The organism is Pedobacter sp. GW822-FHT03F06, from assembly GCF_058801365.1.
In genome coordinates, this window is sequence record NZ_JBXANE010000011.1 from 1 (window position 1) to 57,671 (window position 57,671).

Annotated in this window: 48 protein-coding genes and 4 tRNA genes (1 of these 52 running past the window's edge); 19 read left to right on the forward strand and 33 right to left on the reverse strand. The window is 41.0% G+C overall.

Going from position 1 to position 57,671, the window contains the following annotated elements:
• Nucleotides 1-1,427: 1,427 nt before the first annotated feature.
• The 4 genes from AC1RJ8_RS18515 to AC1RJ8_RS18530 all read right to left on the reverse strand — a co-directional run bounded on the left by AC1RJ8_RS18515 (nt 1,428) and on the right by AC1RJ8_RS18530 (nt 7,914).
• Complete coding sequence (locus tag AC1RJ8_RS18515; RefSeq protein ID WP_492956246.1) at nt 1,428-2,834, reverse strand: TolC family protein; 1,407 nt, start codon at nt 2,832-2,834, stop codon at nt 1,428-1,430.
• Nucleotides 2,821-6,012 (reverse strand): efflux RND transporter permease subunit, encoded by a 3,192-nt coding sequence (locus tag AC1RJ8_RS18520; protein ID WP_492956245.1) that lies wholly within the window; start codon nt 6,010-6,012, stop codon nt 2,821-2,823. Before AC1RJ8_RS18520 ends, AC1RJ8_RS18515 begins: the two co-directional genes overlap by 14 nt.
• 23 nt (nt 6,013-6,035) lie before the next feature.
• Nucleotides 6,036-7,238 (reverse strand): efflux RND transporter periplasmic adaptor subunit, encoded by a 1,203-nt coding sequence (locus AC1RJ8_RS18525; RefSeq protein WP_492956244.1) that lies wholly within the window; start codon nt 7,236-7,238, stop codon nt 6,036-6,038.
• A 70-nt stretch (nt 7,239-7,308) separates the two neighbouring features.
• Nucleotides 7,309-7,914 carry a TetR/AcrR family transcriptional regulator gene (locus AC1RJ8_RS18530; RefSeq protein WP_492956243.1) on the reverse strand — a complete coding sequence of 202 codons (606 nt, stop codon included), beginning with the start codon at nt 7,912-7,914 and terminating at the stop codon, nt 7,309-7,311.
• A gap of 180 nt (nt 7,915-8,094) precedes the next feature.
• On the opposite strand from AC1RJ8_RS18530, the gene AC1RJ8_RS18535 reads away from it, so the two are divergent.
• Complete coding sequence (locus AC1RJ8_RS18535; protein WP_492956242.1) at nt 8,095-8,538, forward strand: GNAT family N-acetyltransferase; 444 nt, start codon at nt 8,095-8,097, stop codon at nt 8,536-8,538.
• A gap of 669 nt (nt 8,539-9,207) precedes the next feature.
• On the opposite strand, the gene AC1RJ8_RS18540 is transcribed toward AC1RJ8_RS18535, so the two are convergent.
• The 5 genes from AC1RJ8_RS18540 to trpD all read right to left on the reverse strand — a co-directional run bounded on the left by AC1RJ8_RS18540 (nt 9,208) and on the right by trpD (nt 13,879).
• On the reverse strand, nt 9,208-9,849 hold the full coding sequence (locus AC1RJ8_RS18540) for an NAD(P)-dependent oxidoreductase (protein WP_492956241.1): 642 nt from the start codon (nt 9,847-9,849) through the stop codon (nt 9,208-9,210).
• 312 nt (nt 9,850-10,161) lie between these two features.
• A complete protein-coding gene (trpA, locus tag AC1RJ8_RS18545; RefSeq protein WP_116253251.1) occupies nt 10,162-10,929 on the reverse strand; it encodes a tryptophan synthase subunit alpha in 768 nt (255 codons plus the stop codon).
• A 106-nt stretch (nt 10,930-11,035) separates the two neighbouring features.
• Nucleotides 11,036-12,217, reverse strand: coding sequence for a tryptophan synthase subunit beta (gene trpB, locus AC1RJ8_RS18550; protein WP_209435069.1), 1,182 nt, complete (start codon nt 12,215-12,217; stop codon nt 11,036-11,038).
• A gap of 49 nt (nt 12,218-12,266) precedes the next feature.
• Nucleotides 12,267-12,896 (reverse strand): phosphoribosylanthranilate isomerase, encoded by a 630-nt coding sequence (locus AC1RJ8_RS18555; RefSeq protein ID WP_492956240.1) that lies wholly within the window; start codon nt 12,894-12,896, stop codon nt 12,267-12,269.
• Nucleotides 12,890-13,879 (reverse strand): anthranilate phosphoribosyltransferase, encoded by a 990-nt coding sequence (gene trpD / locus AC1RJ8_RS18560; RefSeq protein WP_492956239.1) that lies wholly within the window; start codon nt 13,877-13,879, stop codon nt 12,890-12,892. The genes AC1RJ8_RS18555 and trpD overlap by 7 nt, the downstream gene beginning before the upstream one ends.
• Before the next feature lie 379 nt (nt 13,880-14,258).
• Here trpD and AC1RJ8_RS18565 point away from each other — a divergent pair, with 379 nt between their 5' ends.
• Entirely contained in the window at nt 14,259-15,200 is a 942-nt protein-coding gene (locus tag AC1RJ8_RS18565; RefSeq protein ID WP_492956238.1) for an ion channel, read from the forward strand.
• 340 nt (nt 15,201-15,540) lie between these two features.
• Here the strand turns inward: AC1RJ8_RS18565 and AC1RJ8_RS18570 are convergent, their stop codons facing one another.
• From AC1RJ8_RS18570 to recR, 4 genes are all read right to left on the reverse strand, one after another.
• Complete coding sequence (locus AC1RJ8_RS18570; RefSeq protein ID WP_492956237.1) at nt 15,541-16,371, reverse strand: alpha/beta hydrolase; 831 nt, start codon at nt 16,369-16,371, stop codon at nt 15,541-15,543.
• Nucleotides 16,372-16,821: 450 nt separating this feature from the next.
• Complete coding sequence (locus AC1RJ8_RS18575; protein ID WP_492956236.1) at nt 16,822-16,983, reverse strand: hypothetical protein; 162 nt, start codon at nt 16,981-16,983, stop codon at nt 16,822-16,824.
• A 133-nt stretch (nt 16,984-17,116) separates the two neighbouring features.
• Nucleotides 17,117-17,935, reverse strand: coding sequence for an SDR family oxidoreductase (locus AC1RJ8_RS18580; protein ID WP_492956235.1), 819 nt, complete (start codon nt 17,933-17,935; stop codon nt 17,117-17,119).
• A 121-nt stretch (nt 17,936-18,056) separates the two neighbouring features.
• Nucleotides 18,057-18,674: a recombination mediator RecR gene (gene recR, locus AC1RJ8_RS18585; protein WP_492956247.1), complete on the reverse strand. Its 618-nt coding sequence runs from the start codon at nt 18,672-18,674 to the stop codon at nt 18,057-18,059.
• A 164-nt stretch (nt 18,675-18,838) separates the two neighbouring features.
• Between recR and AC1RJ8_RS18590 the strand changes: the two genes are divergently transcribed.
• The 4 genes from AC1RJ8_RS18590 (at nt 18,839) to AC1RJ8_RS18605 (ending at nt 22,332) form a co-directional block, all read left to right on the forward strand.
• Nucleotides 18,839-20,347, forward strand: a complete 1,509-nt coding sequence (locus AC1RJ8_RS18590) for a sodium:solute symporter (protein ID WP_492956234.1) — start codon at nt 18,839-18,841, stop codon at nt 20,345-20,347.
• 17 nt (nt 20,348-20,364) lie between these two features.
• Nucleotides 20,365-21,072: an LOG family protein gene (locus AC1RJ8_RS18595; RefSeq protein ID WP_029278019.1), complete on the forward strand. Its 708-nt coding sequence runs from the start codon at nt 20,365-20,367 to the stop codon at nt 21,070-21,072.
• A 239-nt stretch (nt 21,073-21,311) separates the two neighbouring features.
• On the forward strand, nt 21,312-21,812 hold the full coding sequence (locus AC1RJ8_RS18600) for a hypothetical protein (protein ID WP_492956233.1): 501 nt from the start codon (nt 21,312-21,314) through the stop codon (nt 21,810-21,812).
• Between the two features lie 25 nt (nt 21,813-21,837).
• Entirely contained in the window at nt 21,838-22,332 is a 495-nt protein-coding gene (locus AC1RJ8_RS18605; protein WP_492956232.1) for a hypothetical protein, read from the forward strand.
• 453 nt (nt 22,333-22,785) lie between these two features.
• Here the strand turns inward: AC1RJ8_RS18605 and arsC are convergent, their stop codons facing one another.
• The 3 genes from arsC to AC1RJ8_RS18620 form a co-directional block, all read right to left on the reverse strand.
• Nucleotides 22,786-23,130, reverse strand: a complete 345-nt coding sequence (arsC, locus tag AC1RJ8_RS18610) for an arsenate reductase (glutaredoxin) (RefSeq protein ID WP_492956231.1) — start codon at nt 23,128-23,130, stop codon at nt 22,786-22,788.
• A gap of 10 nt (nt 23,131-23,140) precedes the next feature.
• A complete protein-coding gene (locus tag AC1RJ8_RS18615; RefSeq protein ID WP_492956230.1) occupies nt 23,141-23,731 on the reverse strand; it encodes a DUF502 domain-containing protein in 591 nt (196 codons plus the stop codon).
• Between the two features lie 455 nt (nt 23,732-24,186).
• The gene (locus AC1RJ8_RS18620) at nt 24,187-26,646 is read right to left on the reverse strand and encodes a bifunctional UDP-N-acetylmuramoyl-tripeptide:D-alanyl-D-alanine ligase/alanine racemase (RefSeq protein ID WP_492956229.1); all 2,460 of its coding nucleotides are present in this window, start codon (nt 26,644-26,646) and stop codon (nt 24,187-24,189) included.
• Nucleotides 26,647-26,707: 61 nt separating this feature from the next.
• Here AC1RJ8_RS18620 and AC1RJ8_RS18625 point away from each other — a divergent pair, with 61 nt between their 5' ends.
• From AC1RJ8_RS18625 to AC1RJ8_RS18640, 4 genes are all read left to right on the forward strand, one after another.
• Nucleotides 26,708-27,196 carry a regulatory protein RecX gene (locus tag AC1RJ8_RS18625; protein ID WP_492956228.1) on the forward strand — a complete coding sequence of 163 codons (489 nt, stop codon included), beginning with the start codon at nt 26,708-26,710 and terminating at the stop codon, nt 27,194-27,196.
• Between the two features lie 94 nt (nt 27,197-27,290).
• Nucleotides 27,291-27,363 (forward strand) — tRNA-Gly (locus tag AC1RJ8_RS18630).
• Nucleotides 27,364-27,435: 72 nt separating this feature from the next.
• Nucleotides 27,436-27,519 (forward strand) — tRNA-Leu (locus AC1RJ8_RS18635).
• A gap of 85 nt (nt 27,520-27,604) precedes the next feature.
• Nucleotides 27,605-27,874 (forward strand): GIY-YIG nuclease family protein, encoded by a 270-nt coding sequence (locus tag AC1RJ8_RS18640; protein ID WP_492955235.1) that lies wholly within the window; start codon nt 27,605-27,607, stop codon nt 27,872-27,874.
• Between the two features lie 179 nt (nt 27,875-28,053).
• Here the strand turns inward: AC1RJ8_RS18640 and AC1RJ8_RS18645 are convergent, their stop codons facing one another.
• A complete protein-coding gene (locus tag AC1RJ8_RS18645; RefSeq protein WP_492955234.1) occupies nt 28,054-28,773 on the reverse strand; it encodes a M15 family metallopeptidase in 720 nt (239 codons plus the stop codon).
• A 301-nt stretch (nt 28,774-29,074) separates the two neighbouring features.
• Here AC1RJ8_RS18645 and AC1RJ8_RS18650 point away from each other — a divergent pair.
• From AC1RJ8_RS18650 to AC1RJ8_RS18660, 3 genes are all read left to right on the forward strand, one after another.
• Nucleotides 29,075-29,147: transfer RNA gene (locus tag AC1RJ8_RS18650), tRNA-Gly, on the forward strand.
• A gap of 70 nt (nt 29,148-29,217) precedes the next feature.
• Nucleotides 29,218-29,301 (forward strand) — tRNA-Leu (locus tag AC1RJ8_RS18655).
• 83 nt (nt 29,302-29,384) lie between these two features.
• Nucleotides 29,385-29,654, forward strand: coding sequence for a GIY-YIG nuclease family protein (locus AC1RJ8_RS18660; RefSeq protein WP_492955233.1), 270 nt, complete (start codon nt 29,385-29,387; stop codon nt 29,652-29,654).
• A 213-nt stretch (nt 29,655-29,867) separates the two neighbouring features.
• Here the strand turns inward: AC1RJ8_RS18660 and AC1RJ8_RS18665 are convergent, their stop codons facing one another.
• The gene (locus tag AC1RJ8_RS18665) at nt 29,868-30,254 is read right to left on the reverse strand and encodes a hypothetical protein (RefSeq protein WP_492955232.1); all 387 of its coding nucleotides are present in this window, start codon (nt 30,252-30,254) and stop codon (nt 29,868-29,870) included.
• A gap of 22 nt (nt 30,255-30,276) precedes the next feature.
• Nucleotides 30,277-30,960, reverse strand: coding sequence for a lipid-binding SYLF domain-containing protein (locus AC1RJ8_RS18670; RefSeq protein WP_492955231.1), 684 nt, complete (start codon nt 30,958-30,960; stop codon nt 30,277-30,279).
• A 376-nt stretch (nt 30,961-31,336) separates the two neighbouring features.
• On the opposite strand from AC1RJ8_RS18670, the gene AC1RJ8_RS18675 reads away from it, so the two are divergent.
• Entirely contained in the window at nt 31,337-31,828 is a 492-nt protein-coding gene (locus tag AC1RJ8_RS18675) for a protease (RefSeq protein ID WP_492955230.1), read from the forward strand.
• Nucleotides 31,829-32,041: 213 nt separating this feature from the next.
• Here AC1RJ8_RS18675 and AC1RJ8_RS18680 read toward each other — a convergent pair whose 3' ends face one another.
• The 12 genes from AC1RJ8_RS18680 to AC1RJ8_RS18735 all read right to left on the reverse strand — a co-directional run bounded on the left by AC1RJ8_RS18680 (nt 32,042) and on the right by AC1RJ8_RS18735 (nt 51,598).
• Complete coding sequence (locus AC1RJ8_RS18680; protein WP_492955229.1) at nt 32,042-32,491, reverse strand: protein-disulfide reductase DsbD N-terminal domain-containing protein; 450 nt, start codon at nt 32,489-32,491, stop codon at nt 32,042-32,044.
• On the reverse strand, nt 32,491-33,567 hold the full coding sequence (locus AC1RJ8_RS18685; protein WP_492955228.1) for an alpha/beta hydrolase family protein: 1,077 nt from the start codon (nt 33,565-33,567) through the stop codon (nt 32,491-32,493). Before AC1RJ8_RS18685 ends, AC1RJ8_RS18680 begins: the two co-directional genes overlap by 1 nt.
• 7 nt (nt 33,568-33,574) lie before the next feature.
• Entirely contained in the window at nt 33,575-35,563 is a 1,989-nt protein-coding gene (locus tag AC1RJ8_RS18690; protein ID WP_492955227.1) for a TlpA family protein disulfide reductase, read from the reverse strand.
• A gap of 48 nt (nt 35,564-35,611) precedes the next feature.
• Nucleotides 35,612-37,009 (reverse strand): RagB/SusD family nutrient uptake outer membrane protein, encoded by a 1,398-nt coding sequence (locus tag AC1RJ8_RS18695; RefSeq protein WP_492955226.1) that lies wholly within the window; start codon nt 37,007-37,009, stop codon nt 35,612-35,614.
• A gap of 12 nt (nt 37,010-37,021) precedes the next feature.
• Nucleotides 37,022-40,597: a SusC/RagA family TonB-linked outer membrane protein gene (locus AC1RJ8_RS18700; RefSeq protein WP_492955225.1), complete on the reverse strand. Its 3,576-nt coding sequence runs from the start codon at nt 40,595-40,597 to the stop codon at nt 37,022-37,024.
• A gap of 52 nt (nt 40,598-40,649) precedes the next feature.
• On the reverse strand, nt 40,650-41,672 hold the full coding sequence (locus AC1RJ8_RS18705; protein WP_492955224.1) for a FecR family protein: 1,023 nt from the start codon (nt 41,670-41,672) through the stop codon (nt 40,650-40,652).
• 95 nt (nt 41,673-41,767) lie between these two features.
• Nucleotides 41,768-42,379: an RNA polymerase sigma factor gene (locus AC1RJ8_RS18710; protein WP_492955223.1), complete on the reverse strand. Its 612-nt coding sequence runs from the start codon at nt 42,377-42,379 to the stop codon at nt 41,768-41,770.
• 655 nt (nt 42,380-43,034) lie between these two features.
• Nucleotides 43,035-44,960, reverse strand: coding sequence for a TlpA disulfide reductase family protein (locus AC1RJ8_RS18715; RefSeq protein ID WP_492955222.1), 1,926 nt, complete (start codon nt 44,958-44,960; stop codon nt 43,035-43,037).
• A gap of 11 nt (nt 44,961-44,971) precedes the next feature.
• A complete protein-coding gene (locus AC1RJ8_RS18720) occupies nt 44,972-46,423 on the reverse strand; it encodes a RagB/SusD family nutrient uptake outer membrane protein (protein ID WP_492955221.1) in 1,452 nt (483 codons plus the stop codon).
• A 17-nt stretch (nt 46,424-46,440) separates the two neighbouring features.
• The gene (locus AC1RJ8_RS18725) at nt 46,441-49,677 is read right to left on the reverse strand and encodes a TonB-dependent receptor (RefSeq protein WP_492955220.1); all 3,237 of its coding nucleotides are present in this window, start codon (nt 49,675-49,677) and stop codon (nt 46,441-46,443) included.
• A gap of 222 nt (nt 49,678-49,899) precedes the next feature.
• Nucleotides 49,900-50,901 carry a FecR family protein gene (locus tag AC1RJ8_RS18730; RefSeq protein WP_492955219.1) on the reverse strand — a complete coding sequence of 334 codons (1,002 nt, stop codon included), beginning with the start codon at nt 50,899-50,901 and terminating at the stop codon, nt 49,900-49,902.
• Nucleotides 50,902-51,013: 112 nt separating this feature from the next.
• Nucleotides 51,014-51,598, reverse strand: a complete 585-nt coding sequence (locus AC1RJ8_RS18735) for an RNA polymerase sigma factor (RefSeq protein WP_492955218.1) — start codon at nt 51,596-51,598, stop codon at nt 51,014-51,016.
• 345 nt (nt 51,599-51,943) lie between these two features.
• On the opposite strand from AC1RJ8_RS18735, the gene AC1RJ8_RS18740 reads away from it, so the two are divergent.
• Nucleotides 51,944-52,762 carry an SDR family NAD(P)-dependent oxidoreductase gene (locus tag AC1RJ8_RS18740; protein ID WP_492955217.1) on the forward strand — a complete coding sequence of 273 codons (819 nt, stop codon included), beginning with the start codon at nt 51,944-51,946 and terminating at the stop codon, nt 52,760-52,762.
• Nucleotides 52,763-52,815: 53 nt separating this feature from the next.
• On the forward strand, nt 52,816-53,709 hold the full coding sequence (locus tag AC1RJ8_RS18745) for a helix-turn-helix domain-containing protein (protein WP_492955216.1): 894 nt from the start codon (nt 52,816-52,818) through the stop codon (nt 53,707-53,709).
• Between the two features lie 308 nt (nt 53,710-54,017).
• Here the strand turns inward: AC1RJ8_RS18745 and AC1RJ8_RS18750 are convergent, their stop codons facing one another.
• Nucleotides 54,018-54,272 carry a hypothetical protein gene (locus AC1RJ8_RS18750; protein ID WP_029279491.1) on the reverse strand — a complete coding sequence of 85 codons (255 nt, stop codon included), beginning with the start codon at nt 54,270-54,272 and terminating at the stop codon, nt 54,018-54,020.
• Nucleotides 54,273-54,615: 343 nt separating this feature from the next.
• Here AC1RJ8_RS18750 and AC1RJ8_RS18755 point away from each other — a divergent pair, with 343 nt between their 5' ends.
• Entirely contained in the window at nt 54,616-54,993 is a 378-nt protein-coding gene (locus AC1RJ8_RS18755) for a response regulator (protein ID WP_492955215.1), read from the forward strand.
• Between the two features lie 6 nt (nt 54,994-54,999).
• On the opposite strand, the gene AC1RJ8_RS18760 is transcribed toward AC1RJ8_RS18755, so the two are convergent.
• Nucleotides 55,000-55,818: an alpha/beta hydrolase gene (locus AC1RJ8_RS18760; protein WP_492955214.1), complete on the reverse strand. Its 819-nt coding sequence runs from the start codon at nt 55,816-55,818 to the stop codon at nt 55,000-55,002.
• A gap of 183 nt (nt 55,819-56,001) precedes the next feature.
• On the opposite strand from AC1RJ8_RS18760, the gene AC1RJ8_RS18765 reads away from it, so the two are divergent.
• Complete coding sequence (locus AC1RJ8_RS18765; RefSeq protein ID WP_492955213.1) at nt 56,002-57,096, forward strand: AI-2E family transporter; 1,095 nt, start codon at nt 56,002-56,004, stop codon at nt 57,094-57,096.
• Nucleotides 57,097-57,498: 402 nt separating this feature from the next.
• A protein-coding gene (locus AC1RJ8_RS18770) for an SGNH/GDSL hydrolase family protein (RefSeq protein WP_492955212.1) crosses the window boundary here: on the forward strand, nt 57,499-57,671 show its 5' portion. 1,021 nt of this gene lie beyond the right edge of the window; the window shows 173 of its 1,194 coding nt (coding positions 1-173); it begins with the start codon at nt 57,499-57,501; its stop codon lies off the right edge, out of view.

The window sequence follows — 57,671 nt, forward strand, 5'->3', positions numbered from 1 at the left end:
TAGAATGACTTAATGATAAAAACACTACTAATGAGATTGCTTCGTCGGCTGAAAAAGCCTTCTCGCAATGACGGATTAAACGAAGTAGAAATTACGCATAATATTTCTCTGCTCCCTGCTATCTGGCATAGGAGATGATGGAAGGAGATCCTTCGACTACGCTCAGGATGACAAAAAACCGGAGGAAAATATAACGATGATAAATTGACCGTGATTGAAAGGACGCGATAAATCCACTGCCCCATGCTATCTCCGCCCTGCTACCCGGCCTGGCAGATTTTCGCAGGAAAAAGCACGGAAATCTTTGCAGTCCCCCTCATAACCCCACAGCCCAAGGCAGGATCAAGCGGGAGCGGTGGAATAAGCAAGGGTAAGAGCCTCGATGCTGCCGCAATTGAGATTTCCGTCGCTTTTTACAAGAATTGCGCAGCAATCTTTTATACCTATAAAAAACAATATGATCACATAAAAAACGGATGCGAGCCTTGATCTTTTGTTTCTTTTCTATCAAGAGAAAAGAAAGAGCCCCCTCGGTGGCGGCGAACCGAGGCAAGCCTGCGCAAAGGAAAAGAATAGCCAACGCTTTAAGATTCCCGCCTGCGCTGGAATGACGGGCTGATCGAGATAGAAATGACTTAATGATAAAAACACCACTAATGAGATTGCTTCGTCGGCTGAAAAAGCCTTCTCGCAATGACGGATTAAACGAAATAGAAATTACGCATAATATTTCTCTGCTCCCTGCTATCCGGCATAGGAGATGATGGAAGGAGATCCTTCGACTACGCTCAGGATGACAAAAAACCGGAGGAAAATACAACGATGATAAATTGACCGCGATTGAAAGGACGCGATAAATCCACTGCCCCATGCTATCTCCGCCCTGCTATCTGGCATAGGATATGATGGAAGGAGAAAACGTTAAAGCTTTTGCACCTCCTTTCGACCTACCACTACCCCGAGGCAGCACACCCTCCCCGATCCTTCATAAGCTTGTCCCGAACATTCTTCGGGAGGGCTTGTGCTGGCGACCAATAAAGCTTTGACTAATTTATCCGACATCAGATCCAAGCCTTGATCTTTTGTTTCTTTTCTATCAAGAGAAAAGAAAGAGCCCCCTCGGCGGCGGCGAGCCGAGGCAAGCCTGCGCAAAGGAAAAGAATAGCCAACGCTTTAAGATTCCCGCCTGCGCGGGAATGACGAACGGTGTTTGTAATCTGGATAACGGAATAATTTTGGTACAAATCGCAGATAACCCATAGTAGTAAGATTGCTTCGTCGCTCCTCCTCGCAATGACGGAATTGATGTTATGATGACAGCGCCAAACAAAAAAGCACCAAGAACATCGCGCTCTTAGTGCCTAAATTTATACACAAGCCTATAAAACCTTAAAGATGTTATAGGCTCATATATAGTATTTTACAAATTAATTCCAGCCGCCGCCTAATGAACGGTATAAACCGACAACTGCATTTAACTGCTCTGTTTTAATCGTAGTTAACTCCAGTTCGCTCTGCAATAAATTACCCTGTGCGGTAATTACCTCTAAATAGTTCGCCATACCACTTTTAAACAACAAACTTGCATTCCTTGAGGCCTGTTGTAAAGTCTGCGCTCTTTTTTCAGCAATGCTGTATTGAGTTTTTAACTTCTCTACTTTCGTTAACTCATCAGACACTTCGCCAACCGCATTTAATACCGACTGACGGAACTGAATCACCGATTTCTCGCGGTCGATTTTAGCCAGTTCTAAATTGCTTTTTAACTGTCCGCGTTGAAAAATTGGCTGGGTAATCCCTGCTCCAACTAAACCGAACAAAGATGCTGGTACATTAAACCAGTTGCTGGCTTTAAAAGAGTTAATGCCTCCGCTTGCGGTAATCACCAGCGATGGATATAAACTGGCTTTCGCTACACCCACCTTTGCATTGGCAATGGTAAGCGCCAGTTCGGCACTTTTAATATCAGGCCTGCGGCTTAACATAGATGAAGGAAAACCTGCGTTTAAATCCTGCGGAATATTCATTTTATCTAAACGGCTCTCGCGGTTAATGGTTTTTGGCAAAGTACCGATCAATACACTTAAAGCATTTTCCTGTAAGGTTACGTTCTGCTCCAAACGGGGGATCAACTGTGCCGCATTTAACTGCTGTGCCTGCGCTTGCTGTATCGCTAATGAAGTTACCTGACCGGCATCGAACTGTAAATTGATAATCCTTAAGGTACTGTCGTTCAGTTTTAAGTTCTTTTTCGCGATTTCCAATTGCGCATCAAGCATTAACAGGTTGTAATAACCTTGCGCAACATTGGCCACCAAGCGTGTTTGAACGGCTTTACGTGCCTCTTCTGTCTGCAAAAAACTGGCTAAAGCGCCAGCTTTTTGGTTACGGATTTTACCCCAGATATCGGCTTCCCAAACCACACCCAGATTAGCATTGTAATCTTCAATGTGTGTTGAGCCTGTAAACTGGTTAAGGCTTAAACCATTTAAACTGTTATCAGACGGACGGCTCGAACTTGCTGCCACCTGCAATTTCAGTTCAGGTAAATAACCCAATTTCGATTGTTTGAACAATACTTCGGCTGCATCTATATTTTTCAATGCAATCTGCATATCGTAATTTTTAACCAAAGCTGTATCAATTAAATTCTGAACAGTAAGGTCGTTGATAAAACTCTTCAATGGCATACTGCCAACACTCGAAGAATCTTTAGGCAATGAATTTCTGAACAAGCCTGGCGCAATATTTGGCAGGGCTGTATCTTTCGAAACCGAACATCCGCTCCAGATTAAAGCAAGGAGCAGGATGGTAATGATATTAAACCGTTTCATAAACTACATGATTATTATTTACAGGTTCTCCATGGTGGTGAACAACCTCATTTTTTGATATTTTTTCCTGTAAAGCCTGGAAGATGACAAAGAGTACCGGAATGATGAACAAACCTAAAATTACACCCGACACCATACCACCTGCTGCACCGATACTGATGGAGTGGTTACCCTGTGCCGATGGACCTGTTGCAATACTCATCGGGAACAAACCAAACACAAAGGCGAGTGAAGTCATAATGATCGGCCTGATCCTCAATCTTGCTGCTTCTATAGCCGAATCAACCAAACTGAGTCCTGCCTTTCGTCGCTGTACGGCAAACTCTACAATCAGGATGGCATTTTTAGCCAGCAAACCGATCAGCATAATCAGCGCTACCTGTACATAAATGTTATTTTCGATACCGGTTAAACCCAATACCACAAACACACCGAATACACCTGTAGGGATAGATAAGATTACCGCCAATGGTAGGATGTAACTCTCATATTGTGCTGATAATAAGAAGTAAACAAACACCAAACAAAGTAGGAATATCACTGTCGACTGTCCGCCTGAAGAAATCTCCTCACGTGTTTGTCCGGAGAATTCGTAAGCATAGCCGGTTGGCAATTGTTCTCTGGCGGTTTCTTCTATCGCTTTAATTGCATCACCAGAACTGAAACCTGGTTTAGGGATGGCATTTACCTCGATAGAGTTAAACAGGTTATAACGCGAAGCCGTTTCCGAACCATATACACGGGTTAATTTAACCAGGGTACTGATCGGCACACTTTCACCGTTCTTGTTCTTCACAAACACACGATCAATACTTGCAGGATCGGTACGGTCGGCAACATCAGCCTGCACCACTACACGGTAGTATTTACCAAAGCGGTTAAAATCTGATGCCTGCGCAGTACCAAAATAAGTCTGCATGGTTTGAAGGATGTCTTTTTTGCTTACGCCCAATTGATCAGCCTTTTCATCGTTAACATCCAGTTGCAACTGCGGATAATCTGCTTTATAAGAAGTAAAAGCATAAGCAATAGCCGGTTTCGCCATTAACTTTCCAATAAAGTTATTCGCTACACCGCTAAATTTATCCAGCCTGCCGTTCGTTTTATCCTGTAACATCACGTTCATGGCCTCCACGTTACTAAAGCCCGGAACCGTAGGGAAACTGAATACAAAGAAGGTACCGGCAGATATGGCTGCCATTTTAGCCCTTACAATATTTTGGATCTCATCGATATTTTTTACGGCCCCTCTTTCCTCATTTGGTTTTAACAATAAGAAAATCTGACCAGCTGACGGACTGTTTGATGCCGTTAAAAAGTTGTAACCAGCCAACGACATCACAAATCTTGCTGATGGCATAGCCCTTAACTCTGCTTCAGCCTGTTTTAATATTTTATTGGTATTGGCCAATGATGTTCCCGATGGACTGGCAACAGCGATAGCCACAAAACCCTGATCCTCTGTAGGAATAAAGCCTGTTTTTGTTCTGCCTACCAGAAAAATAGTAACCAGAACGATTAGGGCAAGTCCGCCCATACTGATCCATTTGTTACGGATAAGCACTTTTAAGCCGCCAATATAACGGTTGGTCATATAATTGAAACCACCATTAAAACCTGCATAAAACTTTTCTACAAAACCTTTTTTAGGCGCGTTATGACCACCTTCGGCATGTTTGTTCTTTAAAAATAAGGCCGCCAGCGCAGGACTTAAGGTTAAGGCGTTAACAGCCGAGATAATGATGGCGATAGCCATGGTTAAGGCGAACTGTTTGTAGAATATACCTGTAGAGCCGGTCATAAAGCCAACCGGTAAAAATACCGCTGCCATAACCAGTGTAATCGATATAATGGCCCCGGTAATTTCATTCATTGCCTCGGTAGTTGCCGCCCTCGGACTAAGCGAAGGGTTTTCTTCCATTTTGGCATGCACCGCTTCTACTACCACAATCGCATCATCTACCACAATACCAATGGCCAGTACGAGTGCGAACAGGGTTAAAAGGTTAACAGAGAAGCCGAACAGCTGCATGAAAAAGAAGGTACCGATAATTGCCACCGGAACCGCAATAGCCGGAATTAAGGTAGACCTGAAATCCTGAAGGAAGATAAATACAACGATAAATACCAGTAAAAAGGCTTCTATCAAAGTGTGCTCCACCTGATTGATGGATTCATCAAGATCGGTTTTAGTACGGTAAAATTGGTTGAATTTAATACCTGCAGGAAAATCTTTTGATAGTTTCGCCAACAGTTTATCAATGGCAATCTGGATTTCGTTGGCATTAGAGCCTGATAACTGGATTACACCAATGGTAATCCCATCATGTCCGTTTAAACGGTTAACACTACCATAACTATAAGCACCCAGTTCTACACGGGCCACATCTTTTAAACGTAATATAGAACCATCAGAATTAGAACGGATCGCAATATTCTGATATTCCTCTGGTTTGGTCAGTTTACCTTTATATTTAACGATATATTCAAATGCCTCACTACTTCTTTCCCCAAAGCGACCAGGTGCTGCTTCCAGGTTTTTGTCCTGAATGGCGGTGATCACTTCATTGGGTGTAATTTTGTAAGTGGCCAATTGACTTGGGTTTAACCAGATACGCATCGAATAATCTTTAATACCGCCAAATACACTGGCAGAACCTACACCAGGGATACGTTTAAGTTCGGGAATAATATTGATCTGCGCATAGTTATTTACAAAAACGGCATCGTATTTTTTTGGATCTTCTGAGTAAATACCGATGGCACCAATAAAGCTGTTTTGCTGTTTGGTAGTAGTGATACCATATTGTACAACCTCTGCAGGTAACTGGCTTGTGGCCTGCGAAACCCGGTTTTGCACATTAACCGCTGCCTGATCGGGGTTGGTGCCCTGTTGAAAGTAAACGGTGATGGCCAAGGTACCGTCGTTACTGGCGCTGGAGGTCATGTATGTCATGTTCTCTACACCATTAATTGCTTCCTCCAATGATGGAGTTACCGAACGTAAAATCGTTTCGGCATTGGCCCCTGGGTACACTGCGGTTACCAATACCGACGGAGGTGCGATATTTGGAAAGCGCTCTAAGGGCAACTTTGTTAAGCCCAGTATACCAACTATTACCAATAAGATGGAAATAACAGTCGAAAGTACAGGCCTGTCTATAAATTTCTGAAACATGACTTTTTAGATTTTATGTCTTATTAATTTTTTGTTTTTGCAACAGCTACTTTATCTGTTGCTTTTTGAGGCTGGATCACCATGCCCTCCTGTAATTTATCAACGCCACTCAATACGATCTGGTCACCAACCTTTACCCCGTCTTTAACCAGGTAATTTTCGCCGGCTTTACCAACAATGGTAATGGATTGTTTTTTCACCTTACTGCTGTCGCCTACAGTAAATACAAATACTTTATCCTGCATTTCTACTGTTGATGACTGCGGTACCAGAATAGCATTATCGTGCTGTAAACCTAAACGGATCTTACCGGTATTACCCGAGCGAAGAACGCCACTTGCATTAGGGAAACTGGCCCTTAAAGTAATGGCACCTGTGTTTTTATCAAACTGACCATCGATCATATCGATCTTACCTTTAATCGGGTAAGCAGAATTATCAGCCAATAAAAGTTCTACTGCAGGTAAGTGTTTAATCCTGTCGGCAGGTGTTTTACCTGGATAATTTGCATTAAAACTGTTAAAGTCGTTTTCTGCAAGGGAGAAATAAACATGTACTTCGTGGATATCTGATAATTGTGTTAAAGCAACCTGATCTGTTGGAGAAACCAAACTTCCCTGTTTTTTAGGGATACGGCCGATGTAACCGCTTACTGTAGCCTTAACATTAGTATAACCTAAGTTAATCTGTGCCGAAGCTACGCTGGCTCTGGCTTGTTCGGCATTTGCCTGTGCAATTTTATAAGCCGTTTTGGCTGTTTTTAACTGAAAATCAGATACTACCTTATTCTGAACAAGTGGTGTTAATTTATCAACTTCCAATTGAGCGTTTAAAATAGCCGCTTCTGCAGCGTGTAAACTTGCTTTGGCATTGTTTAAAGCCTCGCGGTAAGGGTTTTCGTTAATTTTGAACAGGGTTTGTCCGGCAGTTACATAAGCGCCTTCATTAACCAAAACGCTTTGTAAGTAACCGCTCACCTGTGGCCTTACATCGATATCAACAGCACCCTGAATAGAGGCCGGGTACTCAATAAACGTGGTTTCTGTGCTCGAGCTAATCGCGCTTACAGGCAGTGCCGGTGGCGGTGGTGCAGCTGCAGCCTGATCAGGAGACGACTTACAACTCACCAGAATTATAGATAGAAGAGAAATTGTTAACAATAACTTAATGCTATTAAACCGTTTAACAGTGTTAAGTAAGGGGTACAAGCGGTGTAGAGATTTCATATGATTAAATTTAATTGGAATTAGAGTGTATAATAATTTAACAGTGTTAAATTACGTTGTAAAAAAAAAATTAACTATTAATAGATAATGTAATGCCCTTGATGGCATCTTTTAAAATCTGTTGGTTTAACTCGTCTGTTGTTCTTCCATTCGGGCGAACCAGGTTGATGGAAATTAAACCATGGATGATAGACCAATAAGTGTAATACTTCATGCAGATATCATTATCAGAAACGGGTTGCTTCTCAAATAAAGATTCAATTACGTCGCCCAACATACCAGCTATGTTTTCGGCTTCGGGCATTGAATTTTTAACGGTACAACAAACCATATCCACACCGTACATCAATTGATAAAATTCTTTATGGGTAAAGGCGAAGTTCCAGTAGGCAATCCACATGGCTTCCATTTTATCTTCCGGAGATTCGTGTTTATCCCTGGCCTCTCGGATATCTTTCGCCAACATTAAATAGCCCCTTCTGGTGAGTTCCAGTAAGATGCCATCTTTGTTAGAAAAGTATTCGTAAATAATTGGTGCAGTATATTCAATCTGGTCGGCAATTTTACGCATACTCAATGCCTGCCAACCCTCTGTTTGAACAATATTCAAGGCAGCATCCAGAATTTTTGTCCTGGTTTCATCTTTTAAACGTAGAATTCTTTCTTTACTTCCCATGACTGGAATATTAGGTGTAAATAATCTAACACCGTTAAGCAAATGTAGAACCAATTCCAGAATTGACAATCATTCATTTGTCATAAACATTTTATTGCTTAGTTTTACAGCTGATAATCAACGATTAAAGTGTTTAAAAGCACATTCCGAATAAATTAATTTTCTCAAAAAATATAAAAAATGATTTTCCGCGAAGCAAAAACAACTGACATAGCTGCGATACAAATTGTCAGACATACGGTAAAAGAGAACACTTTGTCAGATCCGGCGCTGGTTACTGACAAAGATTGCGAAGAATTTATTACACAACGCGGCAAAGGATGGGTTTGCGAAATAGGTGGAGAGGTAGTTGGGTTCTCCATCGTAGATTTAAAGGAGCATAATATCTGGGCGCTATTCCTTCGTCCGGAATTTGAAGGCAAAGGCATTGGCAAAGAACTGCACCGGTTAATGATAGATTGGTATTTCGATCAAACGCATGAGCCGGTTTGGCTGGGTACAGCGCCCAATACCCGCGCTGAAGAATTTTATACCAGGCAAGGCTGGAAGAAAGTAGGCATGGTAAATAAAGGAGAAGTGAAATTTGAGATGAGTTATGAGGATTGGGTGAAACGGATTGTTTAGTAGTGAGATTTATTGCCACGGAGGCACGGACTAACACGGAGATGTTTATTGCTATATTCAAAGGGCAGTGATAGCCGCCAAAGCCTGAACCATATAAGTTATATATAAGCTCCATGGCTCATATGTTCTTAAATTTCTTATGTGGTGAAAAACCATAATGAAGGTTTTAACCACTAAACCCCTAACCTGAAGCGAAGCGGAAAAGCTACGCAGTAAAACAAGTTCAGGGTGGCGGATCCATAGATTGATCGTCATTGCGAGAAGGCTTTTTCAGCCGACGTGGCAATCTTAATGCGATCGCTAGTAGCGATAGTTGTAAGATTGCTTCGTGCCTCGCAATGACGATGTAGCCTAGAAAAGACTTACCACCAAGACAAAACCGTCGAAGGACTGAACCACATAAGGCATATAAGTTACATATAAGCGCAATGCCTTATGTTCTTACATTTCTTATATAGTGAAAAACCATAATAAGTTTTAACTACCAAGACCCTGACCTGGAGCGAAGCGGAAAGCTACGCGGTAAAACAAGTTCAGGGTGACGGTCTGAGAGAATGATCGTCATTGCGAGAAGGCTTTTCAGCCGACGAAGCAATCTCTCTAGCAGGATCGCTAGTATGAAAGATTGCTTCGTCGTGTCTCCTCGCAATGACGATAAAAGTTATAAATCTAATTATTCCAGATAAAAGGTGCCTGTTTTACAAAGGCCTTCTCCCCTAACTGCTCAATAATAAACTGTGCTAAATTAGCCGCATTAATCTGCTCGCCACTACAATTAAGCAAACTTGTGCCTACAGGCGTTTGTTCGTCGGTTTGGATAATCATGGGCAACCGGATTAAAGTCCAATCGAGATTGCTTGCGGTTAAGTGCTCGTACTCCTTTTGTTTATCTGCAGTGGAAACCGGATAGTTATCGTACATCCATTGGGTAGCAAATTGAGTCTTCGCATCTTTTTCATCGTCAGGCGTATCCACATTGATCCCGGTAATTACAATATAACGTTTCAGGTGAATGGCTTCCATTGCTTTTAGAATATTACCTGTCGATTGCGTAAAGATTGTTTTTTCGCTTACAGGTTGCCCCATCCCCAATGCACTGATTACGATATCGCATCCTTCGATAAGCGCATGTACTGTTTCGGCATCTTTTACATCGCCAATTACGATTTCCAGCGAAGCATGACGGGTTTGAAGTTTTTCAGGATTTCTGATAAGAGCTTTCACCCTGATTTTTTGCACCAATAACGTTTTTAAAATATAAGCACCAGCTTTACCTGTGGCACCAATTAAAGCAATTCTTAAATCTTGCATGATGTTCTTTATAAAATTTTAGAAAATAATAGTTTATCCCTTGATCAGAACAATAAGGGAATGTCAGAATTGAATTCTGTTTGAGTTATATTTTATAAAGAGATTTTAATGGTACTAATTTAGGAAAAAAATACAATTTCGAATTAAGTGCAAACGGAATGGAGATCCTTCGACTCCGCTCAAGATGAGAATTAATTAATAAACATCGTCATCTCGACCGGAACGCAGTGAAGCGGAGAGATCTATCTAGTTAGATTTCTCCACTACGGTCGAAATGACGAACCGACTGAATGTGCCTTTGTGGTCAAAAAACTAAGCTTTAAACTTCTTCATAAAGTTGCTCACACTTTCTTCTAAATTTCCATCAGCAATGGCTTTAACGAAAGCCGTACCAATAATGGCACCGTTGGCGTATGAACAGGCCTTATCAAAAGTCTGTTTATCGCTGATCCCGAAACCGATCATGGTTGGGTTCTTCAGATTCAGGTTTTTAATCCTGCTGAAATAAGCCTCGGTAGTATTACCAACCTCAAGGTTTTTACCCGTTGTGGCCGACGATGATAATAAATAAATAAATCCATTGGTTAAACCGTCAATTTTATGGATCCGTTCTTCAGCCGTTTGAGGGGTAATTAAAAACACATTGCTCAGGTTGTGTTTTTCGAAGCAATCTTTATAGAACTCCTCATACTCTACCATCGGCAGATCGGGAACAATACAGCCATCTACGCCTACTTCGGCACAGGCTTCGCAGAATTTTTCTACTCCAAACTGCAAAACAGGGTTTACATAACCCATTAACAACACAGGAATGGTAACGGTCTTACGCAAGTCTTTCAACTGTTCGAAAAGCAGCTTAAGTGTCATGCCTTGATCGAGCGATTGTTTGCTACTCGCCTGAATTACCGGTCCATCGGCAACAGGATCGGAATAAGGAAAGCCGATTTCGAGCATATCAGCACCTGATTTTTCCAGTGCTTCTGCAATTTTAATGGTATCGCCAGTGTTTGGATAACCAGCAGTATAGTATATTGATAATATATTTTTCTTCTCCTGGAAGAGTTGTTTAATTCGGTTCATGTTTTTCTTTTTCCGTCATTGCGAGGCACGAAGCAATCCTACTACACTCGCTAGGAGGCTAACCCAAAGCATTAAGATTGCTTCGTGCCTCGCAATGACGATTCTTCTACAGATTAAAATATTTAATATAAGTATCCAGATCCTTGTCGCCACGGCCTGAAAGGCAAACCACTACGTTTTCGCCAGCTTTAAATTCCATTTTTTCTAAGTAAGCCAGGGCGTGTGCACTTTCGATGGCCGGAATAATCCCTTCCAATTGGGTGCAAAGCAAACCCGCTTCTAAACTTTCTTCATCGGTAATGGAAACATATTGGCCACGACCGGTTTTAAACAAATGTGCATGCTGTGGGCCAATACCCGGATAATCTAAGCCTGCTGAAACCGAGTGTGGTTCTACCACCTGTCCATCTGGCGTTTGCATTAAAATACTTCTGCTACCGTGCAAAACACCTTCTTTCCCCAGATAAGTGGTTGCCGCAGAAAACCCACTCGACACTCCTTTTCCTGCTGCTTCAACAGCAATGAGTTTAACATTTTCATCGTCCATAAAATGGTAGAACATACCCATGGCATTACTGCCACCACCTACGCAGGCCAACACATAATCAGGTTGATCGCTACCTGTTTGCTCCAATAACTGCTTTTTCGTTTCCTCAGAGATAATCGATTGGAAAATGGCCACCATATCAGGGTAAGGGTGTGGGCCAACTACCGAACCAATAATATAGTGTGTATCAACAGGATTATTGATCCAGTCGCGCATCGCCTCATTGGTGGCATCTTTTAAGGTTTTACTTCCGGAGCTTGCCGGAACAACCTTTGCGCCCAGCATTTTCATGCGGGCCACATTTGGTGCCTGGCGCTCGATATCTACCTCGCCCATGTAAATTACGCACTCAAGGTTGCGCAGCGCACATACCGTTGCGGTGGCTACACCATGCTGACCAGCGCCCGTTTCGGCAATGATTCTTTTTTTACCCAGTTTTTCGGCCAGTAAAATCTGTCCGATGGTATTGTTGATCTTATGGGCACCGGTATGGTTTAAATCTTCTCTTTTTAAGAAAATATTGGCACCATATTTTTCTGAATATCTTTTGGCCAGGTATAAAGGTGAAGGACGGCCAACGTAATCTTTTAACAATTGATGAAATTCCTTTTGAAAATCGGCATCATCAATAATCTTTAAATAGTTTTGACGCAATTCCTCTACGTTTGGATAAAGCATTTCGGGGATGTAAGCGCCTCCAAAATCTCCATAATATCCTTTTTCGTTTACTTTGTATTTCATGTTTTTTTCTTTTTTCCCTTGGTTGAAACCAAGGGTTATGAATAACAATCTATTTATTCATTTCTTTAATAAATTCTTTAATCTTCTCTGCATCCTTTAAACCTGGTTCAATTTCAAATCTGCTGTTGATATCCAGGGCATATAATCGCTCGTCATTTATTTCTTTTATGGCCGGTGCATGTTCTAAATCGATGCCGCCACTTAAAAAGTAGGGTTTAGTGTAAGTATATCGGTCTAAAACAGACCAATCGAATGTTTTTCCCGATCCGCCATGTGTTTTGGTTTTGGTATCGAACAGAAAATAATCCACCACATTTAAATAAACTTCGAGACCTGAAAAATCAAAATCTTCATCTATTCCGAAAGCTTTGATTAATTCTAAAGCAGGAAAGCTTGATTTTAATGCTGCACAGTATTTGGGCAATTCGCTGCCATGTAACTGAACAGCCTTTAGCTTCAATGTGTTTACTTTATCCTTTACTTTTTCAATATCTTCATTTACAAAAACACCAACAGTTTTAATTTCTGCGGGAATATATTTGATCAATTCAGCAGAAACATCGCTGATCAGTCTGGGCGATTTTTCGTAAAAGATAAAACCCAGGTAATCTGGCTGCAGTTCTGCAACCGCAGCAATATTGGCTGCCAAACGCATTCCGCAAACTTTTAACTTTAACATGCCAATAGTTTTTTGAAACTGTTTAATGCTTTTTTGCTCATTAACGATTCTTCCGCTTCATAAAAGCAATCAGCAAAAGACTTTTCAGGTTTTATGGTTTTAATGGCCAGTGCCGAATTGCACAATACCACATTGTTCTGTACATCAGTGGCTTCACCATTTAATACATCCATAAATATTTTGGCTGATGATTCTACGGTATCGCCACCTTTAATGGCATAAGTATCAACCTTATCAAAACCCATATCCTGAAGGGTTAAAATCTGTTCGCCCTTGTTCGAAAAGGTTTTCACATCACAGGTTAACGAAACCTCGTCATAACCTTCCAGCGCGTGTACAATGGTATAACTTTTATCCGTATCCTGATATAAATAAGCATATAAACGGGCGAGCTCCAAACTGAACACGCCTACCATTTGATATTTCGGCTGACCAGGGTTAACCATTGGCCCCAGCATATTGAAAAATGTTTTTACGCCCAGTTCCTTACGGATCGGTGCCACAATTTTCATTGCCGGATTAAACAACGGAGCATGTAAAAAACAGATCCCTGCGGTATCTAAATTGCGCCTTAAAGTATCCTCATTATTGGTAAAAGTATAACCTAAATATTCCATTACGTTGGATGAACCGCAGCCAGAAGAAACGCCGTAGTTACCGTGTTTGGCCACATGATGACCGGCACCTGCCACCACAAATGAGGATAAAGTAGAAATATTGAAAGTATCTTTACCATCACCTCCAGTACCACAAAGATCAATCAGATCGTAACCCGACAAGTTTACTTTTACGCACATATCAAGCATCGCATCACGAAAGCCCTGCAGCTCTTGCACGGTAATATTACGCATGGCATAAGCCGTAATAAAAGCGGCAATCTGCGAAGAATTGAATGCCCCTTCCGAAATGGAGATTAAAATGTTCTTTGCCTCTTCCCTGCTAAAACTCTTGTTCTCGAATAAATGGTTTAATATTTTTTTCATGTTTACTGCCATTGTTATTTAACCACAGATGAAAAGGATGAACACGGATAAAAATCTGTGTGTATCTGTGCTCATCTGTGGTTCCTTTTTTATTTATCTTTATTTCGCCATGGTTTGTGTCTCCACAAACCATCTAAATATTCCGTTTCGTGGAGACACGAACCGGGGCGATGTTTAAAAAAATTGCATAAAAAAAGGATTGCTTTTTGGGCAATCCTCTTCGTTGTGTTTAAAATATTTTAAAATATATAACAATAGAATTTGCCTAACGAATTTCGTTATGCCACCACCAATTGTTATTTAAGTTTTTAATTATCATGTTTGTATAAAGCAAATATTGACATAGTTTTTTAATATTCCAAAATCTTTCTAAAAATATATGGCTTTCTTTAAAAGAAAAGTACAGTTTAATGATGATTTCGGTTTCGGATCGAATCCGGTAACCAAAAACCAGCGCATGCTCAACCCCGATGGTTCGGCAAATATCGAACGTACAGGCCTGCCCTGGTTTAAGTTTGATGATACCTATACCCGTTTGGTTACCATGAGCTGGCCGCGCTTTTTCTTTGTCATCCTCCTTGCCTACCTTGTTGTAAATACAATTTTCGCTGTTTTATACAATGTGGTGGGTATTGAAAATTTAAACGGTGCCAAAGGTGTAACGCTTCGTGATCAGTTTTTTGATGCCTTTTTCTTTTCTGCCCAAACCATTTCTACCGTGGGTTACGGCCATATTTCGCCACAGGGTTTTGTTACCAGTGTGCTTGCCGCTTTCGAGAGTATGCTGGGTTTATTGGCCTTTGCACTGGCTACAGGTTTATTGTATGGCCGTTTTAGCCGGCCCACTTCTAAAGTGAGTTTCAGCAAGAAAATGGTTATTGCTCCTTACGAGAATGGCCATGGCTTAATGTGCCGTTTGGTGAACCTCCGCCGCAACCAGCTCATTGAGGTTGAAGTACAGATGGTGATGTCGTACAATGAAACCATTGATGGTAAACATGTACGTAGGTTTTATCCTTTGCCATTAGAGCGCAGTAAAATCGGTATCCTATCATTAAACTGGACTTTGGTACACCCCATTACCGAAGAAAGTCCGTTTTTCGAAAAATCGTTAACCGAGCTGCAGCAGGCCGAAGTAGAAGTTTTTGTGATCCTCAAAGCTTTTGATGATACTTTCTCTCAGACCATCCACACCAGAACCAGTTATCAGGATGAGGAAATAGAAATGGATGCCAAGTTTGATAAAATGTATTACCATAACAAAGAAGGCAAAATGGTGATGGACTATAGCAAGTTGGATCAGGTTACGCGGACGGTGTAAGGCCATTCTTGTTTTAAAAGGCTTTTTTCTTTTTTTTGGAAAGCAGGTTTCGATGCTAGTCGGTTGCAGTAGTCCCGCCATACGCTGCAATCTTTTTGTGGTCCTGTCATCCTGAGGTACGAAGGATCTGTTTCATAGGCTGCAGATGAAAGGCCATTTAAGGCTGCTGCAAACAAAAAGGATTTTCGCTGCTGTCGGGTTTAGGTGGTTCGGTTAGGTGCAATAAAGAAACACCCCGTCCTTTCAGGCACCTCTCCAGAGGAGGGGAATGCAAATCGCATAAAAACTATGAGAGGCAATTCCCCTCTTTCAGAGGGGTGTCCGCAGGACGGGGTGTTAATTATTGCCCTAAAAACCCCAAAATATCCTTATACAATTGATTCCCGCCAAAAATCATCTGACTGATCATCGGTACATGGCTTTTACCTTTAATCTCTTTTATTTCTACAGGAACGTTATTAGCTTTAAGTTTTTCGTATAACCTCGGCGTTTGCAATTTAATGGCACCATAAGTTTTGCTTCCATAAAAGAGTAAGTGTGGATTTTTGATATTGTTTACATAATCCAATGGTGAAGCCACTTTCCAAACTGCAGGCTGATCGGTAAAAGTTCTGATGAAATCGAAGTAAAAATGGTCTTTTTCGGCAGTGGTTAAATATTCCTGCATATCGAGTCCGAAAGGATCGTCGAGAATTACCCCTTTAATTGGATTTTTAATTCCAGCTTTTTTAAAATATTTAGGATCGGCATTAATCAGTTCGCCCAGATGTGCCCCAGCCGAATGCCCCATTACAAAAATCTTATCCGGACTCGCAGTATAATCGGCAATATGCGCCTGTACCCATTTTACGGCCAAAGCACAATCATCACCCATTTTTTCGTACTGAACGTTTGGTGCTAAGCGATAATTGATGATAACGGTAACTACACCTTTCCGCGCGAAGTTTCTACCCAACCACCAATAAGTTTCTTTCTTCCCGCTACTCCAGGAGCCACCATGAATAAAAACCAGAACAGGTTTATCTTTTATGCTGTCGTTTTTGTAAAAAATATTCAGCGTATTGGCCTCATCAGCATTGCCTGCGTAATTGATATTTTTTACTTTTTTAACCTGTGCAGCAGAAAGTATCGTTTGAAAAAGCAGCATTAATAAAGCAAGGAATTTGTACATAAAAAAAGATTTATCTCTTCACTTAATAAACGAAATTGTTGTAAAGGTGGATTTGTTAGTAGCGGGTATTAAGTAGAAAGTATCAGGTATCAAGACATTGATATAGACGCCAAGCATACCCACTAACGCTATTAGCCTTACGGCTTAAACCCTTCATCTTTATACCGCAACCGCTCTAGCCCGGATCCGATATCAGATTTATTCAGGCTCTATTCTATCTAAAATATATGAGACTAGGTGCTAAACAATTGTATTGGGTCTTCGACTCCGCTACCATTGACGTTGTTATTTAATTATTTAATAGTTAGTGACTTGTAGAAGATGCATTTCCATCCAACAGGGCCTTCGCACTGTACCTCCGTTCTACTTAAGTCCGGCCTAACATCCCGATAGCTATCGGGATCGGACTGCACTGTCCAAGCCAACCTACTAGCTTCGAAAGAAAAATTTTCAGCCGGCAGTTTTTGTTTTTTCATGGGCTTTTATGTTTTCAACGGCATTCAAGCTAGCTACGCTGGTCTTTTTGATGCCAAAAAGAAAGAGCCCTTCGGCGGCGGCGAGCAGAGGCAAGACCGAGCAGTAGGAAAAGGGAAACGATTGTACGTCACTCATATTGATTTTTATACAATAAATTACCCCTCAGACTGACAATTCATCTAGCTTAAACTGCCAACAAAGGCACCGAAACGCCAAACGCTAATCGCAATACGCTATTCTATTTACCTTGCGCCTTAAACCTTGTACCTTAAGCCTTAATCAGCGGATTCTTTTCTTTCGCAAACAGATCAAAAACCTTTTTATCTACAAAAGCCGGGAATAGTTTGTTCATCCAAACGGCTAATTTCCCTTGTCCGGTCATGATTAAGGTACGTTTACGTTTCTCGATACCGTCAGCAATAATGCTTGCTACTTCTTCGGATGTCATCATTTTGCCTTCATCCATACTGGTTTCGCCATGTGCAGCACCATCTTTCGATAAAGCGGTTACCCTGATATTGGAAGCGGTAAAACCAGGACAGGCCAATAAAACATTTACGCCTGTTTTTAATAATTCGGTGCGTAAAGATTCCATAAATCCGTTCATTGCAAATTTAGAAGCCGAATAACCCGTTCTGCCCGGCAAACCGCGGTAACCTGCAATTGATGATATGCCCACTACCGTCCCTTTGGTTTTTAAAATCTCGGGCAAAGCATATTTGGTACAATAAACCGTTCCCCAAAAGTTTACATCCATCAGGTTTTTAAGCACCGATAAATCAAGATCGTTAAACAGGGCACGCATGGATAATCCGGCATTATTTACCAGAATATCAATCTTTTGAAACGAAACCAAAGCTTGTTTGATAATCAGTTCGCAATCTGCTTCTTTGCTTACATCGGCCTGAACGGCCACGGCCCTGATGTTATATTTTTTCTCCAGGTCTGCAGTAATTTCGCAAAGCGTTACGTATTGGCGGGCGGCTAAAACCAAATTGGCCCCACGTTTAGCAAATTCTTCGGCACAGGCTTTTCCGATTCCGCTCGATGCGCCAGTGATAATGATGACTTTATTTTTTAGGTTCATTTATAGTAGCAAGTATTGAGTATTGAGTAGCAAGTAGCGAGTATTGAGTAGCAAGTATTAAGACTGGATACTGCTTTTATTTTTTTACATTAATGTAATTTGGCTAAAAGATGCTTTACCATTATTTCATCATTGCAGTTTCGTAAGGCACACGGGTTACAATCGATCTGCCGAGCGTAATTTCATCGGTATATTCCAGCTCACCGCCAAAAGCAATACCCCGTGCAATGGTCGTTACCGGAACATTAAACTCCTTTAATCTTTTGTACAGGTAAAACAATGTGGTATCGCCCTCCATATTCGGACTGAGTGCTAAAATCACCTCTTTAATCCCTCCTGCTGCCATTCTCACTACTAATCCATCAATAAACAGATCGGAAGGGCCTACGCCATCCATCGGAGAAATTAAGCCGCCCAACACATGGTAAACCCCAAAATATTGACCGGTATTTTCGATCGCCATTACATCGCGGGTATCTTCTACCACACAAATGGTTTCTTTATCGCGTTTTGGCGAAGTACAGATCTCGCATACCACATAATCGGAAATGTTATGGCAGGTACTGCAATGTTTAATATGCTGCTTAAGTTTTATAAAAGTATTGCCAAACTGGTTTACCTCCTCCTGCTCTTTGTTTAAAAGATGTAATACCAAACGTAAAGCTGTTTTTTGCCCTACACCAGGAAGTTTCGAGAATTCGTTTACCGCATCTTCGAGCAGTTTGGATGAAAAATTCATAATGCAAAAATAGGTAAAATGGTTCATTGGTTCAATAGTCATTGGTTCATTCGTCATTAGTTCATTAGGCTATTTGACTTCCGACTTCGGACTCCGGACTTCCGACTCAAGAATATTGCTTGATTTGATACTTTTCTTTACATTTATCAGCTTAACACAAAACTATGTCTCCAACCATTCTCTTATGTTTCCTGATCGGCTATTTTTTACTGCTGATTATTATTTCATTCGTAACCTCAAAAAAATCATCTGATAATTCTACTTTCTTTGTCGCCAACCGGAATTCTAAATGGTATTTAGTAGCCTTTGGGATGATCGGAACCGCACTTTCGGGTGTTACTTTTATATCGGTACCCGGAGAAGTTGGCGCACCCAGCGGAAACCAGTTTCAATATTTCCAGTTCGTTCTGGGTAATGCTGTTGGTTTTATCATCATCGCCACCGTTCTGCTTCCACTCTATTACCGGATGAATTTAACCTCCATTTATAGCTATATCGAAAAGCGGTTGGGGCATTACAGTTACAAAACAGCAGCATCGATATTTTTATTGAGCCGCACGTTGGGATCAGCAACAAGATTATACCTCGTAGTGATTGTTTTACAGCGTTTTATATTCGATAATTATGGCGTTCCGTTCTGGTTAACGGTTTTAATTTCGTTGGCACTGATCTGGTCGTACACCTTTAAAGGTGGATTAAAAACCATTATCATTACCGATACACTGCAAACTTTTTTCCTGGTGCTTTCGGTTTTCCTGACGATTTATTTTATTTGCAGCAGTCTCGATTTCAATATTCCACAGGCATTCGAAACCATAAAAACCAGCAGTTATTCGAAAATATTCTTCCTGGATGATTTCCTGACCAATAAATTCTATTTCAGCAAACAGTTTATCGGTGGTATTTTCGTTACCATCGCCATGACTGGTTTAGATCAGGATCTGATGCAGAAAAACCTGAGCATGGGCACCATCAAAGAGGCACAAAAAAACATGTTTACTTTTACAGGGGTATTTGTAATCCTTAACGTTTTCTTTTTGAGCGTGGGTGCCCTGTTATACATTTTCGCTGCGAAAAACGGTATCGATATTCCATTAGATCACATTACCGGGAAACCTAGGACAGATTTATTATTCCCTGAAATTGCTTTAAATAACCTTGGCGCTGTACCTGCAATTATATTCATGTTGGGCCTAACGGCAGCAACCTTTGCCACTACCGACTCGGCACTTACAGCTTTAACCACATCCTTTTGTGTCGACTTTTTAGGTATGGCTAAGGCAGAAAATGTAAATGCCAAAGACGCCGTAAAAAAGCGCCATACCGTACACGTGGCATTTTCTATTCTGATGTTTTTAGTGATCATCGTGATCAATGCCTTGAACAGCTCATCGGTAGTCAGTTTGATTTTTACCATCGCCTCTTATACCTATGGGCCGCTTTTAGGATTGTATAGTTTTGGATTATTTGTAAAAAAACGTGGTCTTCACGATAAATTAGTGCCGATAGTTTGCTTATTATCACCTTTTTTATGTTACTTGCTTTCCACGTATTCTACCACTTTATTGGGGGGTTACGTTTTTAGTGTTGAACTGATTTTGATTAACGGTTTAATCACATTTATAGGCTTGTTGTTCATCAGTAAAAAAACCGATGCGCAAACCAGATTTTAATATTAGAATAACAGTATATGACGAGTGAAGAAAAAATTAGAAGCGCTTTTGAAAACAAAGACTGGCAAGAAATTAAAGTAACAGATTCTTGGCAAATTTTTAAGATCATGGCCGAATTTGTAGACGGCTTTGAAAAACTGGCTAAAATTGGCCCATGTGTTACCATTTATGGTTCGGCCCGTACAGCGCAAACGCATCGATACTACCAATTGGCAGAGCAGTGCGGTAAATTATTAACCGATCGTGGCTATGGTGTAATCACTGGCGGTGGCCCTGGTATTATGGAGGCCGGTAATAAAGGCGCCCACACCAATGGAGGTAAATCGGTAGGTTTAAACATCGAGTTGCCTTTTGAGCAGTTCCACAATAAATATATCGATCATAATAAATTGCTGGAGTTTGATTATTTCTTTGTGCGCAAAGTCATGTTCATGAAATATAGCCAGGGTTTTGTGGTTTTACCAGGTGGTTTTGGCACTATGGATGAACTTTTTGAAGCTTTGACCTTAATCCAGACCGGAAAAATTGCACGTTTCCCAATCGTATTGGTGGGTGTTGATTATTGGGGTGGATTAATTGATTGGATTAAAGGTACAATGCTCCAGAAAGAACACAATATCCACGAAGAAGATTTAAACCTTTTCAGGTTGGTAGATACTGCTGAGGAAGCTGCAGAGCACATTTTCCGTTTCTACGATAAATATGTACTTAAACCGAATTTCTAGGTTGGTTCAATGGCTATTGGTTCATTAGTCATTGGTCATTGGTCATTAGTTCATTGGTCATTGGTTTATTGGTTAGTGGCCCATGGTTAAGTGGTTAATGGTTTAAACTGGTTAACTGAAAACTGCACACTGCTAACTGCCAACTGAAAAAGTGCTTACAAACAATAAGCACTTTTTTTATGTCTTCATTTATTGTAACAACTGACGGAAACTGCTATCTAAAATAAAACGTATCTAACATGGCGAAATTTATCAATTGGAGAAGTAATTGGTTGAGCGGGGATTTTCAACTCTTTGTAGATGGCATTCAGAAGGGAATGATCTCTTTTGGAAACTGGAGAAGTGATGCAGAGGGCGTGTTTGATGACAAAAATTTTTTCTTCTCCAATGTGGGGTTTTGGCAATCGAGAACTAATGTAATCGACCGAAAAACAAATGAACTGGTTGCGGTGATTACTTACGACAGCTGGAAATCAAAAGCCGTAATCAGCTTAAAATCTGGCGAACGGTACGAATGGACATCAACAGGAATATGGAAATCGCAGTTTACGGTAAGCAATTATAACAACGAGCACATCACGTATAACGCAAGCAGCAATAGTGGTGCAATATCATCGGATACAGACAATGAATTATTGATTGTATCAGGTTTGTTTATTAAGCATATTTACAACAAACGGATAGTTACCCTTATTGCCTGCTTTATGCCGATTATAGTGATATCAACAATGCGCCATTAGTATTGAAATTAAATCCTTTTGTGAGATGGAACAGGTATTAAATTGGAGAAAAGGTTTATTTGATAGCAATTATCAGGTATTTAACAACGGACTGTTAAAATTTTCGCTGAATTTTAGTTCGTGGAAAAATTCGGCAATAGCCACTACCCAGGCAGGTATTTACCTGTTAAAAAGTGAAGGGTTTTCTAAACCTGAAACTAAATTACTGAACAATCAGAATGAGGTTTTAGCTATAATTACTTACGACTGGCTGCGTTTTAAAGCGAAAATTGTATTCGCCTCTGGCGATACTTTTGACTGGAGTTTTCAAAACAGCTGGTTAAGCCGGTGGTCGTTAAACGACCATCAGGATAAACAGATTTTGTTCAATGCTTCAAGCGGAAATGGCCTGTTACATAGCAATGTGGATGACGATAAACTGATTTTATGCGGGCTTTTTATCCGGGAATACTATTCGAGGTTGCTTGTTGGTTTTATTATTTTCATGTTTATTCTGTTTAGCTTCAAGAATATTTTTTAGTTTAAACTAATAATCTGGTCTTAGCGTCTCGCTAAGACATTAGAGAATACTAAACTTAAGTTACGGAACTATTTTATGTTGTAGCAAGACGCTACGACCAGAGTTAGCATCTATCCTTCTATAGGCCCTGAAATAAATTCAGGGTGACGTACCTCAAAAGAGGGATTTCCATTTCCATCAGGGCTATTGTGTGCAGGCAGTCATCAGATATAACCACAAAACGATCTGATCTAATCGTTTCGCTAAAACATTAGGAAATACTAAACTTAAGTTACGGAACTATTTTATGTCGTATTGAGGCGACGACTAGGGTTAGCATTTTTTAGTTATATAAAGATCCGTCATCTCGACTGAAGCGCAGTCCCGAACTTTCGGGAGAGAGATCTACATCCCAAAACACTCTCGAGATAGATTTCTCGACTGCGTTGCACTCCGCTCGAAATGACGATTGGATTATCCCAAAATCTCTTTTATTTTTTCGGTCGGTCTGGCGATGACTGCTTGATCTCCTGAGATGATGATCGGTCTCTCGATTAAAATAGGGTGTGCAACCATGGCATCAACCCATTCCTCATCATTCAAGGTTTTTCCTTTATAATTTTCAGCAAAAACCTTTTCCCCTTTACGGATCAGTTCCAATGGTTTAATGCCAAGTTTTCGAATAATTTCTTTTAGTTCACTTTTATTGGGTGGCGTTTCTAAATAATAAACCACCTCGAAAGCCTTTCCGCTTTTTTCAAGTTCAACTAAAGCACAACGGCTTTTGGTACAGCGGTTATTGTGATAAATCGTAATCATTTAGAAATGTTTAAAGTCCACTTACACCACCACTAACCACCAGTTTCATGGCATCAGCTGCTGTCATATGCAAATCAGTTACCTTATCTCTTCTCACAATGCAAAGCTGACCGGCAAAAGAATAAGAAAGTGGGAAATATACGGCTACTTCTTCGGGCAGGTTGAGTTTATGCAGATCGTTCTGCGTTAAAAATCCAATCTTTTTTAGTCCTCCCTCCACTTCTACCAGCACCGGGTGGTTAAATTTCTTCTCATCACCTACAAAAGCTTCTGTTAAATCTTTTATGGATGAATAGATAAAATTAAGTAAGGGCAGCCGCTGCATAATCCGCTGAAACCAATTGTACATGGGCTCAGTTACCAAATTGGTTACAAAGATACCGGCCAGTAAAATGAGGGCTAAAACCGTTAACAAACCTAAACCAGGGATATTACGGCTTTCGCCGGTATTTGGATTTACACCTAAAATATTGTTTACATTCAACCAGCTATCTACAGTTGTAACTGCCCAAACTACAATAAAAATACTTACGGCAATGGGCACAACAATTAATAAACCTTTAATCAAATAGTTTAAAATAGCTTTCCCGACTTTATTCATGGTGCAAAAATAACATTTTTTTCAGTTCATTTGTGCTAAGTGTTCATTAGTTCATTAGCCATTGGTTCATTTGTGCTAAGTGTCATTAGTTCATTTGTGCTGGGTGCATAGCCTTGCAATAAGTGTAAGAGATTTTATTAGCACATTTACCTGGTTTATTGCACCTAACGTGTACCCAGGTAATTCGCGATGCCAAGAACTATTGAACAAAATAGGCAATATGCCACCCGAATGGCCAATGAACAACTGAACGAATGAACTAATGAGCGATATGCGACACTAATGACTAATGAACAACTGAACTAATAGACGGTATGCCACCCGAATGGCCAGTGAACCACTGAACGAATGATCTTATAGACAGCCTGCTACACTAATGACTAATGAACAACTGAACGAATGAACTAATGAGCGATATGCGGAACTAATGACCATTGAACCATTGAACTAGGCAACTACTCATAGAAATAAACCCTTTTAACCCTTTGCGAGATATTGGTTAAAATTTCATACGGAATGGTATTAATATCTTTCGCCAACTGCATAATGGTATGTTCCTTATTAAAAACGATGGCCTCATCACCTGGCTTCACATCGATGCCTGTGATATCCAACATGGTCATGTCCATACAGATTGAACCGATGGTAGGCACCAAATGGCCATTAATAAGCATTTTACCTACTCCATTGCCGAAATACCTGGTATAACCGTCGGCATAGCCAATTTTTACAGTCGCTATTTTTCCACCATTTGGCATCACACCCTTCCTGCTGTAACCTACAGTTTCGCCTGGGGCTAAAGTCTTCACCTGGGTAACCGTAGTTTTAAGCACCATTACGGTCTGCAAACCCCGGTTATTCGGCAATGCGGAGTCAAAACCATACAAACCTATGCCTAAACGTACCATATCCATTTGCCCTTCCGGCCAACGAGAAATACCCGAAGTATTGGAAATATGAAGCAAAGGTTTATATCCTAAAACATCTACCAGTTGATTTGCGATGGTTTTAAACCTCTCAATCTGCTGTTGCGTAAACCCATCATGTTCTGCGGCATCGCTTGCCACCAGGTGAGAAAAAATACTTTGAACTTTTACCTTCGCCGAATCTTTAAGCAGATTAGACAATGTATTGATTTCTGGTTGATCAAAGCCCAAACGGTGCATACCACTATCTATTTTAATGTGGATGGGGTAATCGAAATCATAATCAGACAGCGCATTTAAAAAACTATTCAGAATTTCTATACTGTAAATTTCGGGTTCGAGCTTGTGTTTAATGATGGCATCGAAAGCAGATTCTTCAGGACTCATCACCATAATGGGTAAAGTGATGCCCGCTTTACGCAAGGCAATGCCTTCATCGGCATAAGCTACCGCCAGATAATCTACCTTATGGAACTGCAATAAATTGGCAATCTCAAAACTCCCGCTTCCATATGAAAAGGCTTTAACCATGGCCATCATTTTAACACCTGGTTTGATTTTAGAACGGTAAAATTGCAGGTTACCAACCATGGCATTGAGATCGATTTCTAATACCGTATCATGTATTTTTTGTGTGAGCAGCTTACTGATCCGGCCAAATTCGAACCGTCTGGCCCCTTTTACCAAAATGGTTTCGTGGTTAAACTGTAAACCCGGGAAAGCATCGATAAAAGCATTGGTATCGTCGAAAAACTGCGTCTCAAACTTAAAAAGATCAGCATACTTCGAAATATGAGTTCCAATTCCAATCAGGCGGTTTACTTTCTTCTGTAAAAGCAATTCGGAAATCTCCGTGTATAAATCCAGATCATCTCTCCCCGTTTCAAATAATTCGGAAAGAATAACGGTTTTCTTTGCATGCTGATTCTGTTGATTTAAAAAATCAAGGGCAATAGCCAATGAAGAAATATCGGCACTGTAAGAATCGTCGATAATGGAACATTGGTTAATCCCATTTTTTAGCTCTAAACGCATGCTCACATGACTCAGTTTTTCCAAACGTAAATCGGCCTGCTCTGGTGTATAACCTAAAGCCAGTAAGGTTGCCCAGCAGATCATTCCATTTTCTATCGAAGCTTTATCTTTAAAAGGCAAAATGCATTCAATTTCCCTATTTTGATAAATGGCCCTCAGGTAACAGTTGCCTTCGATGGGTTCGACCGCAATAACCTGAAGATCTGCTGTTTGCTTACTGCTCCAGCTAAACTGTTTTTTACCAGGCAGCTCTTTTACGCTTATTTCATTTACATATTCAGGCGAGTAAATAAACAGTTCGGATGTTGCAAAGAGTTTCAGTTTCTCCGTTAGTTTTTCCTTTTTAGAACTGAACCCTTCGGCATGTGCTTCGCCGATATTGGTTAAAATTCCAATTTCCGGGCGGATAATTTCTGCCAAGTGCTGCATCTCGTTAACGGCAGAAATACCAGCTTCGAATATACCCAGGCTATGATCGGCCTCAATCTGCCATACCGAAAGCGGCACCCCGATCTGTGAATTATAACTCTTAGGACTTTTAACGATATTAAAATCGGCGGCCAAGAGTTGATACAACCATTCTTTAACAATTGTTTTTCCATTACTCCCTGTAATACCGATGGTTTTTAAATCAAATTGATTCCGGTGTTCGATAGCAAGTTTTTGTAGCGACGCCAAAGCATCATCTACCAGTAAAAAATTGCAGTCGGGATATTCGTTAATGTATTTTGCTTCGGTAATTACAAAATTCCTGATTTCCTTTGCATAAGCATCTCTAATAAATTCATGTCCATTGCGGTGCGAAGACAGGGCAAAAAACACAGAATTTTCCGGAACCAAAACCGAACGGCTATCGACCACCAGATATTGAATAATTACCTGTTCATCAACTAATTTGGCATCAGCATTTAAAATTTCGGCTATTTTGGCAATGGTATATATTGGATTTTGCATGCTATTATATTCAGAAAAATACGGTAATCGCTATTATTTTTACGAATTTCAGTAAATAATTATGAAAAGCGGTAAACAAGAGGCAGTATTATTAGATAAAAAACAAGCGCTGGTAAAAGCCGAGCATTTTTGTGCTTACCAGGAGCGCTCGCAAAAGGAAGTGCGGTATAAACTGGTAGAATGGGGCATGCGTGGCGATGAGCTGGAGGAAATAATAAGCGAACTGATTTTGAATAATTTTTTAAATGAGGAAAGGTTTGCTAAAAGTTATGCATCGGGCAAATTCAACATTAAACATTGGGGGCGTGTTAAAATTAAACAGGGTTTGAAATTAAAGGGTGTGCCCGATAAAATTCTGCAAAAGGCAATTTACAGCATCGATGATGATGATTATTTACAAACAATAGAAAAATTAGCCATTAAAAAAGTGCAGAGTTTAAGCGAAAATGATCCGTTTAAAAGAAAAATTAAGCTAATGAGCTACCTTCAGGCAAAAGGTTTTGAAACTGATTTAATTTTACTTGTACTGAAAGCCAGCAATTTAAATTAAATATTAAATTTTTAACAAGAAATCTCTTGACAGAAATATAAATCTGCCTATATTTGCATCACCAAAACGAAACAACAACATCAGTTTTGTTCATGCGAAAGTAGCTCAGTTGGTAGAGCACGACCTTGCCAAGGTCGGGGTCGCGAGTTCGAATCTCGTCTTTCGCTCTAAAATGCCTTCCTACCAGAAGGCATTTATTTTAAAGTTAACCAAGCCGACGGAGATCGGTAGCGGCTAATGCTCGGGTGGTGGAACTGGTAGACACGCAGGACTTAAAATCCTGTGCTTTCAAAGGCGTGCGGGTTCGATTCCCGCCCCGAGTACACTCAAAAAAAAATCGACAAAAAAACCTTTCAGAAATGAAAGGTTTTTTTGTTTATAATCATTTTTCTTTTAAGTTGACTTCTTTTGTTTACAGTTTATATTCTACGTTCTGAGAAAATCGGAAAATTTTATATTGGGCATACCGAAGATATTAACAAAAGACTTCTTCGGCATAATAAAGGCCATTTAACTGCAACTAGAGGTAAAGGTCCGTGGACTATTGTTTACCAAGAATATTTTCCTAGTCGAGCAGAAGCTGTACAGAGAGAGCTTGAAATCAAATCGAAAAAGAGCAGTAAATATATCGAAAGGCTACTGGTTGATAATGGAACTGATGGACACGTCCCGACATAAGTCGGGATGCTTTCAAAGGCGTGCGGGTTCGATTCCCGCCCCGAGTACACACAAAAAAATCGAACGAAAACCTTTCAGAAATGAAAGGTTTTTTTGTTTACAACAGAAAAAAAATCAATTATTTAAATCTCCAGAATACAGATTAGCCATTTAATTTATTTTAATGTTCTACGTTTTGATCATTTAACCAGGTATCTGTTATTAACATATCCTTTAATGCCTTCAAAAACCACATTACTCCATTCGCCTTTTCTCGAAATTTCGCTAAGATAATCGCCTTTTAAAATAACTTTTTTCTTTCTCGAAGTAATAGATGGTCCTGTTCTGAGGTTTAAAGCCGCTGTTGTCCTGTAGAGGTTGGCTACGTTTAGCGCAGCTCTTTTTAAATTGACATAACCATCTTTTTGATCGCCAATATTCCATTTGGCCTGCAACTGCTGCCAGGTATAACCAAAATCGAACTGAAAATGTGGTGGATCTTTAAAACTCTTCCAATCGCCGCCCCACTCCCAGCCATTGGCTTTAAAAACGGTAACTACTTCTGTCCAATCGGCAATATCATCTTCATCGAAATCTTTAACCATATTCCACGAAGTTTCCTCACCATCTATAACCAGGGCAAAATCGATCGCTAAACCATAATTATGTATCGATTGACCTGCCTTTGCATTAGTCACAACATTTCCCATCGGCTTACTTTTCGATTTGCCATCAGGGTTAACCACAGTCCGGCCCAATTTATATAAAGCGTCTTGCTCCTCAAACGAGCGCAATGTAGTGGTTATTCTGGCTTTTGCCCTACCCGTTAACTTTAATTCGGCTTTAGAAAAAGTATCTGTTGCTAAAGTCCTTAAATCAGGGTGTAATAACTGAATTCTGGTTTGGCTTAATTTATCCATATAGTGATCAATTAAAGTTGATAAACCTTTTTATTTTGGCATAAGCAACGATTACAAATGTTATCAGAATAGATAATCTATTAGGTAACAAACATAGACCTGAAAAGTTCTACATCCCCTACGGCTTAGGTTAAGCTCCAAAACAGAAAAAAAACTTATAAACCCTAATTTTCAGAAATTTATTCCACTGATTTTTAAGCACTAAGAATTTCATTCGAAAAATTTATTTTATTTTTTTGCATTAAAAACTTTAATTCCTATATTTGCAACCCCAAAGGAATACAATACCATGTATTAATTTGCGAAAGTAGCTCAGTTGGTAGAGCACGACCTTGCCAAGGTCGGGGTCGCGAGTTCGAATCTCGTCTTTCGCTCTAAATGCCTTCCTACCAGAAGGCATTTATTTTAAAGTTAACCTACCGAAGGATTTCGGAACAGGCTAATGCTCGGGTGGTGGAACTGGTAGACACGCAGGACTTAAAATCCTGTGCTTTCAAAGGCGTGCGGGTTCGATTCCCGCCCCGAGTACACTCAAAAAAATCGATAACGAAACCTTTCAGAAATGAAAGGTTTCGTTGTTTATAGTTATTTTTCTTTTAAGTTGAATTCTTTTGTTTACAGTTTATATTCTACGTTCTGAGAAAATCGGAAAATTCTATATTGGGCATACCGAAGATATTAACAAAAGACTTCTTCGGCATAATAAAGGTCAGGTAACTGCAACTAGAGGTAAAGGTCCGTGGACTATTGTTTACCAAGAATATTTTCCTAGTCGAGCAGAAGCTGTACAGAGAGAACTTGAAATCAAATCGAAAAAGAGCAGTAAATATATCGAAAGGCTAATGGTTGATAGTGGAACTGGTGGACACGTCCCGACATAAGTCGGGATGCTTTCAAAGGCCTGCGGGTTCGATTCCCGCCCCGAGTACACTCAAAAAAATCGACAACAAAACCTTTCAGAAATGAAAGGTTTTGTTGTTTATAGTTATTTTTCTTTTAAGTTGACTTCTTTTGTTTACAGTTTGTATTCTACGTTCTGAGAAAATCGGAAAATTTTGTATTGGGGTAATACTACACGATCCCCCATACAGCTATTATTTCATAGCCCTGATCGCCTTATCAAAAGACAGCACCAGATTCTTCTGGTCAATATCTTTTAGGGAAACCTCGTGAACATTACTGCCCAGGCCTGCAGTAAAATAAACATCAGCCTTAACAGTAGTCCCTTTCTCAAGCCCCTCCTCAAACAGGGCAATCCCGAACAAAGTACTGTCTACCTTAGATGAAACGGTTATACTCACCGTACCCAGATCATACTTTCCGTTATTCTTCAAGGTAACAACCCCATGCTTATAAGTATAACTCACCCCTTTCAGTGTTTCCAGATAAGTTTTATTCTTACTCGTGATGGCCTGATAGGTTTGTGCATAACCTGAAAAACCAGCGATTGCCAGTAGTAAAACTAAAATGATTTTCGTCATGATCTTAAGCATAATAATTCAATTATTTCATTTTGGTAAGCACAGCTTTAAGTTCTCCTATTTCATCATCAGGATCCCCACCGGAAGCAAAGATCTCGGCTACGTCCATGTCTTTACCATATACCGCAGCATTTGCAGCCGCATCAATCTCCAGCGATGCGCCGTTTACAGAAAGCCCTGCAAAAAGTCCCTTGCTACGGGAATAGGAATACACCTCGGCATCGAGTTTGTAATCTGTATTCACTGCAGAACTACGCCCAAGGGGACCTGCCGCAATAGAAAGATCACCACCAAGGGTAAAACTGCTTTTCTTGATCGCAGTAAGACTATTGGCATGGGTAAAAACAAGCACAAGTTCAGTCGACTGTACACCTGCCTGAAGGCCAACACTTCCGCCGGTAATGGTTACAAAAACAGGATTGCTCCAGGAGCCGTCTGCCCTTTTCACCATTGCAATGCCCCTGCCGCGCTTCCCACCGATGACAAAACCTGCATTGATCAGTTTTGGTACAATAACAATACCTTCTGTAAGCTCAAGCAATCTGGAGGGAATGGATTCTTTCATTTTCCCGAAACCCGAAAGCACCTGGGTTGAAGCTTTTATTCTTTTTTGCTCCTTATTCTGCGCAGCGGCCGCAGTAGGAAATAGTAATGCTACGCAGCAGAGCACAGCGAGATTCATCTTGATCAAATTAATTGTGTTCATATATATATCGAAAAAATAACCGGCATTATTCGAGCAGATCTGCTCTTACTAACGGTCCGGAAATGCAATATTATACCTTTTATTTCTTTTCCCGACCGGTCTTCAGGTAAATTACCTTTCTGTGAGAATTCACCCGTGATACCTTAAAAATTTCAGGATATAATGGATTAAAAATTTTGCTTTCCCAAAATAAAGTCACTGATCAATTTCTAAATCAAGGGCCACAGTTTCTTTTGCCTGATCAGTAAACATGGGGCAGTTGCAATATCCAATATTAGGAGGAAAAACATTTAATCTCATTGAAGGTCTTCGAGTTAAAAATCATCTGTAGCATTTAAGTAGCGCCTATCGTTTATGTTCAAACATATCATACACGATGAAACTTAAATTTATTATCCCCGCAGTATTGATCGTACTTTTTGGCTGCAGCCAAAAAGTACAACATCCATCCTCCAACCGGCCCTCAAAGAACCAAGGCGATTCACTTTACCTGGTTCTTAGCATAAAGGATGTTATAAAGACAGGAGAAAAAGTCACCTTAAAATTTGCCGTCCACAATGATCAGCCAACAGAAAAATCCTTTTGCAAATGGCACACTCCCTTTGAACCCCTGATGAGCAAATACCTTGATATAAAAGATGAGAATGGAAATGAGGTTTTCTATAAAGGCCCTATGGCAAAAAGGATCATGCCCCCTCCCGCAGACAGCTACCTTGTTGTTAAACCAAAAGACATACTTTCATCAGAAGTCGACCTTTTAAAAGCTTATCAGCTGGAAGCCCAAAAAAAATATACCGTTTCTTATAACGCCAGCGGCATGAGCGGAATAAAAAGTACCAACACCGTTACCTTCAGGTACACGAACTAAACTTAGTAATTCCAGAGACAAAAAAAAGGGGAAGGCCATCCAGCTCCTCCCCTTAATTTATCATCAACTAACTTATATTATTATGGATTTATCATTAGATAAATCCATAATCGCTCTTTATAAATGGCATTCAATATCTTGAGGATGAACAAGTTAAACGGTGCGACCGCTTGAGAATATTACGGGTTTTGAATTCTTGTTGAGGCGCTCAATTTATTTGACTGCGACACTGAAACTAACTTCTTCAGGGGGCAGACACTGCTTGTCGTTGCATACCATCGATTCGACAGTTCCTTTCACCACCGCTGTTTTTCCGTTAGTTTTAATTTTTTGTTGGAAGATCACACTATGCTCAAAATATTTTACATCCATTTTGAAGGTATCCTCATATTTTGTTATAGGTTTTGGCTCCAGCGTCTTGCCCACAAGGGAGTATTCCTTTGAAGGCTTAAAACTAAATGTGGTTTTCACTGGTCCTCCATCTTTTACAAACTGGGAATATAAATGCCATCCTTGGTCGATTGTTGCTTTAATAAAAATTGTTGCCGTGTTGGCACCTGTTTTTTTTGCTGCATAAGACCACTTTATTGGTTTTAATATCTGACTTTGGGCGCTGATGAACAGTAAAGAAAACAGCGCTGTTATTACAATAGATTTCTTCATTATTTAATTGTTTTTTTTAGCCATGAAAAGATGATGTGAAAAGCTTCGGGCGAAACACCGCTTTTGATATTTGGGATCTCGGCTTGATTACAGGTGATGCACGGTAACAACAAATGATTGACATTTTTCAATAAATGTGTTTCTACCTTTTTATTGCCGCCTGTCGCAATATAGTTCTTCCAGTTTTGAAGATTTGCCTCGGGAACCACATAGTTATCCTTATCTCCGTTTATCGCTAAAACAGGGACTTTAATATTCGCCATCGTTTTAGCTGCATTGTACTTGATAAAATACCTGTACCAAGGTCCTATCGCATAATTTACGAAGCTGTAGACCGGAAAGCGGAAATGATCGAATTTAATATTCAGGGTCTTGAAGTAGGCATCATCTTTTACTTTCCATGTGTTGTAGGTTTCATTCAATTTTGCCTCCATATTAGCCGAATCTGCATATTTCAATGCCGTTTTAAACATACGTTCATTGATGTCGTTGGATCTGGCCTTATCATAATCGGGCAAAGTGGAATTGTTGACTATACTCTCATTTTGCGAAATCAGGGCATCGTACCCATTCATTGCCAAGCCTGAGAGGCTGATCAAAAATTTAATATCCTTACTTTTGGAAGCAGCGATGGATATGATCGCTCCACCTTCACTGTGGCCGATGAGACCGATTTTACCGGCGTCTACCTGAGGTACGGATTTTAAGTATTTTACGGCCAATAAAGCGTCAGTTGCGAAATCGGCAGTAGTTGCATGTTCATATACTCCTGTCGTTTTACCTACACCTCTGTCATCCAACCGGAGAACAGCGTATCCATGATTCGCAAGGCTATCGGCGATTTCTTTAAAGATCTTGTGACCCGCCATCAGGCCATCACGATCCTGTCTTCCCGTTCCGGAAACGATAATGACGGCCGGACTTTTTTTATTTCCCCCAGGGATTGACAAGGTACCTGCATAGGAGATGCTATCATCCGGTGATTTGAATGTGATTTCCTGATCTATAAAATTCTGTGCAAAGGATGTTTGCGTAAATACTGCCAATGCGGCAATGAGCAATCTGATCTTATTCATTTTCTTGTTATTCTGCTTTTTTAGTCATTTCAATCAACGCCGTCATCTCATCAGCCAAACCTGTAGCACTCCCCCTGAAACCTACGGAAATAAACCGCACGTACCCATTTTTGTCTATGATCAGCTTTTGGGGTATGCCAGAGATGGTAAATGCTTTACAAATCTTATTAAACACTTCCGAATTGGTCTTCATGCCTTCCAATCGGTTATCAAATAGCACGTTGAAGGGATAATTGTTGTCTTTGATGTATTTCGCATTTTCGGTTTTGTAAGTATCACCTCTTTCTTCTGTATCTACAAAATAAAATACAACATCCGGATCATTTTTGTATTTCTCTACAGCTAGTTTCATTCCCGGAAAGGAAGCTTTGCAAGGAACACACCATGTGGCCCAAAAGTCGAGGATTACGGTTTTCCCTTTGAGATCGTTCGAATTAACAGTCTTGCCATTAAGGTCTTTCATACTCCAGGTTGGCATTTCTTTCTTGATCATGCTTTCCATGATATCTTTTTGTTCCTTTTCTTTGTCGGCCGGGTTTTTCAAGCTTTCCAAATATTCCTGAAAACCTTTCTCTGAACCACGTTCTTTAACGAACGCCTCTCTAATCATCGCAATCATTTCTGTAGAACTCTGATTCTTGAACATACTTTTTTTCAAAAGCACCTGCAGATCCTTGTTCAGACCTAACATCTTTAAACTTAATGCCTGTTGGTTATTTATCTCTGCATTGTTGTAGTCTAAAATGACCTGGGCCTCTTTTGCATATTGAAGTGCCTGCTGGTATCTTTTCTGATAATTCAAGAGCCCAATGTGATCTGAAGAGACGGTGGCAACAAACGTTTTCTGGTATTCACTTTTCCACTCTGAAGGAGAAAGATAGGCCATCGATACCGGCTGGTTGGCTTTGAAGTATTCGAATCTTTTTACAAAAAGATCAGAGTCTTCAGCAATTTTTTTCAGATCCCCTTCTTTTCTGTGATAAGGAATGCCTATTAGCTTATAATAAACTGAGGTAAGCATATTATATGGCAAGGAATCGATATACTTACTCACGTAATCAGTTGGCCTTTTCTTCAACCTTCCAAAAACCATCAGGTTCTGATATATAATACCATAATTGATTCTATTTTCCAAATTAAACTTTGCGTTTGTATTTGCTTCAGGGAATTTTGAAAGAAAATCTTCGGAAGCGACCAACAGTGAGTCAATATCTCTGATCGAGGATAATTTTTTGAATGCTGCAAGCCGTGCTATACTCCCATTTGGAAACTTTTGGCTGATTACCATATTGATAGAATCTGTGAGATTTTTATCCCGAATAAGGTTAGCACTGATATATCTTGCATCGAGCAGTTCAGACTCATTAGCATCTGTACGGGCAAGGTACTTAGTGGCTAAAACCAATTTAGGAGCAGCATGCTCTCCCATGTAAGAAGAAAGGGCTATAGCATAATCCCTGGCCAATAGTGATTTCGATTTTTGGTTATTCAAAATCTCCTGGTTTAGCCAATGATATGTTGCAGTATCACTGATGCCTTTAAAGTTGATATATCCGGGAATATTTTTACCATAGTTCGGTGATCTTGCAAATCCCCATCCAATATATCCTCCAGGGGCCATTTTCCCTGGTCTATCCTTATCATTGAGCATAATAAAATAGCCAAGATTTTTGTTGTTGTCGATGGAATCTCCTGAAACGAATTTAAAGGCAAGTATTCCCGTATTGATCGGAACCTGCAAATCTGATTTCCATTCCTTTCCAGCCTTGACAAATTTCACGTCGGCCGCTTCCCACCTATAATCGGTATATTTATATACCACCGCGTTAACAGATTCCTTGTTCTGTAGCGGTGTGCCTGATGGATTATAGAAAACAGTCAGGGCTTTTCCGTTATAGGGCTTTTCAGGCAGCGACCTGAAATTATTGGTGCGCTGACAAAATCCATTGATAGAGAGGGCAATAAAGAGTAAAAAGGTTAGGGTTTTGTGTATCATTTTTTATTGATTAATTCTGGATGTTATCCGTGTTGTGGTATACGTGGGTTAGGGATTTGGCTCGAGTTCTGGATTGAGGTTACGAAGATATTCTGCGATTGGAAATGTATATTGGTTACTGTTTGGTGCCAATGTATAAATCACACCTCCAAAGTTCCTGGTATACGTTTTTTGGAAAGTTGTTTCATTGTTCAGCCTCCTCATATCCCACCACCTCAGCATGGTTCCAAAAAACTCTCGTCTACGCTCATCAATCACTTTTACCAGGGCATCAGTATTGCTATTGGCTGTAGCAGGCACATAATCGGCAGGCTTGAATCTTTTGATCCTTAAGGTGTTCAACGAATTCATCGCCTCAGAAATATTCCCCGTACGCGCAAAACATTCAGCACGGATAAGCAACATCTCAGGTACTGAAACGCCCTCGTTTCTGGTCTCGCCGGTTACGCTTTCTTTATAAAAAAACCTTCCTGTATAGGTAGCGGAAACTGTTGCTGCGGGAACGGTAAAAAGTGTATAACGCTGATCTTTGGTACCCAATACCGTTAGGTATTCGTCGCTCAATTTTAATACTGAAGGTGCAAATGTCAATGATCCTCCAATTGGAAGTTTTGATAGCATGATTTCTGGATTTGCAATTCTTCTTGGATAGTTTGAGGTGTTAACGGTAGTTATAGCCGATAAATCGATTAAGGTATTCTTAATTTTCAATGCCTCTTCTGCGTATTTTAAAGCATTTGGGTAATCTGCCATCATTAAGTATGCCCTGGCCAATTCTCCGTAAGCAGATGCTTTAGTTGGTAGCGTGTTATAGGCTTGTGTAGCCGGTAAAGCTGGTAGCGCCTGCAAAAGATCGTTAATGATTTGATTGTACACCGTTTCAATGCTGGCCCTCTTTAAAGATTGACTGACCGTTTGTACCAAAATCAGCGGCACGCCAAGATCAGAACCTGCAGACGACCTCACATACGGTTTGGCATATGTGTTAATTAAGTTTAGGTATGCATCTGCCCGATGGACCAAAGCTTCTGCTTCCAATGCCTTTTTCTCCTCTTGAGTCCCATCACTGGCCGGAAGCTCATTGATTATGGTATTGCAGTTTAGTATTATAGCGTAAAGCGCATTCCAGCTCTGGTCTTGCTCGTAAGCAGATCCAAATGGAAAAATAACGGGTCTCCAGTTATAACTTCCTGTTAGATAAGAATAAAATTGTGATCCTGTTAATGCCGTCTGTTGTGCGCCATCATTGATATCAATATCAGATGAAGCAAAGTCGGATAGATTCTGTATATTCTCAAATGCAGCAGTATTGTTAAGCAAGTAGCGGTAATTGATCGTTTGATTAGGTACAAGATTTCCCTGCGTTTTAATGTCTACATACTTTTTACAGCCAGTTATTGCCGTCGCAATGAGCGAAAAGCCTATAATTATATTTTTTAGTTTCATGATTGCCAAGGATTAAAAGTTAACATTTAAAGAGAAATTATAAGAAACTGCAGATGGAAGGCCCAGGGTTGTAGAACTAAGACCAGCAATAAAATCCGGGTCGATGCCCTCTTTGTTTGCTCTCCATAAAAGCCCTAAATTTCTCACAGCAAATGTGAAATTTGCTGTTCTGACAAAAGAGGTTATTTTTTCAATCGGCAACTGATATGACGCCGATAGTTCGCGAAGTCGTACATAATCGCCCTTTAATACATTGATATCTGATTGTTGATAACGCAATAAACTCTGGGCAGCGAAATTGCCTACTGGACTGGGTACGTTGGTGAATGCCTCATCTCCGGCCTTTACCCAACGTTTTGCCACATCCTCATGCAAATCATACCTTACGCCTGTTCTTGCCGAAGGGTAGGAACTGATCGTTGGTCTAAGAAACACACTACCGAATTGGTAAGAGGCAACCGCCATTAGTGTGATATCCTTAAATTTAACAGATGTATTAAAGTTTCCAAAATAGGGTGCAGTTCTTCTTCCCGCGTATTGCAATGCATTTATCGATGTAATATTCTGGTTTGCTGCTATTTTCGCGCCATTTTCATTGTACACCTGAGTAAGCCCATTTTGATCTAGTCCAGCATTTTTGTATACAAATATCTTATCCGTTGGATAATCATTTAGATTGGCGCCAAATGCAGGATTAGAATAGAATGATGAGGTGATTCCAAATCTTGCATCGGTAATTTTGTTGGTGTTATAGGCAAAATTGATTCCACTGTTCCATTCAAAGTCCCTCTTGCGAACAATAGTACCCCTGATACTCAAATCCATGCCATTTCCGGATAAATTGGTTGAGTTTCGATTAAGTGTGGTAACACCATATGTCCCGTTGATCGGAAATTCATAAAATAAATCCTTTCCCCGTTTCGAGTAAATATCTGCAGTTGCAAATAAGCGGCCGTTGAAGAGACCAAGATCAATACCCAGATTGGCCACGTATGTTTTTTCCCATCTTAATTCCGGATTAGCAGGTGCGACCAAAAACGCATAAGGCTGACCTGTGGTCAAATCTGCGCTACCTAACCCGATATAGGTGAAGGGATAGATATTGGTAGATATATTACCATTCACGCCATAGGTTGCCCTTATGCTTAGTGAACTTACAAATCCGGCTTTGGCTAGAAATTTTTCTTTTTTTACATCCCATTTAAATCCTGTTGACCATAGCGGTGTTGCCCTGAACTTGCGATCGACACCAAAATTGTTGTAGTCATCATAGCGCGCACTTCCGGAAAGGGTATACTTACCGGCATAGGTATAGGCTGCATTGGCATAGTACGATAAATATCTTCGTGTTTTATCCTGTTGAGTTGGCGCACCTGCCAAACTACTGGCAAAGCCTTGTATCGTTTGATATGGTGTAAAAAAATCCACAGGTCTGGAGAGTCCTGTACCGGTATTATAACCATACAGCGTATTGGACCCTTGACCTATCTTGGTCTGGCGAATCTCTGATCCTGCAATGGCAGTTAATTGATGTAAACCAGCAAAAACCTGATCAAAATTGAGCTGGCCACGAAGGCTGTAGTTGTTGCCGGAGGTGTTTATATTACTCAAAATCCCACTGCCTAACGGTAAACCAATAGAATTTTGGGCATTACCGTTTGAAGGTAGCGGTGTATAAGTATTGATAAAGTTCCGGTAATAATAGGATCTTTCATTAAAATAACTCCGGGTTTGACTAAAGCTTCTTTCGTTACCATAGAAAACATTCGCTGATAAACCTTTAAAGACCGGTACGTTCAGGTTGAGGTTGATCGTATAATTGTTATCCTGTTGGGTATTGTCTGCATTATCGATCTCATCCAAAGGATTGTAAAGCCAGTTGCGATACCCCCGGCTCTGCAGCGAATTCGTCCATCCCGAGTAGTATTGCCTACCGAAACTTATTCGATTTCCCTGATCATCCAACAACCTGTCATAAGGCATAAAAGTTGATGATGAGGGACCAAATAACGTGTTGAGCGATTGACCATTATTATTGAATTTAAAGAAGGAACCTCTTACATTCGTTGATAAGGTGGCCACTTTGAAAATTTTGAAATTGTTGTTCAAAGTTATCGTTAAACGCTGTCCATCCACACCTACTGTTTGAGGATTTTCTTTGCTATAAGAGGCGGAATAATAATAGTCGCTGCTTTTTCCGCCGCCGCTTACCGATAAATCATACTGCTGGTTGTTTGAGGGTCTTATCAAGTATTGAGATATCTGATCCCGGCTATCTATCGAGCTATATCGGCTAAGAGCGGCATCATAGGCAGACTGGGTTATTGTTCCGGCCCTGAGCTTGAAAATCAGGTCGGTTACATTAGCTACGGGCTGTCCGAAGGGGCTGGCTGAATTTGGTGGGGTGATCAGATTTTTAGCGACAAGATCCTGTTCAAAAGAGATCGCCTGACTTGAATTCATGATCTTCAAATAATCAAGATTGGGTTTATTGGACACGGTAGCTGAAACCGAGAAACTCACCCTGGGTGCCTGATTTGGGCCGCCCTTTTTCGTGGTAATTACAATTACGCCATTCGCAGCCCGCGTACCCCAGATAGAAGCAGCGGCGGCGTCTTTTAACACCGTGATGTTTTCAACGTCATTAGGATTAATCGTAGATAGATCCAATTCGCTGATCGCACCATCTACCACCACCAATGGAAAGGTTTCTCCACGTAGCGTGCTGGCCCCACGAATGGACATACTATAATCTGATCTACCCACACTGCGCGTACCGCTGTTAATTCCAATTTGTGTATTCCCATAGGTAAACATATTATCAGAATTCAAATCAACTTTTAATCCCGCAACCTGGTTTTCCAATCGCTGTATAAGATTAGGCGTCTTGATTTTCTGTAAATCAGCAGCCTTAATTACAGCAGCTGCAGCAGTAGAACGCTCCCTGGGCAACATCTGATAGCCGTTTGACACCACATTTACATCCTGAAGTTGTTCACCTACAGCAGGCCTCATTCTTATCGATAAGTTTGTCACCTTTCCATCCAGATCTTTAGTAACAGATTCGTAGCCTAAATAGTAAAAGCTTATTGCTGTTGCTGTATTAGGAAGAAAAATGGAAAAACTTCCCTGACGGTCGGTAATGACAGCGCGATTGGAACCATTTGACTTTATGGTCACTCCTGGCATCCCTTCTCCATCCTGATCAGTAACTTTTCCACTATAATAAACCTCTCCGTTATCGTTTTTTAATGGAGTAGCGGAGAGATCATTCTGAAACATCCTATCCTCTTGCGCTATAATAGTGTAATTGCCCTCACTCACATATAAAAACAAAAGACCGTTAGGGTATAAAGCTCTCTTGAGCGCCTCATCGACAGATTTCGCATTCAGGCTTTCTGAGGTCGTGGTTTTGCCCTGAATAATGTTGTGCTTATAGGCAAACTTAGTCTTAAATCGGACAGAAATTTCATTTAGGGCCTTTTCAAGTGATAATGTTTTTTGCTGCGCGGAGGAATCCGTGACTACAAAAAGCACCATTAGAAAAACAATCACAGCGGTGATTGGTTTAAGTAGTTTTGTTTTCATTTTTTGTTTGGTTGGTTGTTTGGTTGTTGATTGTTTTTTGAAGCCGGACGCGTTAACGTCTTGATGTAAGTGTGATCACGCTTCCCTCCTTCTTTATATTAACATTAAGTATATTACTCAGGGTGAATAAGACTCCGTTCTCATCTTTTAAGGAGATCGTCCCATCTATGACTTCATTGAGGAGATTTTGGTCTTCCATGACAACTTTATATCCGTACCTATCCTGGAAAGCAGCTATAATCTCACTCACTTTCGCCTGCTTAAGAATGAGCTTACCTTCAATCCATGATGATGGAGATATGGACTGTGCAGCACTAGATGTGATCCCCTCATTAAGCATATCGTTTTTGAATACATTACCTGGTATCATACTAAATTCCTTTCCTGTCTTCATCGATCTTACTAGTACCCGGCCACTTATAAGCGCCACCTGGGCTTCCTGCCGGCGATCTCTCACATTGAATTCTGTTCCAAGCACCTGAATCTGCACAGTAGGGGTGTGTACCACGAACAGGTCTCCTCTTTGTATTGTTGCAGGATCGACATTCAAATGCCTAACCCTGAAGTATGCCTCTCCATCCAGCGAAACCGACCGCACCTTTTTCCACAGGTAGGCTCTGGGCATGGTCAATACGGAATTCGAGTTAAGGTGTATTTTGGTGCTGTCATCCAATGTGACGATTTTGGTTTCACCGAAAGCTGTTTTAACAACAACGTCGCTGTTGAAATACCAGGCTGAAAACACGGCAAAAACCAGAGATGCTGCAATAGATGAAATCCAGATCGCTGTTCGCCTGATTTTCATTTTTTTAACTTCTCTCTCTGTTATTGAAGCCTTGATATCAACCCAAAGTTCCTCAATAAAAAATGGTGGGACTTGAATATGTTCTGCAGACAGAATGTACTTTAACTCTTTGAAGGCAAGATTGTAATTTTCCAGGTGACCTGCATTCGCCTCAGCCCAGCCCTTCCAAAATGCCACATCATCCTGAAGATTGTATTTTACAAAGCGAATGAAATCCTGATCGTTCAGAAATTCTTCAACAGTATAATTATGGTATTTTTTTTCGTTCATCTATGGTACCTTTAAAGCAGGTTCACCATATAGACAGATGAATATTGAAAATTACCCCATGAAATAAAAAATAATTTAAAAAAAATTGGTGACGGTTACAGGATATGATTTTTATTTATGCTAATGAGGTAAATCATCAATAAAGCCTTGTCTATTTTCATGATCAGGCGAAGTGCCTCAAGTGCACGGGCGTTGAGTTTGTAAGTACCTTTGATGGTTAAATCCATAATCTCAGAGATTTCTTCATAATCCAGTTCTTCAAAATATCTTAAATAGATAATTTCTTTCTGCCTGGGGGTTAGCTGATCCATTGCCTTGGATAATTTAGCAGTCTGCTCATTTTGCTTTTCTTTTTCAATCAGCTCCAACTCAACTGAAAAGGTCAGGTCAAAGTAGTCATGGTCATCTATTTCCGAATCTTTGAATTTCTTCGTCGACAAGCGGTAGTTGTTCGCCGAATTGCGGAACGAGGTGATAATGTAACTGCGCACGTTGGATACCATTGGCAGCTTTGTTCTTTTTGACCAAAAACCTACGAAAACATCCTGCATACAATCTCGCACCGCTTCTGGATTATAGAGCAATCGCGAGCCATATTGAAATAATGATGGAGCATGCCGCTTATAAATTTCTTCCAAAGCTTCCATATCGCCATCCAACAAATGGCCCCAAAGCTGAGTATCGGTTAAGCTATTATCCAAATTCAATGATGAAAGGGGTTTGATAACGACTCAAGTTATATTAGGTTCAACCGCATTTGCAATGATAACATTTTTATTACCAATCTGGAGGAGCTGTTGGATAATATTACTGGAACACAAATTTATGAATATTTTCTTCTAAAACAGTGTTCATAAAAAGCTATTCTGCAACCTCACTTTAAATATGGACTAATCTGGTTTATAACCAGGCTAAAGTAATAGTCGATTTACAGGTATTGGCTCATCTGAAAATGTTCGAAGAGGACTTATTTCGTTAAATTGTTTTCGCGCAGGGCTTAGCCATTAAAAGAATGCCGTATAGGTTATCTGTTTGTTAAAAAACTATTAATCAGTCAAATAAGGATTCTATTATGTGACCACAAAAAAGTCTGCCCTGGGGCAGACCAAAATCAATATAAAATACCCTTCTTGCATCTGGCTTTGCTCAACCCGATAATCCCAAAAAAGAAAAATTCAGTAGGGAAAGCACTGCAAAAGTTAGCATAAATGTATTTTACAAAACGTTTATTAAATTGTTCAAGGTTGAATACCTACGCCGTTCATTCGGGCGCGTCACTTGAATATTTGAAAATGACGGTATTGTGAAGCTTAACAGCGGCCGGCTTGGATATAAAAAATCCATTAAATGCCGGCCGAAAAGCTATTCGGTTTTAACCTGTCTTTTGAGCAGGATGGAAATTTCTACATCCAGTTTTTTTTGGAGGATCTCACCTTCAAAGCCAATGGTCCTGAACTGCATTTTACCCTGCTGATCAATAACGGCTATTGTGGGGATTACGTTAAAGCCCACTTTTTCACCGATATTTTTGTCGTTATTAAAGTAAACAGGGAACTGGTACTGGGGATTCTGCTTTACCCATTTCCTGGCGTCTTCAATGGTATTGTTAGATCCACTATTAACCACCATGAACAAAACGTCCCTGTTGTTTCTATATTTTTCAAAAACCTTGTGAAAATATGGCATTTCCTGCATGCAGGGAACGCACCAGGTTGCCCAAAAATCAAGGATGACGATTTTTCCCTTCATCATTTCAGCACTAACCGGTTTTCCTTCCAGATCTACCAAACCGGAAAGCTCGGGGCCAGGCCTGTTCATCATCAGCAGCCTGGTTTTAGCAGTCAGCTGACTGATTTCCAAAGCTTCCAGCTCTGCTACCTTCGAGCGGAAATCCTCTTCTGAGCTATTATATTTTAAAAAGTTGAGTTTGGCGCTTTTTAGCACGAGGGAATCTGTTGGGTTTCTGACCAATAACCTCCAAAGGATATCAAAGGCTTTGCGGTTTTCGCCGAGCTGGGCCGATACTTCGGCACTATTGATCAGCCCATCTCTCCCATCTGAAATCCCTATTGCCTCATCTGCCAGTTTTTTGGCTGAATCAACCTGCTTTAACTTAAGAAAATTAAGGGCCTTGAGTGAAAGCAGGTCAGACTTTGCCTCGGCTATAGTACGACTTCTTACACTATCGGGAACAAAAGAAGGGATATAACCAAACTCGGGGAAATACCTGATAATCCCCACGGGCCACCGCTCTACTATTCTTAGCGATCTGTTGGCATAACCGATAGCTGCCGATGGTGCAATCTTGCCCGCGGTCAACACAGTGGCGATATCTTTCAGCGTCTGTGGTGTGTAGGGCGTAACCTTGGCATTGAGTTTTGAGGCATGAAGTAATGCCCTGACCGAATCTTTCTGAGCAGCATAATATTCAAAAAGCATTTTATGAATACTTTCAGACCCTTCTCCATCAGGCTGATTTCCTGTTTTCAGCAACGCTTCAAGCTTTGCTATCTTCACTGCGGCATCAGGCTCTTTTGCAATAATGGAAGCACGGAGGTCTTTCGAAATATCTGCCTGGGGAAAACGTTTCATGATCACGCTGCGCACAGAATCGAGCCTGCTCTTTTCTCCTATCATCAGGTATCCCATGGTAACCAGGTTCACATTGCCTGGCAGGGTCGGGTTTTCCTCCAGCTTTGCGGCAATAATCTTTCTGGCCTGCTCCCGGAACTTCAACTTTTCTTCCGCACTTTTCGCTATGATCATCCTGGTATTAAGCAGCGCCACTTTTGCTTCATAGTTACTGGGGTTGTTTTTCAATTCCTCTTCCAACAGGGCAGCTTTTCGTTCCTGTAAGTCAGGAGATTTAGGTATCTGAGCCGACAGGCTATAGGATTCGTGGAGCAGACTGCTTTTGACCCTTTTCGTGCCCTCAAATACCTTTAAGGCATAGTGCTGGTCTGGGCCAGGTTTCTGCACCTGATCCCCGCTCTGAAGATAAAAAGTGGCAAAAGTGGCAAATCTTCCGGCAACAAAAGAAGCCGTCCATATTTCACCCTGTTTTACCATCGGCATTTTCCATGGGAGATCATAAAAGGTGGAATAGGTGAAAACGATCGTTACTGATAAGCTTCCAGGCTTGATTTTCGCATCTGCACCTCTTGGGTCATAGCGTATGGTAACCGTATCACCTCTTTTTATTTTCCCGGGTATAACCGAAACGCTTTGTGCCCAGGCCTGCAGGAATACAGGCACTGAGAACAAAAAACATAAAATTATTTTTCTCATCGTTCTAATGGTTAGTTGTAACCGGGGTTCTGGATCATATTTGGATTTGTGCGCATCGCCTCGATCGGGATCGGGAAAAGCACAGCTGTGGATTTCCAGGATGACTTGCTTTTCGGCAAAATATCATCCGCCCGGGATTTCGAAGGATCGCCTGAAAGGCTTTTCCACCTTTTCAAATCAAACCAGCGATGGCCCCATTCTGAAAATAGTTCAGCCCTTCGTTCCTGCTCCACCTGGGCCATGGCTATAGCCGGTGTTGCTGCCACAGCTAAAGGTACCAGGCCCGCCCGGTCGCGGATCACATTCAGATCATCCTTGGCATCACTTAGCCTGTTCAACCCCACCCTAGCTTCCGCGCGGATCAGGTAAGCTTCAGCAAATCTGAGTATCATTGAGTATTCCGTAACCGCAGCACCAGCAGCGCCCAATCTAACCTTATATTTAAAGGGATAGTAATGGGTAACAATTGGTGCCGTTGTGGTGGTGTAATTCCCAACCCAGTTGCTAAAACGCTTATCCCCTACCTCAAAGCCTGATTCCAGTCCATCACTTCCTTTTGTCAGCCGATAAAGGGGGGCACCTGTTGGAATGAGCGTATTTCCTTCCCAGGTATTTCTTCCCCCAAGTGTATTGACCACCTGGAGCTGCCAGACAGCCTCTAAAGAATTCTTTAAAAAAGCCTTGGTCATGTGGGCAGCGTTATTGGGATCTGCGTTTTTCAGGAGCGAATATTGTGTAGTGGCCGCAATGACTTCGGTAGATTCAGCCTCTGCCAGCGCATTATCCCCAGTGTAAAGGTAAACCCTGGAAAGCAGCAATGTTGCAGCGGTTTTATTGGGCCTGGTACGTTCGCCGTTTCCCGGATAGGCTGGCACAAGCAGGCTTTTAGCATCTTTTAAGTCCTGGATGATCGCAGCATAAACTTCTGCTTTTGGCGTCTTTGGTTTACTGCTGTTGGCAATCACATCAGTATTGAGGATCAAAGGTACATCACCAAAGAAATTTACCAGATAAAAATGACAGAATGCGCGCATAAACTTGGCCTCGCCCAAAAGCTGGTTTTTTACTGCAGGGCTTAAAGTACTGGATGCGCTGACTCCTTCGATAACAGCATTTGAGCGGTAAATAAAATTATAGGGTGAAGACCACATAAGTCCTACATAGCCATTGCCCGATGTCAGTGCATTGTTCTTGAACTCATCAAAGTTGGCAAGCACCGAAGCATATACAAATTCATCTGCGGCCATTGCACAGGTGAAGCTGGTCAGCACGTTTGCAAACTGGTAATTAGAGGCATTCATGTCGGAGTAAATCCCCACCATAGCAGCGGTTGCGGTAGCATCGGTAGTGAAAACGGTCCCTGTGGCAAGCTGATCCTTTGGATCTTCGATTTCCACATATTTTTTGCATGACAGCGAGGAACTGAGCACTGCGATGAACAATATATAATTGATAATTTTCATTGGAATTTTATTTAGGGTTAAAATGAAAGCTGTACACCTGCCGTATATACACTTACCGGAGGCATAGAATAGCCCCTGGTTTCGGGATCAAAACCATTATATGATGTAATGGTGAAGAGGTTCTGCCCCTGCAGGTACAGCGAAATGTTGTTAAATTTCCAGCTCTTGAGCAGATCTTTGAAGTCATATTTCAAAGAAATGTTCTTTAGTCTGATAAAAGAGGCATCAACCCAGTTCGCACTCGACAGGCGATAATTGTTCTGATAGGCAGTATAAATCGGTTTGCCTGCTGTGGCGCTGGCCCCCGGAATCATTGCAGGAACGCCCTGAGTAGTCCATCTGTCAAGGGCACTGAGGTCTTTATTTCTAAGGGCATAACCATTAGAATAACTCAGATAGCCATAGTTCAGCCCAGGTCCTTCCTGTTTTACAAACTGAAAAAAGAAATCAAGACTGAAGTTTTTATAGGTAAAACTGTTCTGCAGGCCGCCATAAAATTTAGGCATTGCATTTCCGATCACCACCAGATCAGCCGGGTCGGTAATCACCTTGTCTCCATTTACATCCCTGAACTCAGGAACACCAGTCTGCGGATTGATCCCAAGAAAATCAAAACCCATGACGATTCCAATAGGTTGCCCGATGAAGTATTTAGCGGCATTGGCCGAATTTTTCAGGTCTGGATATTCCAGCAGTTTATTACGGGCAATAGTCAGGTTGAAAGCAGTATTCCACGAAAAATCCTTCTCCCTAACGTTCATTGAACTGAGTTCAAACTCCCATCCTGTATTCTCTACCAGCGCTGGAAGATTAGCTTGATAGCTTGTAAAACCAGACTGGGAAGATAGCGTACTACCAATTAACTGGTTACCGGAGCGGTTGCGGTAAAAGTTTGTGGTGAGCAATAATTTTTCGTTAAAAAAGCCCAGATCTAACCCAGCCTCGATTTTTTTGTTGACTTCCCAGCTGTAATCCGGATTAGGAAAACGGCTTGGTGAGATCCCCCCTATACCACCATAGGGATAAGTGGTAGGTGTCCAGCTGTCTAAAAACTGGTAATCACCGATCTGATCATTACCAACCGTCCCGAAACTACCTCTTAGCTTACCGAAACTTAAGAAAGGGATATTTTCCTTTATAAAACCCTCATTGCTGAAGATCCATGCAGCCCCCAGGGCGCCAAAGTTGCCAAAACGATTGTTGGGTCCAAATTTGGATGAACCATCCCGGCGGAAGGTACCATTGATGATATATTTCTCATCCCAGTTATATGTTAGTCTTCCAAAAACCGAAGTATAACGGTATTTGGCATAACTGTAGCTCCTTGGGGTAATCAATGTAGCCGCCTTGATATTTTCAAGCTGCTGATCACTGATGTATCCGCTCCCGGTGAGTCCTTGCTCTTCTCTAACACTGTGCTGCCAGGTTCCGCCCACAAGAGCTGAGAGATTTCCTTTTCCCAGTTTAAGGTTATAATTTAACTGGGGCTCTACAATATAGGAGCTTAAGCTTCCGTCTCCATAGTTGGCGCTGCTACCGGAATAGGTAGCTGGGTTAAAACCCAGTTTAGGGAGTGTCTGGGTCTGTTTCATATGCATCCTGTTAAAGCCTGCAGCCAGCTTTGCACTAAAGCCTTTTAAAAACTCATAGCTCAAAGTCGTATTCCCGAATATATTTGAGGTATTACTCAAACTGGTACGTTCAAAATAGGCCATTGGGTTCTGCTCATTTCCTACCCAGTAATAGTCCCCTTTGGCATCATAGATCGGAAAATTCGGTGCCAGATTAAAAAAGCTGGTCACATCGCTCTGCAGGGTATTGTTTTCATCCAGTGTATATTTCAAAGAACTATTAAACTGGAATTTCTTGTCTATTGAGCTATGGTTCAGCGACATATTCAGGGCACCCCGTTTATAGCCAAGATTGCCGGGCAAAACTATTTTCTCATCCCTGAAGGTCCCGCTAATCAGATACCTGGTCTGCTCAGTGCCACCGCTCAGGCCCAGTTGAACCTCCGAGAGGTTGGCAGATTCTCCTATCAAAAGGTCCTGCCAGTTCTGATCAAGGGCCTGATCCCATAATAACAAGTCTGGCGCCTGGGTATCGGTCGGGGTCACGCCGTCTTTGGCGTAAGCTTCACGCCTAAGGGCGAGATAATCTGCTCCGCCCAGCATTTTAACCCGTTTATTCACTGAGGAGATTCCCGTATATAAATTTGCTTTAAATTCTGCCTTTCCGGCTTTTCCTTTTTTGGTGGTAATCAAAATTACCCCATTTGCTCCCCGTGATCCGTAAATGGCCGTTGCATCGGCATCTTTCAGGATATCGATCTGCTCGACATCAGACGGGTTGATACTGGAAAGGGGGCTCTGCGCGCCGTTAGCAGCAGAAAACTGGCTCAGGCTTTCCGAAGTAAAGGGAACTCCATCCACAATGTAAAGCGGGTCATTTCCAGAAGTAATCGAATTCTGCCCGCGAAGGCGCACATTATATCCTGAACCTGGGTAACCTGTTACCGAAGAGATATCCAATCCTGCAACCCGGCCTTGTAGGGCAGCCAGGGGATCTGCTACAGGCTGGTTTCCGATCTGTTTGGCGCTCACTGTGGTTACTGATCCGGTATTGGTCCGTTTGGTTGTGGTCCCATATCCAACCACCACAACCGCATCAAGGGTTCCGGCCTGCGGCGATAAGCTGATGTCTATAGATTTCCCCATCGGTACCGGTCTTTCGGCAACAGAATAGCCAACGTAGCTAAAAATAAGAATATCATCAGGAGAAGCCTGGATTTTAAAGGCCCCGTTAACATCGGTTATCGTTGCGGCAGTTTTTCCCTTTACTTTAACCGAAACCCCTGGAAGAGCAGCACCACTTTCATCTCTGACCACTCCTGTGACCTCCACAAAGTTGGCGCTGGTCTGAGGGGTGGGCGCCAAAGACTTGAATATGATAATACTGTTGTTGAGCAGTTTATAATCAAGGCCTGTACCTTTTAAAAGCTCGTCGAGGGTCTGTTTTAAGTTTCGCCTTTTCAAGGTGAGCACAGGTGCTGTTATCCCTGAAAGCACCTGTTTTTTATACGCAAAGCGAAAATCGGTTTCACGCTCGATCTTTGCAAAGGCCTGCTGAAGGCTGCCGCCGGAAAACCCCAGGGAAACATTGGTTTCCTGCAGACCCTGCGCCGAGCTGTCGGTGGCATAGAGGCTGCCCATGGCATAGAGAGAGATAACCAATAAGATCGCATTTACTTTCATGAAAAATCTTAGTTTTTGGGTAATAGTGTAGTGACAAGTCAACGGGGGCTGACTTGCAAAAGGTGTATTTTTATAATACATTGCATTGGTTTTAGGTTGTTCGATATATAATTTAAAACTGTTGTAAGCCCCGGTGGCCGCCGGGGTTTACTTAATTCTTCTGCTATATCATGTGGGCAATATTTTTTTCTTCATTAAATTTAGTTTGTTTTCGATTGGTTATTAATTTTCACATCCGGGCCCGTCGATCAAAAGTTTACCCGCTTTGAGCTGAAAGGATGCCCCGGTAATATCGGCTAATACTTCAGTTACCTGGCCGATTTCGTTCCGGTCTAAAAAGGCAGCGGTAAAGCGGCACTTTTTCACCCTTTCATTTTTAAAGGAAACCTCAACGCCATAACGTTTGGCAATGAGTGCTGCGGCCTGAGCAAGGGTAACATCGTCCATGATCAAGTCTCCTGACTTCCAGGATATGGTCTGCTCAGTGTTTACTGTATGTTTAAGTGGGCTCACCTGGCCGCCCTGCCAGCTCAACTGCTCATTAGGGGTCAGCACCGCCAGGGTCTCCCCCTTTTTTTGCACCATCACCTTTCCCCTGATTACCGTCACCGTTACAGCTTTTTGTCCCGGATATGCTGAAATGTTAAAAGCGGTGCCCAGCACGGTGGTGCTAAGCTCGCCCGTGTGGATTACAAAGGGATGGGCAGCATCATGTGCCACATCAAAAAAGGCCTCCCCAACAAGTGATACCTCGCGTTTCTTTTTGCCTTTGAAGCTCCCAGCATATTCTAAACGGCTACCTGTGTTAAGCTGAACGGAAGTCCCGTCTTCAAGTTTAATCCATCTGTGCCCACGGCTTTTCTCTACTGCAGGTTTCACCGACGTTTTTTCTGCAAAAACGACTGGCCGGGATGCAGGCCGGAGCACGAAATAGGCAACCGTACAGACTAAAAGTATAGATGCGGCATAACCGATCCAGCTAAAGGATTTACCTTGCGGCCTTAAAACGGTACGGGCCTTGATTTTTTGATAAAGCAAATGTTCATCCATAGGGGCATCTTGCTGATTTCCCTGCTGAAAATCGGCCTGGAATGCTGATAATGCCTCATTCCACTCCTGCTCGTGCCCCCCGTTTTGTATTAATGAGAGCACTTGGGAAATTTCTTCCTGTGATGCCTGGTCCTTGATATATTTTAAGAAAAGTTGTTTAATCGCTTGTTCCAAGATAGATGGTGTTTAATGGTATAACACTTTGCAACCGTCCTACATTTACTCAAGGAAAAAATATTTTTTATTTCAGTGATAAAGGGCTGCAAAAAAGAAAAATCTCTGATTGTTAAAACGGCCGAACAATAAGCAACACTACGAGCGCACCATTGCGAATGAGGTATTGCCTGATCGAACGGATGGCCTTGACCATCTGACTGTTGATTGTCGCATCCTTTAGCCCGAGTTCCTCGGCAGCCTGTTTATAAGAATACCCCTGCCCATGGCATAGTTCATAGATTTTTCTGCGCTGTGAAGGCAGCAGTTCAATGGCCCGCGAGATAAATGCTTTTGTTTGCATGTGCTCGCTATAGGCCAGGCCATCTTCACACTTATCAAAGGCATGCCTTGCAATCTCATCGGTAATTATGGTCTCTCTGGCTGCTTTACGGATTACGTTGAGCGATAAATTCCTGGCTATGGTAAATAGATAGCCCTGAAGTGATAATTTGGGATCCAGATGAGCAGAATTTTCCCATAACCTGACAAAAACTTCCTGTGTGAGGTCTTCGGCAAGCACTGGAGATTTAAGGATCTTTAAAGAAAAACTGTAAATATGATTTACATGCAATTGATAGATAAAGGAAAATGCTTCTTCACTTCCTGTTTTAAGCTTTAGCAACAACTCTTCCTCTGAATCTTTGACAACATGCATGGTCTACAAAATTAGTAGATTTAAATTAAAAATATAACAGCTTAAAGTTGCTATCAAAATTAAAAATTTCGGGGTCAAATCAGGCTTATCTATACCTTTTTTACATTTTGATTTCAGTGCTGGTCGGAACACACAGATTTGTTTAGTTGGGTGCATCAAAGCTGGCCTTCACTATTGTTGCGATCAGTGCCATTTTGTTCTATTAAGTTATATTGTGGATGATGAATACGATTCACCTCAAATTACGTAAAATCGTTCTATTATTACCCACTTTTGTATCACTTGCCAACACTTATTTAACTGAACTTTGTCAATGAATTTTATATCAATATTAAACAGATAACAATGGCAAAGACAATTTTTATAACCGGGGCATCCCGAGGCCTCGGCCGCATATGGGCAGAAGCATTTTTGAAACGGGGCGATCAGGTGGTGGTTGCAGTAAGAAACCCGCAAGCTTTAACTGAACTTTCAAAAGAGTATGCTTCAACACTGCTCGCTTTGACGCTCGATGTTACCGATAAGGCTGCATGCTTTGAGGCTGTCGCAAAAGCTAAAGACCATTTTGGCACCATCGACGTGCTCATTAATAACGCAGGCTATGGCCACACCGGTGCTATAGAAGAGTTAGAAGAGCAGGAAATACGTACACAATTCGACACCAATGTTTATGGTTTACTATGGGTAACCCAAGCAGTTATCCCGGTTATGCGCGAACAAAAATCAGGTCATATCATTCAGGTGTCCAGCGCATTGGGTCTGCTCGCTTTTCCTACTTTGGGACTATACAGTGCTTCCAAGTTTGCTGTTGAAGGTATTAGTGAGGCCCTGGCTGCTGAAGTTAGCGGCTTCGGTATCAAAGTTAGCATACTGGAACCAAACGGTTTCATGACCGATTTTGCCACAACCTCCGGGATGCAAAGCAAACCATTGGCTTTTTATGATGAAGTAAGAGATGGACTTGCTGCTGGTAACAAAGCAGAAGACTGGGGAGTGCCTGAGGCAACTGCGGAGGCCGTGCTGAAATTGGTTGACGCGGAAAATCCTCCGTTAAGACTGATCTTGGGCAGGGTTGGTATCCAGTGGATAAAACATGTTTATGGCCAACGGATGCAAACCTGGGAAGAATGGCAGGACGTGTCTGCTGCTGCCCAGGGAAATTAATGTTATATTAGCAGTATCTGTTTATACAGGTACTGTTTTTCTTTTAAAAGAATATGAATCACTTCGATAAAATAAGCAGTTTCAGTAAGGCCATCGGCATAAAAGCACCTGAGCATCCGCTTTTTAGCATTTCCTTCGGGAACAAAGACGAGTGCGGAGGTGACAATATAGAATTCTCTGCCAATTTTTACATCGTTTCTTTCCAGCAGCTGGAATCGGGAGACATTAAGCATGGCAGAACAAAGTTCGACCATGACCGGGGCAAATTATTGTTCATTAAACCCCAGCAGACAGTAACGTTTAAAAATATCAAGTTAAGAGATGAATGTTTTCTGATATTGATCCATGAAGATTTCCTGGCGGGTACTGCGCTGCATCATGAAATTAAAAAATATGGCTATTTCGACTATGAGACCAATGAGGCCTTGTACCTTTCGCCCAGCGAGGAGGCAATGATCTGGAACCTGGTCACCACAATGGATAAAGAATACCGCAATAATACTGACGACTTTACCAAAACGATCTTACTTAGCCATTTGGATACACTACTGAAGTACGCACAACGTTTTTACAAACGGCAATTTACTAACAGTGCCGAATTAACAGGAACCGTAACGACTAAATTTCATGAGCTGCTTCAATCTTATTTTGAAACAAAAAAGACCCAAGAATCGGGCCTTCCCACAGTGACTTTCATGGCAGAGCGATTAAATTTTTCATCCCGGTACCTGAGCGATGTACTTAAACAGGAAACAGGAAAAACTGCCCTTGAACTTATCCATCTTTATATCATTAACGAAGCAAAGAATTTACTAAAGGAGGGAAAGATGAATATTGCGGAGATCTCCCATTCGCTGGGCTTTGAGAACCCTACGTACTTTTCCAGACTATTTAAAAAAGAAGCTGGAGTTTCGCCAAATTATTTTAGGGATCAATATTTAAATTAAGCGCATTATTTTTTGACCGATTGAATAGGCTCTGCACTGATAAAGAAATCACCTAAAGCACTGATAGTGATTAACTTACTGCAAATTTCGAATCTTCAAATCCTAAAAACATCTCGCTATATCAGCATCGTGGTTTTGTGCTTGTCGGGGAAATTCAATCAGGTAACTCACCTATTTAATGGCCCATATTAAGAAAAGTACAATAAATCAACAGCATTTTTTATTTTACTGCATTTGAACCAAAAGAACCCTAAAACAAAAAAGGCTTTCTTTACCATAAAGAAAGCCTTTGCCAGCAGAATATCCGCTTAACTTAAGATAATCTGGTAATTTACGTTTACTCTTTTCGGATAATTGCTTTCCTCGTTGTTTAAGGAAACAAATGCCGCATTACCATGAACTTCATTTTTCAATGCATGTTCATAATGCGATTGGATAGCTTCTTGATAATCGTGCTGAAGGTTTTTCGTTGTTTCGGCTAAAAGATTTCTATCATTCAGGTTTTCTGGCAATAATGTAATATCGCAGTTTCCGTCACTGATTTCTTTGACTAAGTATTTCATTTTTGGCTTTTAAATCTTCGTTTCCTGTTTTATAAATAAGATTTCGAGAACGGTCAAAAATATGGTAAGTCTTTATTTTGTATGTAATCTAAAAGTTAATTTTTTACTTAAAATGATGTATTAATTTTAATGCAGGTTACATTACTATCGCTACATCATTTTAATTTCATTGCGATTGGCATGATTACGGACCTGCCTATATTTTTTCCCATTTAATACAGACACCTTTAAAACTAACCGTTGTGCTTTCGTCAAAAATAGATCGAAACCTTTTAGCCCTGCCCTTGTTAATCAAATACAAGTTATTTATTTACAATATGTTAAATACTATCACAATAACCTGATGGAGAACGAGAAAATGAAAAAGATATTAGTGGTAGATGATAATGAGGAAATACTGGAGGTTATAGAATTAATTTTAAGACTGGAAGGTTATCAGGTAAGCGGACTAATGGATGCAAGTTATTTTAACCAGCGGATTAGCGAATTTAAACCCGATTTAATTTTACTGGATGTAATGTTAGGTGCCCTGGATGGAAGAGATCTTTGTAATCTACTCAAAGCAGACCAGTTAACCCTGCACATACCGGTGATTATGATTTCGGCCAGTCATAATTTAAGCGAAATACAAGGCATTATTTGTCACCCTAACGATTTCATCGCCAAACCATTTGATATCAGCAACCTCATTAATAAAGTAAGTGCACAGCTTGCTGCCTAAACCTTGCTAAGGCTTTGCGTTAAAATAGTTACTTAAGAACACACTCTGAAACTTAATGGCATTGGCCCAGTAATCCCAGTTGTGTACACCAGGTCTGGTGGTAAAATCGTGAGGAATATTGTTGTATAAGAGCTCATCGTGCAAACGTACATTCATTTTATAGAAAAAATCTTCGGTACCACATTCAATCGCAATAGCTAGCGATCCGGGTTTAATGCGGTAAATCATATCAATCACACTGTTCTGTTTCCACCGTTCAGGGAATTCATCCTGTGCGCCCAATCTTTTCGAGATATTCCACCCATTTGGAAAAGGTTTAATATCTACGCCCCCGCTCATGCTGCCTACGGCGCCATAAACATCCTGATGTTTAATAGCCAGGTATAGTGCACCATGGCCGCCCATACTCAAACCGGTAATGGCCCTACCCTTTTTTTCGGCTATGGTTTTATAGTGTTCATCAATATAGCTTACCAACTCTTTAGCCACGTAGGTTTCATACTTCCATTCGGGATCTATCGGACTATCGAAATACCAACTGGTTACATTACCATCAGGGCACACAATAATAAACTGGTACTGATCAGCCAGGTTTTTAATCCCTGGCACTTTTTTGGCCCATTCGGCATAGTTACCGCCCGCACCATGGAGCAAGTAAACCACCGGAAAAGTTTTTCCAGTTTTATAGCTATCGGGTTTAATTACCACTGCTTTAATATTTTTGTTCATCGATCTGCTAAAGGTTAAGGCGGTATCTACTTCCGCAGCGCTCAACACATGGCTAAACAAAAACAAACAGATGGCGATTAAAAAGCTATTTTTCATAGGGAGTTTTTAATTATTATTATAATATGGTGCTAAATTTATAAAATAACCGCATATTGTTTGCTATTTATGCGAATTGATACCAAAAAATAATTATGTCGTGCTCCTCTATTCCTTAAACAGCTAAAAACTTTAAAACAATTTTGTTACCTTTTGGTTGTTGAACGATGAACCCATCTAAAAATGCTTAAAACCTACCCATTTTACATCAAAGCTCCTGTAATTCTTTTAGGATTAGTAATTACAGTATTTATGATGAGTGTGCTGAGAGATATTCTTGTGCCACTTGCTTTCGCTGCGCTAATTGCGATATTACTTAACCCACTTACCAATCGTTTTGAAAGAAAAATGCCCAAAATAGTTAGCATTATGCTCGCTATGGTTATCGGTATTGTTGTCGTAATTGCTATACTCTATTTTCTATCCTCGCAGGTTGCCCACTTTTTCGACGATCTGGAAAGCATTAAACATAAATTATCGCAACTGTTGGAAGAAATTAGAACCTGGCTACAAGCTACTTTTGGTATCTCCTCTCAAAAACAGATGCAAATGGTTAACGATGCTGCAAATGGAAGTAAAGCTTTAATTGGCCAAACCTTAAGTGGCTTAATGGGTGTGCTCAGTGTCGTTTTTTTAATCCCTGTTTATACTTTTCTGATCTTGCTGTATAAAACATTGATCCTTAATTTTATTTATGAAGTGTTTTCGGAGGAAAACAAACAAAAAGTTGCCGAGATTTTAAGTGAAACGAAAGCAGCAATACAAAGTTATATCATCGGTTTATTGATCGAAACTTCAATTGTTGCGGTGATGAATTCTGCAGCCCTGCTGATCCTCGGTGTACAAAATGCCATTTTAATTGGTGTTATAGGAGCAATACTGAACCTGCTACCCTACATTGGCGGTATTATTGCCATAGCCTTACCTGTGTTAATGGCGACTTTAACCATGGATGGTTTTACCACCCAATTATTAATTATAGGTGCTTATGCACTCATCCAGTTTATCGATAACAATATCCTTGTACCGCGCATTGTTTCGAGCAAGGTGCAGATCAATGCACTTATTTCTATCGTAATTGTATTAATGGGTGCTGCACTTTGGGGTGTACCCGGAATGTTCCTTTCTATTCCATTTATTGCGGTACTGAAAATCATCTTTGATCGGATTGATGGACTTAAACCCTGGGGGAAATTGCTGGGCGATAATATCCCAACTGAACATATGGGGCAGGTGAAGAGATTTAGGAGGAAGAAAACCGTGGCTACTGGTAATTAATACTCCTTTTATTTATTTGAAAACGGACATTCAGTAATTCTTAGGGAACAGCAGCCTTGTTATTCGCTAATTCCGATAAAATCGGAACCGCTGCTACCAGGTTTATAAACAAAGGCTCGTGCAGGTAAGCACCCAGCCGATCATCTGAATACAGGCCGTACCACCTAGACCCGATTGGAGTGAACACGAAGCCGCAGGCAAAGTAAAACGGAAAGCGGGAACAAGCATTAATAGTCGCACCAAATTGCGCTCCTAATAATGAACCAGATAATGTCTTTAAATTACCCTTCGACTCCGCTCAGGGTGACAACTGCCTGGTTTGTCGCCCATCACTGAAGTAAAATATTGCTGAAAATGCACATCAATTGTAAATTTTATTACTTTTGGTCTACGCTAATCAACATGAAACGAACCTCTTTTCTTTGCCTGACGCTACTGTTTACGGCACTATTTTTCAAAGGCTTTGCTCAAAACAAGTTACAATCATCGTCGTTTATCACTTTTAACGGTTACAGCCATACCGCAGCAGAAAAATTAGGAAAAAGCGAACTGGTAACCGTTGCTTTTTTAGGCGG

Excerpts from the sequence above, each read along its gene's own strand:
- AC1RJ8_RS18515 (WP_492956246.1), bottom strand. The coding sequence starts at position 2,834 with ATGAAACGGTTTAATATCATTACCATCCTGCTCCTTGCTTTAATCTGG.
- AC1RJ8_RS18520 (WP_492956245.1), bottom strand. The coding sequence starts at position 6,012 with ATGTTTCAGAAATTTATAGACAGGCCTGTACTTTCGACTGTTATTTCC.
- AC1RJ8_RS18525 (WP_492956244.1), bottom strand. The coding sequence starts at position 7,238 with ATGAAATCTCTACACCGCTTGTACCCCTTACTTAACACTGTTAAACGG.
- AC1RJ8_RS18530 (WP_492956243.1), bottom strand. The coding sequence starts at position 7,914 with ATGGGAAGTAAAGAAAGAATTCTACGTTTAAAAGATGAAACCAGGACA.
- AC1RJ8_RS18535 (WP_492956242.1), top strand. The coding sequence starts at position 8,095 with ATGATTTTCCGCGAAGCAAAAACAACTGACATAGCTGCGATACAAATT.
- AC1RJ8_RS18540 (WP_492956241.1), bottom strand. The coding sequence starts at position 9,849 with ATGCAAGATTTAAGAATTGCTTTAATTGGTGCCACAGGTAAAGCTGGT.
- trpA (WP_116253251.1), bottom strand. The coding sequence starts at position 10,929 with ATGAACCGAATTAAACAACTCTTCCAGGAGAAGAAAAATATATTATCA.
- trpB (WP_209435069.1), bottom strand. The coding sequence starts at position 12,217 with ATGAAATACAAAGTAAACGAAAAAGGATATTATGGAGATTTTGGAGGC.
- AC1RJ8_RS18555 (WP_492956240.1), bottom strand. The coding sequence starts at position 12,896 with ATGTTAAAGTTAAAAGTTTGCGGAATGCGTTTGGCAGCCAATATTGCT.
- trpD (WP_492956239.1), bottom strand. The coding sequence starts at position 13,879 with ATGAAAAAAATATTAAACCATTTATTCGAGAACAAGAGTTTTAGCAGG.
- AC1RJ8_RS18565 (WP_492956238.1), top strand. The coding sequence starts at position 14,259 with ATGGCTTTCTTTAAAAGAAAAGTACAGTTTAATGATGATTTCGGTTTC.
- AC1RJ8_RS18570 (WP_492956237.1), bottom strand. The coding sequence starts at position 16,371 with ATGTACAAATTCCTTGCTTTATTAATGCTGCTTTTTCAAACGATACTT.
- AC1RJ8_RS18575 (WP_492956236.1), bottom strand. The coding sequence starts at position 16,983 with ATGAGTGACGTACAATCGTTTCCCTTTTCCTACTGCTCGGTCTTGCCT.
- AC1RJ8_RS18580 (WP_492956235.1), bottom strand. The coding sequence starts at position 17,935 with ATGAACCTAAAAAATAAAGTCATCATTATCACTGGCGCATCGAGCGGA.
- recR (WP_492956247.1), bottom strand. The coding sequence starts at position 18,674 with ATGAATTTTTCATCCAAACTGCTCGAAGATGCGGTAAACGAATTCTCG.
- AC1RJ8_RS18590 (WP_492956234.1), top strand. The coding sequence starts at position 18,839 with ATGTCTCCAACCATTCTCTTATGTTTCCTGATCGGCTATTTTTTACTG.
- AC1RJ8_RS18595 (WP_029278019.1), top strand. The coding sequence starts at position 20,365 with ATGACGAGTGAAGAAAAAATTAGAAGCGCTTTTGAAAACAAAGACTGG.
- AC1RJ8_RS18600 (WP_492956233.1), top strand. The coding sequence starts at position 21,312 with ATGGCGAAATTTATCAATTGGAGAAGTAATTGGTTGAGCGGGGATTTT.
- AC1RJ8_RS18605 (WP_492956232.1), top strand. The coding sequence starts at position 21,838 with ATGGAACAGGTATTAAATTGGAGAAAAGGTTTATTTGATAGCAATTAT.
- arsC (WP_492956231.1), bottom strand. The coding sequence starts at position 23,130 with ATGATTACGATTTATCACAATAACCGCTGTACCAAAAGCCGTTGTGCT.
- AC1RJ8_RS18615 (WP_492956230.1), bottom strand. The coding sequence starts at position 23,731 with ATGAATAAAGTCGGGAAAGCTATTTTAAACTATTTGATTAAAGGTTTA.
- AC1RJ8_RS18620 (WP_492956229.1), bottom strand. The coding sequence starts at position 26,646 with ATGCAAAATCCAATATATACCATTGCCAAAATAGCCGAAATTTTAAAT.
- AC1RJ8_RS18625 (WP_492956228.1), top strand. The coding sequence starts at position 26,708 with ATGAAAAGCGGTAAACAAGAGGCAGTATTATTAGATAAAAAACAAGCG.
- AC1RJ8_RS18645 (WP_492955234.1), bottom strand. The coding sequence starts at position 28,773 with ATGGATAAATTAAGCCAAACCAGAATTCAGTTATTACACCCTGATTTA.
- AC1RJ8_RS18665 (WP_492955232.1), bottom strand. The coding sequence starts at position 30,254 with ATGACGAAAATCATTTTAGTTTTACTACTGGCAATCGCTGGTTTTTCA.
- AC1RJ8_RS18670 (WP_492955231.1), bottom strand. The coding sequence starts at position 30,960 with ATGAACACAATTAATTTGATCAAGATGAATCTCGCTGTGCTCTGCTGC.
- AC1RJ8_RS18675 (WP_492955230.1), top strand. The coding sequence starts at position 31,337 with ATGAAACTTAAATTTATTATCCCCGCAGTATTGATCGTACTTTTTGGC.
- AC1RJ8_RS18680 (WP_492955229.1), bottom strand. The coding sequence starts at position 32,491 with ATGAAGAAATCTATTGTAATAACAGCGCTGTTTTCTTTACTGTTCATC.
- AC1RJ8_RS18685 (WP_492955228.1), bottom strand. The coding sequence starts at position 33,567 with ATGAATAAGATCAGATTGCTCATTGCCGCATTGGCAGTATTTACGCAA.
- AC1RJ8_RS18690 (WP_492955227.1), bottom strand. The coding sequence starts at position 35,563 with ATGATACACAAAACCCTAACCTTTTTACTCTTTATTGCCCTCTCTATC.
- AC1RJ8_RS18695 (WP_492955226.1), bottom strand. The coding sequence starts at position 37,009 with ATGAAACTAAAAAATATAATTATAGGCTTTTCGCTCATTGCGACGGCA.
- AC1RJ8_RS18700 (WP_492955225.1), bottom strand. The coding sequence starts at position 40,597 with ATGAAAACAAAACTACTTAAACCAATCACCGCTGTGATTGTTTTTCTA.
- AC1RJ8_RS18705 (WP_492955224.1), bottom strand. The coding sequence starts at position 41,672 with ATGAACGAAAAAAAATACCATAATTATACTGTTGAAGAATTTCTGAAC.
- AC1RJ8_RS18715 (WP_492955222.1), bottom strand. The coding sequence starts at position 44,960 with ATGAGAAAAATAATTTTATGTTTTTTGTTCTCAGTGCCTGTATTCCTG.
- AC1RJ8_RS18720 (WP_492955221.1), bottom strand. The coding sequence starts at position 46,423 with ATGAAAATTATCAATTATATATTGTTCATCGCAGTGCTCAGTTCCTCG.
- AC1RJ8_RS18725 (WP_492955220.1), bottom strand. The coding sequence starts at position 49,677 with ATGAAAGTAAATGCGATCTTATTGGTTATCTCTCTCTATGCCATGGGC.
- AC1RJ8_RS18735 (WP_492955218.1), bottom strand. The coding sequence starts at position 51,598 with ATGCATGTTGTCAAAGATTCAGAGGAAGAGTTGTTGCTAAAGCTTAAA.
- AC1RJ8_RS18740 (WP_492955217.1), top strand. The coding sequence starts at position 51,944 with ATGGCAAAGACAATTTTTATAACCGGGGCATCCCGAGGCCTCGGCCGC.
- AC1RJ8_RS18745 (WP_492955216.1), top strand. The coding sequence starts at position 52,816 with ATGAATCACTTCGATAAAATAAGCAGTTTCAGTAAGGCCATCGGCATA.
- AC1RJ8_RS18750 (WP_029279491.1), bottom strand. The coding sequence starts at position 54,272 with ATGAAATACTTAGTCAAAGAAATCAGTGACGGAAACTGCGATATTACA.
- AC1RJ8_RS18755 (WP_492955215.1), top strand. The coding sequence starts at position 54,616 with ATGGAGAACGAGAAAATGAAAAAGATATTAGTGGTAGATGATAATGAG.
- AC1RJ8_RS18760 (WP_492955214.1), bottom strand. The coding sequence starts at position 55,818 with ATGAAAAATAGCTTTTTAATCGCCATCTGTTTGTTTTTGTTTAGCCAT.
- AC1RJ8_RS18765 (WP_492955213.1), top strand. The coding sequence starts at position 56,002 with ATGCTTAAAACCTACCCATTTTACATCAAAGCTCCTGTAATTCTTTTA.